General features: G+C 70.9%; 46 protein-coding genes, 2 tRNA genes and 1 pseudogene (1 of these 49 running past the window's edge). 24 read left to right on the forward strand and 25 right to left on the reverse strand.

Translation table 11 applies throughout. The annotated features are described in order from the left end of the window. The 3 genes from F8S09_RS12805 to F8S09_RS12815 form a co-directional block, all read left to right on the forward strand. Positions 1 to 558, forward strand: the end of a protein-coding gene (locus F8S09_RS12805) for an adenylosuccinate synthase (RefSeq protein ID WP_152871871.1). 657 nt of this gene lie to the left of the window's left edge; the window shows 558 of its 1215 coding nt (coding positions 658-1215); the start codon falls outside the window, past its left edge; the stop codon is at positions 556 to 558. 102 nt (positions 559 to 660) lie between these two features. Next, complete coding sequence (gene folE, locus F8S09_RS12810; protein WP_152871872.1) at positions 661 to 1272, forward strand: GTP cyclohydrolase I FolE; 612 nt, start codon at positions 661 to 663, stop codon at positions 1270 to 1272. A 166-nt stretch (positions 1273 to 1438) separates the two neighbouring features. After that, a complete protein-coding gene (locus F8S09_RS12815; protein WP_152871873.1) occupies positions 1439 to 4216 on the forward strand; it encodes an HD domain-containing phosphohydrolase in 2778 nt (925 codons plus the stop codon). A 180-nt stretch (positions 4217 to 4396) separates the two neighbouring features. Here the strand turns inward: F8S09_RS12815 and F8S09_RS12820 are convergent, their stop codons facing one another. Then, the gene (locus F8S09_RS12820) at positions 4397 to 5593 is read right to left on the reverse strand and encodes an amidohydrolase (protein ID WP_152871874.1); all 1197 of its coding nucleotides are present in this window, start codon (positions 5591 to 5593) and stop codon (positions 4397 to 4399) included. Positions 5594 to 5702: 109 nt separating this feature from the next. Here F8S09_RS12820 and F8S09_RS12825 point away from each other — a divergent pair, with 109 nt between their 5' ends. Next, a complete protein-coding gene (locus F8S09_RS12825; protein ID WP_152871875.1) occupies positions 5703 to 5915 on the forward strand; it encodes a hypothetical protein in 213 nt (70 codons plus the stop codon). 65 nt (positions 5916 to 5980) lie between these two features. Here the strand turns inward: F8S09_RS12825 and F8S09_RS12830 are convergent, their stop codons facing one another. The 3 genes from F8S09_RS12830 to F8S09_RS12840 form a co-directional block, all read right to left on the reverse strand. Beyond that, positions 5981 to 6328 (reverse strand): four-helix bundle copper-binding protein, encoded by a 348-nt coding sequence (locus F8S09_RS12830; protein WP_152871876.1) that lies wholly within the window; start codon positions 6326 to 6328, stop codon positions 5981 to 5983. A 60-nt stretch (positions 6329 to 6388) separates the two neighbouring features. Next, positions 6389 to 6796 carry a hypothetical protein gene (locus tag F8S09_RS12835; protein ID WP_152871877.1) on the reverse strand — a complete coding sequence of 136 codons (408 nt, stop codon included), beginning with the start codon at positions 6794 to 6796 and terminating at the stop codon, positions 6389 to 6391. Between the two features lie 163 nt (positions 6797 to 6959). Next, complete coding sequence (locus F8S09_RS12840) at positions 6960 to 9473, reverse strand: heavy metal translocating P-type ATPase (RefSeq protein ID WP_152871878.1); 2514 nt, start codon at positions 9471 to 9473, stop codon at positions 6960 to 6962. Positions 9474 to 9617: 144 nt separating this feature from the next. Here F8S09_RS12840 and F8S09_RS12845 point away from each other — a divergent pair, with 144 nt between their 5' ends. After that, positions 9618 to 9821: a CopZ family metallochaperone gene (locus F8S09_RS12845; protein WP_152871879.1), complete on the forward strand. Its 204-nt coding sequence runs from the start codon at positions 9618 to 9620 to the stop codon at positions 9819 to 9821. Positions 9822 to 9900: 79 nt separating this feature from the next. Then, a complete protein-coding gene (locus F8S09_RS12850; protein ID WP_194165337.1) occupies positions 9901 to 10164 on the forward strand; it encodes a metal-sensitive transcriptional regulator in 264 nt (87 codons plus the stop codon). Between the two features lie 79 nt (positions 10165 to 10243). Here the strand turns inward: F8S09_RS12850 and F8S09_RS12855 are convergent, their stop codons facing one another. From F8S09_RS12855 to F8S09_RS12870, 4 genes are all read right to left on the reverse strand, one after another. Further along, entirely contained in the window at positions 10244 to 11467 is a 1224-nt protein-coding gene (locus F8S09_RS12855) for an erythromycin esterase family protein (protein ID WP_152871880.1), read from the reverse strand. Positions 11468 to 11621: 154 nt separating this feature from the next. Continuing rightward, a complete protein-coding gene (locus tag F8S09_RS12860) occupies positions 11622 to 12848 on the reverse strand; it encodes a vWA domain-containing protein (protein ID WP_322618812.1) in 1227 nt (408 codons plus the stop codon). Further along, positions 12845 to 13711 (reverse strand): AAA family ATPase, encoded by an 867-nt coding sequence (locus F8S09_RS12865; protein ID WP_322618813.1) that lies wholly within the window; start codon positions 13709 to 13711, stop codon positions 12845 to 12847. Before F8S09_RS12865 ends, F8S09_RS12860 begins: the two co-directional genes overlap by 4 nt. Further along, entirely contained in the window at positions 13708 to 14172 is a 465-nt protein-coding gene (locus F8S09_RS12870; protein ID WP_152871881.1) for an SRPBCC family protein, read from the reverse strand. Before F8S09_RS12870 ends, F8S09_RS12865 begins: the two co-directional genes overlap by 4 nt. Positions 14173 to 14277: 105 nt before the next feature. On the opposite strand from F8S09_RS12870, the gene F8S09_RS12875 reads away from it, so the two are divergent. Next, positions 14278 to 14925: a nucleotidyltransferase family protein gene (locus F8S09_RS12875; protein WP_152871882.1), complete on the forward strand. Its 648-nt coding sequence runs from the start codon at positions 14278 to 14280 to the stop codon at positions 14923 to 14925. Here the strand turns inward: F8S09_RS12875 and F8S09_RS12880 are convergent. Together F8S09_RS12880 and F8S09_RS12885 are read right to left on the reverse strand one after the other, a co-directional pair. After that, on the reverse strand, positions 14897 to 15628 hold the full coding sequence (locus F8S09_RS12880; RefSeq protein ID WP_322618814.1) for a CHAD domain-containing protein: 732 nt from the start codon (positions 15626 to 15628) through the stop codon (positions 14897 to 14899). The two genes, F8S09_RS12875 and F8S09_RS12880, sit on opposite strands and share 29 nt — an antisense overlap. Positions 15629 to 15940: 312 nt before the next feature. Then, on the reverse strand, positions 15941 to 16231 hold the full coding sequence (locus F8S09_RS12885) for a hypothetical protein (protein WP_152871884.1): 291 nt from the start codon (positions 16229 to 16231) through the stop codon (positions 15941 to 15943). 72 nt (positions 16232 to 16303) lie between these two features. Here F8S09_RS12885 and F8S09_RS12890 point away from each other — a divergent pair, with 72 nt between their 5' ends. Then, positions 16304 to 17197 (forward strand): metallophosphoesterase, encoded by an 894-nt coding sequence (locus F8S09_RS12890; protein ID WP_152871885.1) that lies wholly within the window; start codon positions 16304 to 16306, stop codon positions 17195 to 17197. A gap of 46 nt (positions 17198 to 17243) precedes the next feature. Here F8S09_RS12890 and glyA read toward each other — a convergent pair whose 3' ends face one another. Further along, positions 17244 to 18497, reverse strand: a complete 1254-nt coding sequence (gene glyA, locus F8S09_RS12895) for a serine hydroxymethyltransferase (RefSeq protein ID WP_194165338.1) — start codon at positions 18495 to 18497, stop codon at positions 17244 to 17246. Positions 18498 to 18731: 234 nt separating this feature from the next. On the opposite strand from glyA, the gene pheS reads away from it, so the two are divergent. The 3 genes from pheS to F8S09_RS12910 are packed head-to-tail and all read left to right on the forward strand — an operon-like array spanning position 18732 to position 22608. Then, a complete protein-coding gene (pheS, locus tag F8S09_RS12900; protein WP_152871886.1) occupies positions 18732 to 19751 on the forward strand; it encodes a phenylalanine--tRNA ligase subunit alpha in 1020 nt (339 codons plus the stop codon). Next, a complete protein-coding gene (locus F8S09_RS12905; protein ID WP_322618815.1) occupies positions 19748 to 20152 on the forward strand; it encodes an NUDIX hydrolase in 405 nt (134 codons plus the stop codon). Before pheS ends, F8S09_RS12905 begins: the two co-directional genes overlap by 4 nt. Then, the gene (locus F8S09_RS12910; RefSeq protein WP_152871887.1) at positions 20149 to 22608 is read left to right on the forward strand and encodes a phenylalanine--tRNA ligase subunit beta; all 2460 of its coding nucleotides are present in this window, start codon (positions 20149 to 20151) and stop codon (positions 22606 to 22608) included. The genes F8S09_RS12905 and F8S09_RS12910 overlap by 4 nt, the downstream gene beginning before the upstream one ends. 52 nt (positions 22609 to 22660) lie before the next feature. Here F8S09_RS12910 and F8S09_RS12915 read toward each other — a convergent pair whose 3' ends face one another. From F8S09_RS12915 to F8S09_RS12925, 3 genes are all read right to left on the reverse strand, one after another. After that, positions 22661 to 23875, reverse strand: a complete 1215-nt coding sequence (locus F8S09_RS12915; RefSeq protein ID WP_152871888.1) for an NADH:flavin oxidoreductase/NADH oxidase family protein — start codon at positions 23873 to 23875, stop codon at positions 22661 to 22663. After that, complete coding sequence (locus tag F8S09_RS12920; protein WP_152871889.1) at positions 23872 to 24876, reverse strand: NUDIX domain-containing protein; 1005 nt, start codon at positions 24874 to 24876, stop codon at positions 23872 to 23874. Before F8S09_RS12920 ends, F8S09_RS12915 begins: the two co-directional genes overlap by 4 nt. Before the next feature lie 107 nt (positions 24877 to 24983). Then, entirely contained in the window at positions 24984 to 25772 is a 789-nt protein-coding gene (locus F8S09_RS12925) for a TM2 domain-containing protein (RefSeq protein WP_152871890.1), read from the reverse strand. Between the two features lie 86 nt (positions 25773 to 25858). Between F8S09_RS12925 and F8S09_RS12930 the strand changes: the two genes are divergently transcribed. Then, on the forward strand, positions 25859 to 26536 hold the full coding sequence (locus F8S09_RS12930; RefSeq protein ID WP_152871891.1) for a cysteine hydrolase family protein: 678 nt from the start codon (positions 25859 to 25861) through the stop codon (positions 26534 to 26536). Here F8S09_RS12930 and F8S09_RS12935 read toward each other — a convergent pair. Continuing rightward, the gene (locus F8S09_RS12935; RefSeq protein WP_152871892.1) at positions 26514 to 27524 is read right to left on the reverse strand and encodes an adenylyltransferase/cytidyltransferase family protein; all 1011 of its coding nucleotides are present in this window, start codon (positions 27522 to 27524) and stop codon (positions 26514 to 26516) included. The genes F8S09_RS12930 and F8S09_RS12935 overlap by 23 nt on opposite strands. 104 nt (positions 27525 to 27628) lie before the next feature. Here F8S09_RS12935 and F8S09_RS12940 point away from each other — a divergent pair, with 104 nt between their 5' ends. The 4 genes from F8S09_RS12940 to F8S09_RS12955 all read left to right on the forward strand — a co-directional run bounded on the left by F8S09_RS12940 (position 27629) and on the right by F8S09_RS12955 (position 30730). Next, the gene (locus tag F8S09_RS12940) at positions 27629 to 28681 is read left to right on the forward strand and encodes a PP2C family protein-serine/threonine phosphatase (RefSeq protein WP_152871893.1); all 1053 of its coding nucleotides are present in this window, start codon (positions 27629 to 27631) and stop codon (positions 28679 to 28681) included. 43 nt (positions 28682 to 28724) lie between these two features. Beyond that, positions 28725 to 29102, forward strand: a complete 378-nt coding sequence (locus tag F8S09_RS12945; RefSeq protein ID WP_152871894.1) for a RidA family protein — start codon at positions 28725 to 28727, stop codon at positions 29100 to 29102. A gap of 161 nt (positions 29103 to 29263) precedes the next feature. Further along, complete coding sequence (locus F8S09_RS12950) at positions 29264 to 30058, forward strand: PSP1 domain-containing protein (protein ID WP_152871935.1); 795 nt, start codon at positions 29264 to 29266, stop codon at positions 30056 to 30058. Between the two features lie 75 nt (positions 30059 to 30133). Then, positions 30134 to 30730 carry a hypothetical protein gene (locus tag F8S09_RS12955; protein ID WP_152871895.1) on the forward strand — a complete coding sequence of 199 codons (597 nt, stop codon included), beginning with the start codon at positions 30134 to 30136 and terminating at the stop codon, positions 30728 to 30730. 86 nt (positions 30731 to 30816) lie between these two features. Here the strand turns inward: F8S09_RS12955 and F8S09_RS12960 are convergent, their stop codons facing one another. Both F8S09_RS12960 and F8S09_RS12965 read right to left on the reverse strand, forming a co-directional pair. After that, positions 30817 to 31206 carry a hypothetical protein gene (locus tag F8S09_RS12960; protein ID WP_152871896.1) on the reverse strand — a complete coding sequence of 130 codons (390 nt, stop codon included), beginning with the start codon at positions 31204 to 31206 and terminating at the stop codon, positions 30817 to 30819. A gap of 119 nt (positions 31207 to 31325) precedes the next feature. Then, positions 31326 to 31402 (reverse strand) — tRNA-Pro (locus F8S09_RS12965). 63 nt (positions 31403 to 31465) lie between these two features. Here F8S09_RS12965 and F8S09_RS12970 point away from each other — a divergent pair. Beyond that, on the forward strand, positions 31466 to 32716 hold the full coding sequence (locus F8S09_RS12970) for an aminopeptidase (protein WP_322618819.1): 1251 nt from the start codon (positions 31466 to 31468) through the stop codon (positions 32714 to 32716). Positions 32717 to 32791: 75 nt separating this feature from the next. Here the strand turns inward: F8S09_RS12970 and F8S09_RS12975 are convergent, their stop codons facing one another. The 4 genes from F8S09_RS12975 to F8S09_RS12990 all read right to left on the reverse strand — a co-directional run bounded on the left by F8S09_RS12975 (position 32792) and on the right by F8S09_RS12990 (position 34900). Then, positions 32792 to 33193 (reverse strand): methylglyoxal synthase, encoded by a 402-nt coding sequence (locus tag F8S09_RS12975; RefSeq protein ID WP_322618816.1) that lies wholly within the window; start codon positions 33191 to 33193, stop codon positions 32792 to 32794. Beyond that, positions 33190 to 34107 (reverse strand): ROK family protein, encoded by a 918-nt coding sequence (locus tag F8S09_RS12980; protein ID WP_152871897.1) that lies wholly within the window; start codon positions 34105 to 34107, stop codon positions 33190 to 33192. The genes F8S09_RS12975 and F8S09_RS12980 overlap by 4 nt, the downstream gene beginning before the upstream one ends. A gap of 62 nt (positions 34108 to 34169) precedes the next feature. Beyond that, positions 34170 to 34436 carry a hypothetical protein gene (locus tag F8S09_RS12985; protein ID WP_152871898.1) on the reverse strand — a complete coding sequence of 89 codons (267 nt, stop codon included), beginning with the start codon at positions 34434 to 34436 and terminating at the stop codon, positions 34170 to 34172. Further along, positions 34433 to 34900 (reverse strand): acyl-CoA thioesterase, encoded by a 468-nt coding sequence (locus F8S09_RS12990; RefSeq protein ID WP_152871899.1) that lies wholly within the window; start codon positions 34898 to 34900, stop codon positions 34433 to 34435. Before F8S09_RS12990 ends, F8S09_RS12985 begins: the two co-directional genes overlap by 4 nt. 79 nt (positions 34901 to 34979) lie before the next feature. Between F8S09_RS12990 and F8S09_RS12995 the strand changes: the two genes are divergently transcribed. Both F8S09_RS12995 and cutA read left to right on the forward strand, forming a co-directional pair. Further along, entirely contained in the window at positions 34980 to 35369 is a 390-nt protein-coding gene (locus F8S09_RS12995) for a cell division protein FtsB (RefSeq protein ID WP_152871900.1), read from the forward strand. Between the two features lie 71 nt (positions 35370 to 35440). Further along, on the forward strand, positions 35441 to 35761 hold the full coding sequence (cutA, locus tag F8S09_RS13000) for a divalent-cation tolerance protein CutA (protein WP_152871901.1): 321 nt from the start codon (positions 35441 to 35443) through the stop codon (positions 35759 to 35761). Positions 35762 to 35943: 182 nt separating this feature from the next. Here the strand turns inward: cutA and F8S09_RS13005 are convergent, their stop codons facing one another. From F8S09_RS13005 to F8S09_RS13015, 3 genes are all read right to left on the reverse strand, one after another. Continuing rightward, a complete protein-coding gene (locus tag F8S09_RS13005) occupies positions 35944 to 37098 on the reverse strand; it encodes a M28 family metallopeptidase (protein WP_152871902.1) in 1155 nt (384 codons plus the stop codon). Between the two features lie 104 nt (positions 37099 to 37202). Beyond that, a tRNA-Trp gene (locus F8S09_RS13010) sits at positions 37203 to 37278 on the reverse strand. A gap of 75 nt (positions 37279 to 37353) precedes the next feature. After that, on the reverse strand, positions 37354 to 37575 hold the full coding sequence (locus F8S09_RS13015) for a hypothetical protein (RefSeq protein ID WP_152871903.1): 222 nt from the start codon (positions 37573 to 37575) through the stop codon (positions 37354 to 37356). An 85-nt stretch (positions 37576 to 37660) separates the two neighbouring features. Between F8S09_RS13015 and nth the strand changes: the two genes are divergently transcribed. From nth to F8S09_RS13040, 5 genes are all read left to right on the forward strand, one after another. Beyond that, positions 37661 to 38356: an endonuclease III gene (gene nth / locus F8S09_RS13020; RefSeq protein WP_227978681.1), complete on the forward strand. Its 696-nt coding sequence runs from the start codon at positions 37661 to 37663 to the stop codon at positions 38354 to 38356. Then, on the forward strand, positions 38353 to 39591 hold the full coding sequence (locus F8S09_RS13025; RefSeq protein ID WP_152871905.1) for an MFS transporter: 1239 nt from the start codon (positions 38353 to 38355) through the stop codon (positions 39589 to 39591). The genes nth and F8S09_RS13025 overlap by 4 nt, the downstream gene beginning before the upstream one ends. Positions 39592 to 39596: 5 nt before the next feature. Further along, on the forward strand, positions 39597 to 40313 hold the full coding sequence (locus tag F8S09_RS13030; RefSeq protein ID WP_152871906.1) for a zinc ribbon domain-containing protein: 717 nt from the start codon (positions 39597 to 39599) through the stop codon (positions 40311 to 40313). Positions 40314 to 40536: 223 nt separating this feature from the next. After that, complete coding sequence (locus F8S09_RS13035; RefSeq protein ID WP_152871907.1) at positions 40537 to 43569, forward strand: adenosylcobalamin-dependent ribonucleoside-diphosphate reductase; 3033 nt, start codon at positions 40537 to 40539, stop codon at positions 43567 to 43569. A gap of 28 nt (positions 43570 to 43597) precedes the next feature. Beyond that, positions 43598 to 44152 carry a hypothetical protein gene (locus F8S09_RS13040; protein ID WP_152871908.1) on the forward strand — a complete coding sequence of 185 codons (555 nt, stop codon included), beginning with the start codon at positions 43598 to 43600 and terminating at the stop codon, positions 44150 to 44152. Here F8S09_RS13040 and F8S09_RS13045 read toward each other — a convergent pair. Beyond that, a pseudogene (locus tag F8S09_RS13045) lies at positions 44149 to 44311 on the reverse strand (IS982 family transposase); the annotation flags it as partial. The gene F8S09_RS13040 and the pseudogene F8S09_RS13045 overlap by 4 nt on opposite strands.

Raw genomic sequence — 44311 nt, forward strand, 5'->3', positions numbered from 1 at the left:
AACTACGGCACCTACCCCTTTGTCACCAGCAGCCACCCCACCGTGGGCGGCATCCTCGTCGGAGCAGGCGTGAACCACCGCGCCGTCAATCAGGTGTACGGGGTCGCCAAGGCCTTCAACACCCGCGTGGGCCACGGTCCCTTTCCCACCGAGGTCTTCGGCGAGATGGAGCGGCGGCTGCGCGGCGACGGCTCGCAGCCCTGGGACGAGTTCGGCACGACGACGGGCCGCGCCCGCCGGGTGGGCTGGCTGGACCTCAAACTGCTGCGGTATGCCGCCGAGGTCAACGGGCTCGACGGCCTGGTGATCAACAAGATGGACATTCTCGCGGGACTGGAGACGGTCAGGGTCTGCGTGGCCTACGGCTCGGAGGGCCAGCCCGTCTACCGCGACCTCCCCGGCTGGGCCACCACCGAGGGGGCCACGAGTCGCGAGACGCTGCCCCGTGAGGCCCAGGCCTACCTCGACCTGATCGAGGAGACGGTGGGCGTGCCCGTCGTGATCTTCTCGTGCGGCCCCGCCCGCGAGCAGACCTACGGCGCCGTGAGCTGGGGCTGAGGGCTGGCCGCTTCTCCCACAGTCCCCCCCCGCCCGCCGGGCCTACACTCGGCGCATTCACTCGCGGCGCCTGCGCGGCGCGGAAGAAGGAGCGATCCCACCTTGACCATTCCACCCACCATCAGCGCCGCCGACGAGCGGCTGGAAGTGCCGGGGCTGCGCGACCTGACCGAAGGCTGGCTCGCGGCCATCGGGGAAGACCCGGAGCGCGAGGGCCTGCAAAAAACCCCGCAGCGCGTCGCCAAAGCCTGGGCCTTCCTGACCGCCGGGTATGGCCGCACCCTCTCGGACGCCGCCGGGGACGCCGTGTTCGCCGCCGAGGGCAGCGAGATGGTGATCGTCAAGGACATCGAGTTCTATTCGATGTGCGAGCACCACATGCTGCCCTTTTATGGCCGGGCGCACGTGGCCTATATCCCCGACGGGCAGATTCTGGGCCTGAGCAAGTTCGCCCGCATTGTGGACCTGTACGCCCGGCGCCTTCAGGTGCAAGAACGCCTGACCACCCAGATCGCCGACGCCCTGGGGGAACTGCTCGCCCCGCGCGGGGTGGCCGTGCTGCTCGAAGGCGTTCACCTGTGCATGGCGATGCGCGGGGTGCAAAAGCAGAACTCGTCGACGACCACGAGCGCCATGCGCGGGCTGTTCAAGGACGACGCCCGCACCCGCGCCGAGTTCATGAGCGCGGTGCAGACCTCCCTGCGTGGGCGCTGACCCCCCCCAGAGAGGGGCAGTCTAAAAAGAGGAAAAAGCCACGTTGTGGAGCAGAAAACCTGGCATTGGGGCGAGCGCTGCGGCAGAATGGGGGGGCACGCGGGGCGGCGGGAGAACAGCTTCTGCCGCTCCTCCCTTTTCCTGACGGTCCGGTGGCCCCCTTGACATGACTTCCCTGCTGCTCAACTTCTGCCTCCTGATCGCCTGCGCCTTCGGCTTCAGCCTGACCTACCGCGAGTGGCCGGTGCGCCGCAGCGCCGCCGAGCACACGCTGCGGCTGGTGCTGGCGGCGGGGACCACGTGGCTGCTGGCGGTGTACAGCATGGAACTCGGTCCCTTCCGCGTCGACCTGCGGTACGTCCCGGTAGCGCTGGTCACGCTGTATTTCGGTCCATTGCGGGGAGCGCTGGTGGCCGCGCCCATGCTGGTGTGGCGGCTGCTGGACAATGCCGATCCGGGCGTGGCACCGGTGGTGGTGCTGCATTTCCTGAGCGTGCTGGGCCTGAGCACGCTGCTGCGTTCACGGCTTCCCACGTTGCAGACCGCCCTGCGTTGGCGCGACCTGTGGCTGACCGCCCTGCCCTTCCTGGGCGTGGGGTGGGGAATGCTGCTGACTCCCGAGGGCCGGGAGGCCTTCGCGCTCTCCTATCCCCTGCGGCTGCTGCTGGGGGGGTTGGGGCTGGCCGCCGTGCTGCTGATTCTCCAGTCCCGGCTGCGGCTGCTGCACCTGGCGCACACCCTGCGCACCCAGGCCCACACCGATCCGCTGACCGGGCTGCCCAACCGCCGTCAGTTCGACCGCGACCTCGCGGCGCTGGGCACCGGGGGCCACCTCGCGCTGCTGGACCTCGACCATTTCAAGGCCGTGAACGACCGTTACGGGCACAGCGGCGGGGACCGGGCGCTGCGGCAGGTGGCCGGGCTGCTGCGCGACCTGGGGGCCGACGGGGTGCAGGCTTACCGGGTGGGAGGTGAGGAATTCGCCCTGCTGGCCGGGGCGGCGGACCGGGGGCGGCTGGGGTCAGGGATAGGAAAGCTGCGCGTGCGCCTGGGGCGCGGCGACCCCCCCTGGGGCACGCTGACACTCTCGGCGGGGCTGGCGACCCGCTTGCCCGCCGAAGCCGAGGGCGACCTGCTGCGCCGCGCCGATGAGGCCCTGTATCTCGCCAAGACCAACGGGCGCGACCAGCTTGTGGTCTGGACCCCGCGCCCGGCCCAGGCCTCCCCGGCGGGCCGCCCGGTCCCCACCGACCCGCCGCAGCCCCGGCACTCGGTGTGGCAGGCGCTGCGGACCACGGTGGGGCTGCTCGCCGGACGCCGCACCCTGAGTGACGAGGACTGGGCCGAGGTGCTGAGCCACGCCGTGAACGCGGTGGACGGGGCGGGCTGCGGCACCCTGGATATCCGCGAGGGCCGGGGCTTCCGGGTGGTCGCCGCGCACGGCTACGGCCCCGGACTGGTGGGCCTGACCCTGAGCGAGGCGTCGCAGCAACGCTGGTATGGCGGCTCCCTCGCCGCGTGGCGGGCCGGGGAGGCCCGCGTGGTGCGCGGCGAGAGCCTCGCGCGGGCCTACGCCGAGTCGGACGCCGAGTTGGACTCGCCCGAGGCCCGGCTCCTCAGCGACGTGGGCCGCCGCCAGGAGGTGCGGGCCAGCCTCTGCCTGCCGGTGGTGCTGGAAGGAGAGGTGGTCGCGCACCTCAACCTCGACGCGCTGGCGCCGGGCGGGGACTTCGGGCCGCAGGCGGCCGGGGACGCGGTCCTGTTTGCCCAGCAGATCGCCGCTCTGCTGCACCTGCAGGAACGCTGGAATGAGCTCTCCCGGCTGGTCGAGCTGCACACGTCGCTGGGCGCGGCGCCCGAGGGCACGCCCCTGGAAGACCACCTGACCCGCGCGGCGCAGGACCTCCTGCGGGCCAAGTACGCCCTGCTGCTGCGCCACGACGATCCCAGTGGCACCCTGCACTCGACCGGGACCGAGCGCCACGACCCGCCGCTGGGACCGGTCGAGCTGCCCCGCGGACAGGGCCTCGCCTGGGCCGCACTGACGGCCCGGCGGGTGCTGCGGGTGCCTGACCTTCAGACTGACCCGCGTATCTTCCGCCGCGAGCGGCTCGGGGGGGGCGCGATGATGGCGGTGCCGCTGCTGAGCAGCCAGGACGAACCGCTGGGCGCCCTGATCCTGATCCGCGAACCCGAGCGGCCCTTCGGGGAGGCCGACGAACACCTCGCCCTGCTGCTGGGCAGCCTCGCCGCCCGGCTGCTGGAGCGCGACGCCCACCTCGGGGACCTGCGGGCCACCCTGGACGCGGCGCTCGAAACCCTGGGGGTGGCGGTCGAGCTGCGCGACTTCGAGACCCAGGGCCACACCGAGCGGGTCACCCACCTCGCCCTGACCTTCGGAGCCGCGCTGGGATTGCCCGCCGGGCGCCTGCTGGGGCTGCGGCAGGGAGCCGCCCTGCACGACATCGGCAAGCTGGGCGTGCCCGACGCGGTGCTGCTCAAGCCGGGACGCCTGACTCCCGAAGAACGCCTGCTGATCGAGACCCACGCCCCGCGCGGGGCCGAACTCGCGGCCCGCATCCCCTTCCTGCACCCCGAGGCGCATGGGGTGGTCCGCTCGCACCATGAGCGCTGGGACGGTACTGGCTACCCCGACGGCCTGCGCGGCGAGGGCGTGCCGCTGCTGGCCCGCATCTTCGCCCTGTGCGACGTGTACGACGCCCTGACCAGCGACCGCCCCTACCGTGCGGCCCTGTCCCCCGAAGAGGCCCTCGCCATTCTGGAAGCCGGGCGCGGCACCCAGTTCGATCCGGCGCTCACGGACCGCTTCGTGGCCTTGCAGCGGGCCGGGAGGTTCGGGCCGCCCGGGGTCTTGCCCACCCGCGCCCCCTGCGGCGAGTCCCTGTCCCCCCTCCCGGAGCGGTCCGTCGCGGGAGAGGACTGATACGGATTCTGGCCCAGCGGTTCCAACACCTGTTCAACCCGAGCGGACCTGCGAAGCAGAGCGGGAAAGATCAAAACGGTGGTCGGGAAAGGAGTTCTCCCCTGCGCCCTCCCGACGGGAGATGGGGATGTGAAGAACGCGGCCGCCTTTGCCGGAGGCGACCGCGTTCGCTGAAGCTGTTCAGGTCCCGCTCTTGGCGCCCGGTTCTCCCGTCAGCCGCAGGGCGGCCGCGTGCAGCATCCGCGCTCCCGTCACCAGGCTCTCTTCGTCGATGGTGAAGCGGGGGTGGTGGTGCGGCCAGCGGCTGTCGGCCTCGTCGCTGCCCGAGCCGACGTTGAAGTAGGCACCGGGCGCCTTCTCCAGGTAGGCGCTGAAGTCTTCGCCGCCCATGGTGGGCTGGGCCTCCTGAAAGTGCTCCGGCCCCACCGTCTCCAGCGCGATGTCGCGGAGTTGCGCGGCCACCCAGTCGGTGTTGATCAGGGGGCGGTAGCCGAACTCGTACCCGAAGTCGTAGCCCGCTCCGTGCGCCTCGGTCACACCCTTCACGACCCGCTCGATCAGCTCCGGCGCCCGCTGCCGCAGCTCGGGGTCGAAGGTCCGCACCGTGCCCATCAGGGTCGCCGTGTCGGGGATGACGTTGTGGGTGGTGCCGCTCTGGAAGTAGGTGATGGAGACGACCAGCGCGTCGAGCGCGGCCACATGGCGGCTCACGACATGCTGGAGGTTGGTCACGACCTGGGCGCCCACCGCGATGGGGTCCACCGTCTGCTCGGGGTGCGCCCCGTGCCCGCCCTTGCCCTTCACGGTGATGTGGACGGTGTCCGGCGCGGCCATGAACGCCCCCGGCTTGACCACGACCAGCCCCGCCGGAAGCTGCGAGTTGAGGTGCAGGCCCGTCACCACGTCCACCCCGTCCATCAGGTCCGTCTCCATGACGAGTTCCTCGGCGCCGCCCGGCCCGATCTCCTCGGCGTGCTGGAAGATCATGCGGACCTCGCCAGGCACCTCTCCCGGATTCTCGGAGAGCAGGCGGGCGACCCCCAGCAAGATCGCCGTGTGGCCGTCGTGCCCGCAGGCGTGCATCGCGCCGGGGCGCTGCGAGCGGAACTCGAAGGTGTTTTCCTCCTCCATCGGCAGCGCGTCAATGTCGGCCCGCAGCAAGAGCGTGCGCCCCGGCTGGCCGCCCCTGAGGACCGCCAGCACGCTCGTCGCGGTGGGGCGGGTCACGGTCAGGCCGGGCATCTTCCGCAGTTCAGCCTCAATGAAGTCGGCGGTGTCGTGCTCGTGAAAGCCGACTTCGGGATTCATGTGCAGGTGCCGCCGCCACGCGACGAGTTGCTCCCGCAGGTTCATCACAGGGTCCTGGGTTGTGGTCATGCCCCAGTCTAGGGCGCCGGGGCGGTCCCTGCCGCCCAGCGGGGGGAGGGTGAAGGGAGGTCAGCCCGGCCTCAGCAACTTTTGTGCCCCCCGTGCCGTAATGGGAAGCATGAAAGCACGCCGCTCCTCCGGCAACCTCGGCAAGCTGATGGTCTATGCGCCCGTGATCCTGCAAGTCGTCTCGGCGATGCGCCGCCAGCAGATGGCAAAGCGCGGCAAGTACACCAAGCTCCGCAAGCGCGACCGCGCCTTCGACTTCGTGCTCTCGCAGGCCGAGCGCCGACTCGGTGGCAAGAAGACCAAGCGGCGCGGCTGGTTCTGAGCCAGGCCCGTTCCCACGAGAAGCGCCCCCGCCCGAGTGGACTGGGGGCGCTTCTCGTCGGTGTGTTATGCCGCCATCTGACGGCACAGCGCCTCGCAGCGGCGGCAGGCCTCGGCGCACACCCGGCAGTGCTCGTGGTGCCCGGCGTGGCGCTCGCATTCCTCGGCGCAGCGGGCGCAGGCTTCGGCGCACATCCGGCAGGCCTCCGGGTGTAGGTCGCTCGCCCGCATCAGCAGCCGGGCCGTGAACGCGCAGGCGTCGGCGCAGTCGCGGTCGCGGCGGATGCACTCGGCCATCATCGTTACGTCCTGTTCGTCCAGGCAGGCTTCCGCGCACATCTCGCAGGCCCGCAGGCAGGCGAGGCAGGCGTCGAGGCACTCTTGCATGAGCTGGATGTTGAGGGGCTGGGTCATGGTGGAGACCTCCTGGCCCTACCGTTCACCGCTACCGGGCCGGGCGGATGGGGCGGACCTTTAGCGCGGCTTCAGGGCCTGCGCCAGCCGGGTCAGCACTTCCTCGCCGCGCTCGTAGCCGGGGCGCACGAAGACCATCGCCATGTTGTCCCAGTCCTGCACCGCCGCGATCTCCTGCCCGCCGCCTTCCAGCTTGAGGTGCGGGTAGGCCCCGTACTCCACGAAGCAGCCGAACTCGGCGGCCACGTCCTCCAGCGCCCGCGTATTCGCCTCGTCCCAGCGGATCAGGTAGGGGAGCAGGAAGGCGGGCTTGCCGCAGCTTCCGCCGAGTCCCACCAGCGGCAGCCCCGCCACCTGCGGCACCTCGTCGCGCAGGCGGGCGCGGTCCAGAAAGGCGGCCCGGTCGCGCACCTGCGCCGGGGAGGTCTTGAGACTCGCCACGTAAGGCCCCACGTTCAGCTTCGCCATGGGGGCAGGCTAGCCAAACGTGGGGCGGGGGAGGGGGGTCATACCAAGTTGCGGTGAGTCGAAGACGAACCCGAGCAGAGCGAGGAGCAAAGAATACCGGCTGGCGGCGATGGGAGAACATCCGGCGCTTTCTCGAATGCTCTGGAATCAGAGCAAGTCGGTATCAGGCCGCGACGGGCTTCAGGTCCGGCCTTCCCTGGGGCGGCTGGGGAGCCAGCGGGGGCCGGAAGCCGCGCAGCCGCAGCGCGTTGGTGAGCACGAAGACGCTGCTCAGGCCCATCGCGGCGGCCGCCAGCACGGGCGAGAGGGTGATGCCCCAGTTTGAAAGGACGCCCGCCGCCACCGGAATCAGCAGCACGTTGTACGCGAAGGCCCAGAAGAGATTCACCCGAATATTCCGCAGCGTGGCCCGCGACAGCGCGACCGCGTTGGGCACCCCGCGCAGGTCGCCCGACATCAGGATCACGTCGGCGGTTTCGACCGCCACGTCCGTCCCGGTGCCGATGGCGACCCCCACGTCGGCCCGCGCAAGGGCCGGAGCGTCGTTGATGCCGTCCCCCACGAAGGCGACGGTGCGGCCACCCGCCTGAAGCTCGGCCACCGCGTCCGCCTTGCCCTCGGGTAGCACCTCGGCCAGCACGCGGGTTACGCCGACCTCGCGGGCGACGGCCTCGGCGGTGGCGCGGGTGTCCCCGGTAATCATGGCGACCTCGGCCCCCTGCGCCTGCATGGTGCGGATCGCCTCGGCGCTGCCCTCGCGCACCGGGTCGGCCACGCCGATCAGCCCGGCCAGCACGCCGTCCACCGCCACGAAGACGGGGGTGCGGCCCCGTGCGGCCAGCGCGTCGGCCTGCGTTCCCAGGTCGCCCAACTCCAGCCCCAGCCGCGCCATGTACCGCGCCGCGCCGACCTCCACCCGGCGGCCCTCCACCGTGGCCCGCAGGCCGTAGCCGGGCACAGCCTCAAAGTCGGAGGCAGTGGGGACGCTCAGGCCCCGGTCCCGCGCCGCCCGCTCAATCGCCCGCGCCAGCGGATGCTCGGAGGAGCTTTCTGCCGCCGCCGACAGCCGCAGCAGCTCGTCCTCGCTAATGGCAGAGGGCTGACCGCTGACCGCTTCCGTTACCTCCGGCGCCCCCCGCGTCACCGTCCCCGTCTTGTCCACGGCGACGACCCCGGCGCGGCCCAGGCCCTCCAGCGCGGCCCCGGTGCGGAACAGCACGCCCATCTGCGCGGCCTTGCCGCTGCCCACCATGATGCTCACCGGGGTGGCGAGGCCCATCGCGCAGGGGCAGGCGATGATCAGCACGGCGACCGTGTGCACCAGCGCGTTCGCCAACGCCCCCTCCCCGCCGACCAGCATCCAGGCCAGAAAGGTCAGTGCGGCGATCACCAGTACCACTGGCACGAAGACGGCGACGACCTTATCCGCGAGGCCCTGAATGGGCGGGCGGCTCGCCTGCGCTCCCTCCACCAGCCGGATGATGCGCGACAGAGCGGTGTCGGCCCCTACCCCGGTCGCCCGGAAGGTCAGGGCGCCGTTGCCGTTCACCGTGCCACCCGTGACCTTAGCGCCAGGGATTTTCTCCACCGGGACAGGCTCGCCCGTCAGCATGGACTCGTCTACGTAAGAGCGGCCCTCCACGACCTCGCCGTCCACCGGCAGCCGCTCGCCCGAGCGCACCAGCACGAGGTCGCCCAGCCGCACGTCGTCGGCGGCAACTTCCAGCACCTCGCCCCCGCGCTGCACCCGCGCCGTGTTGGGCTGGAGGGCCAGCAGGGTCCGCATCGCCTCGCTGCTCCGGCCCTTGGCAATCGCCTCGAACAGCTTGCCCAGCAGGATCAGGGTGATGACCACCGCCGACGCCTCGTAGTAGACGTGGGCGCTGCCGGGCGGGAAGAGGCCAGGGGCCAGCGTCACGAGGAGCGAGTACCCGAAGGCGGCGGTCGTGCCCAGCATGACGAGGGTGTTCATGTCGGGTGAGCGGTGTTTCAAGGCAGCCCAGCCCGTGCGGTAGAAGCGCAGGCCGGGGCCGAACTGCACCGGAGCGGCGAGGGCCAGCATGATCCAGTTCAGCGTCCGCTCGCCCACCGCGCCGAGCAGCCAGTGGTGCAGCGGCGCGTACAGCATGGGCACCATCGCGATCAGGAACAGCGGAATGCTGAAGGCTGCCGCGAAGGTCACGTCCCGCCGCAGCGCCGCGATCTCGGCGGCCTTGCGCTCGCGGTCGGCGTCGAGGCGGGATTGGGCCTGGCTGGCCTCGTCGGGCACGTCGTACCCGGCCCCGCGCACGGCATCCCGCAGGGCGGCGGGGGTCGTCGCGGCGGGCAGATAGGTCACGGTGGCCCGCTCGGTGGCGAGGTTGACCGAGGCGTTCAGCACGCCTTCCGTCTTGCCCAGCGCCCGCTCGACCCGGCCCACGCAGGCCGCGCAGGTCATCCCCTCCACCGGGAAGGAGAGTTCGGCGGTGCGGGCCTCGTAGCCCACGTCCTCCACCTGCTGGACGAGCGCGGCCGGGGTCGTCCGGGCGGGGTCGAAGGTCACGGTCGCCCGCTCGGTGGCGAGGTTCACGACGGCGTTTTCCACACCGTCCACCTTCTTGAGGCCGCGCTCGACTCGCCCCACGCACGCCGCGCAGGTCATCCCGCCGATGTCGAGGTCGAGGGTCTTGGTGTCCATACGCTCAGCCTATACCCTCCGGGGGGGGATCGCAAGTAGAGCAAGCTCGTATTCTTACCGCTCTATCCAAGCCTGACCGCTTTCTTAGTGGTTCACGACCAATCTTTTCTTGACACCCTCCCCCCCTGGGTCTATCCTGAATCCATGACCACTGAACTGACCATCTCCGGAATGAGCTGCGGGCACTGCGTCAAGGCCGTGGAGGGGGCGCTGAAGAGCGTTCCCGGCGTGCAAGGCGTGCAGGTGGACCTTTCGGCGGGCAAGGCGACCGTGCAGGGCGAGGCCGAGCAGGGGGCGCTGATCGCCGCCGTGAAGGAAGAGGGTTACAACGCCAGCGTCGCGGGCTGAGGCCGTGGCTCCGGCACCGCAGGACGAGGGAGAGGGGATGGGCGCCGCCGCCCACTGCCATCCCGAAAACAAGCTCTGTATGCCCGAAGACGCCCGCCGCCGCGCGGCCCGGCGCCTGAGCATCGCGCGGGGGCATCTGGATTCCATCGTGCGGATGCTCGACGAGCCGGACGTGTACTGCGTGGACGTGCTGCGACAGATCAAGGCCGTGCAGGGCGCCCTCTCCGGTGCGGGCGAGGTCGTCTTGCGCGGCCACCTCGAAGCCCACGTCGCCACTGCCCACGAGCGCGGGGACACGCTGGAGATGGTCGAGGAGTTGATGGAGGCGCTGAAGTACCGGTAGACGACCGTACGCGGTGAGGGTTCTTCCTCCCGCGCACGGTCGTCTACGTTTTGGGACCCGTGTCGCGGCCCCGATCTGTTCAATCAGTCGCCGTCTTCACGAAGAGCACGCCGTTCGTGAGGGGCAGATGTTGCGCTCCGAGGGGAAAGTATCCCGCCTGGGGAGGAACGCCGGTCCTCGGGGCCAGGTGATCTGGGAGTGAGGCGGTCAGTGTCCCGGAGGTCACCAGGGAGACCGGACCCGCCAGCGTCATCAGGGCGCCCTCCAACGTGTCCGGAGCGGGTTCCCCGATGCCTTTCGCGGGGGCTGAACCCAGGTCGCTCGCTACAAAGGCGTACTGCTGGCCGAGGCGAATGCTGACGTGCGCTCCCGCGCTCCACCATTCCACCCTCATTCCCAGACTGGGAAGCGTCACCGCGCTGACGTGGCGTTGCAGGTGGGCGTTATGGGCAAAGACCAGGGTCGGCCCACGCTCCCCCTCGCGTTCCGCGACGGCGCTGAGGTTGTCGGCCATCATCAGGTCGCGCAACGCCAGCATTCGCGCCACACGGGTGGGCGCGGGGTCGGCGACGACTGCGTGATAGCGCAAGAGGCCTGTTGCCGTGCGGGCGTGCAACTGCGCCTCCCAGAACCCTGGGTGGGCGGCCAGCCCCGGCGTCTCGGTCCGCAGGAGGCTGAACAGGTCGTCGGCCAGGAGCCGGAGTTGCCGGGCCTCGCCGCTCTGCCCGGTGGACTGGGCCGCGTCCATCCCCGCCGCCGGATTGGTCCAGCGGGCATCTTCCCCGCAGAGGTCGTCGATGGTCGCTGAGTCCACGGGCAAGTCACCGAGCTGCGTGGTCAGGAAAGCGTGCAGGGCGAGCAGGCTGGCGCGGGGGCTGGCCGCCCAAAGGTTCTCCAGCGGCGCGTCGAAGCCGTAGAAACGCAGGTGATCCTCAGGTGCGCGGCCCGCATTGAAGTCCCGCATCCACTGGACGAGGTCCCGGTTGGCCTTCACGGCGCCGAAGCCGTGGCTGAAGCCCGTCTGCATCACTTCATCCAGGCGGCCCTGACCCGCCGTGACATGGGCATTCACCCGCAGGCCAGCGATCACGTCACTCTCGATGGCGATGGACCGGAAGCCGTGGTCCTCGGCCAGCGTGCGGAAGATGCGGTTGCGCCACGCTGGGAAGGCGTCCAGGCCGTGCGTCGGCTCCCCCAGCGCGAGAAGACGCGGCGCGGCGGGCAGGGTGTCCAGAAAGCAGGAGAGGGCAGAGTGCGGCTCGGTCATGTCCCAGCCGATCTGAAGCGGGGAATGATGGGGCATGGGGGGCTCCTTTGCCACAGGGGGCGCCCGCTCTGGCCCCCTCAGCATTCCTGTGGGAGATGTGAGCACCCTGACGGGGTTGTCTTCAGTGGAGCTTAATCTCCAGTTCCTTTTTTGAGAGGGTTCAGGTCAGGTCGCAGCTTCTCAAAATGCCCTATCTCTGCAATCTTCCTCCCAGGGCGTGGAGGTCGCGCAAGCTGGCGGCGGGCAGGAAGGCGTCCAGCAGCGGAAGGGCCGCCGCCACCGCCCGCTGCACTGGCTGGTAACCGGGCAGGGAGGCCAGCGGCGAGAGCCACACCAGCATCCCGGCACGGGCGCGAAGGTCTCTCAGAGCGCGGGTCAGCGTCTCCGGCTCGCCCGTGTCCAGCCCGTCACTCAGGATCAGGACCACCGTGTCGCGGGTCACCCGGCCACGTTCCTCCCGCGCCAGCCGTAGCAGGTTCTCCCCGATGCGGGTGCCGCCGCCCCACGCCCCGCCCAGGTCGGGGAGGGTCAGGGCGGCCCCCGGTACCGCCCGGCGCAGGTGCGGGGTCAGGCGGGTGAGGTCGGTCGAAAAGGCGTACACCTCCACCCGCCGCGAGCGCAGGTGCAGGGCGTGGGCAAACCGCAGCAGCCGCGCCGCGTGAGGTCCCATGCTGCGGCTGCCGTCCAGCACCAGCAGGAAACGGGGGGCACGCCGGGGCCGCCCCAGCCAGCGGAGCCGGGCCGGGTCGCCCGCCGTCCGCGCCGCCGAGCGCAGGGTCCGCCGGGCGTCGAGCCGGGAGCCGACCGGACGCGGAACGAGCCGCCGCCCCCTCCCCAGCTCCACCGCCCGCACGAGCGCCCCCGCCGCCCGCAGCAACTCCGCCAGATCGTCCTCCGGGGTGGTGACGCCGCCCCCCGCGCCCGCATTCGGACTTCGGCGGGCGTGCAGCAACGGGGCGGGGGCGTCCGGCTCGCCCTCCGCCTCACGCTCGGGGTTGGGGTGGGTGGGGGTGGGGGCGTCCCCGTCGTCCTCACCCGCGACCGCCTGGCCCGCGGGGGTGGGTTGGGCGGCCCCCTCATCGCCAGTCTGGCTCGCCGGAGCCGGGGGCGGCGGGGGCAACGGGGCCTCGGTCTGGGGCAGCAGGGGCGGCAACCGGAGCGGCGCGGGGGCCTCGCCCTGCCGGAAGAAGGTGTCAAACGCCGCGTCAAACACCCGCCCCTCCTCCCGGCTGGCGGTCAGCACGGCACGGAGGGCGTCGCGCACCTCGCGCCGCCGCCCCAGGTTTACCGCTCCCAGCGCGGCGAGGGCCGCCGCCGTCTCGCCCGGTCCCAGCCGGAAGCCGTGCGCCGAGCGTAGGTGGGCGCACAGGGCCGCGACGCGGGAGGGGAGGTCGGCCTGGGAGGGGGGAGCGGTCACGGCCGGGCGAGTTTCTCCAGCACCGGGCGGGCCAGCAGTTGATCCTCGCGCAGCTTCAGGACCGCGCCTAGCGTCAGCTCCAGCGCCGCCGCGTCCAGGTGGTCCCGGTGAAGGGCCACGAGCGCCGCCGCCCAGTCCAGCGTCTCGGCCACGCCGGGGGGCTTGCCCAGCGGCAGCTCGCGCAGGGCGTGGACTGCACGGGTGACCTGGCCCGCCAACTCCGCGTCAATGCCTGGCAGCCGCGCCCGCACGATTTCCAGTTCCTCGGCGCGGCTGGGGTAGTCCACCCACAGGTACAGGCACCGCCGCCGCAGCGCGTCGCTGAGTTCGCGGGCGCGGTTGCTCGTCAGCAGGACGTAGGGACGGGCGGTCGCGGTGAGCGTCCCCAGTTCCGGCACCGTGACCTGCCACTCGGCCAGCAGTTCGAGCAAGAAGGCCTCGAAGGCGTCATCCGCCCGGTCCACCTCGTCGATCAAGAGCACCGGGGGCGTGGGCTGCCGGATCGCTTCGAGCAGGGGCCGCTGCATCAGGAACTCGGGGCCGTACAGCTCAGCGTCCGTCACCGCCCGCCCCCCCGCCTCCGCCGCCCGCAGGTGCAGCAGTTGGCGGGCGTAGTTCCACTCGTAGAGGGCCGATTGCGCGTCCAGCCCCTCGTAACACTGAAGGCGAATCAACCGGGTGCCCAGCGCCGCCGCGAGGGTCTTGGCGGCTTCCGTCTTGCCGACGCCCGCTGGCCCCTCCAGCAGCAGCGGTTTGCCCAGCGCCACCACCAGCCGCAGGGCCGTCGCCAGTGCGTCCCCCGCCACGTACCCCCGCTCGCGGAAGGCGGCGCGGAGGTCGGGGGGCTCAGGGAGCGCGGTCACGCCAGCGTTCCGGCGCTCGCGCCGACCTGGGCACTCATGTTCTGGAAGGTCTTCTCGATCAGCTTCTGCGCCTGCGCGTCCAGCACCCGCCCGCCCACGGTCGCCACCGGGCCGCGCATGGTCGCGTCGCCGGTCCAGTCAAGCGTGGTCGTCCCGTCCCCGTTGTCCACGATGTTCGCCCCCGCCGTCAGGTCCACCACGCTGCCCAGACCGCCGCCCTGCACCTTCACGTTCACGCGGTTCGCCGCCTCGTCGGGCAGGACCTCGATCTTGAACTTGAACTTGCCGCGCACCATGCCCACGCCGACCTGCACGGTCGCGTCCATATGGGTCTGGTCGTGCACCACGACCTCCTGCACGTCGGGCAGGCAGCGGGCCACCCGCTCGGGGTCCTGCACGAAGGCCCAGACTGCCGCCGGGGGCGCTTTCACGTGTTCCTGGCCGCTGTAGTTCAGTTTCATAGGGTCACCTCGGGGGAAGAGGAACAGAGGATGCGGGTGGCCTCATTGTGCCCCAGGGCAGGCGGATGGGGGGCGGGTGAGGGATGTTCCGCCTACACTCCTGCCATGTCCCCTGCCTCCCCGCCGCCCGTCTGGGGCGTCCTGCTCGCTGCCGGGCGGGGCCGCCGGATGGGGCAGCCCAAGCCGCTGGTATCGCTCGCCGGGCGCCCCTTGATCACTCACGCAGCGGCCGCGCTCGCGGCGGGAGGCTATGACGGCCTGCTCGCGGTCATGCCCCCCGGTGAGGTGGGGGAGGGGGTGCGGGCGGCGCTCTCGGAGTGGCCCTTTTCCGTCGTGGTGAATCCAGAGCCGGAGCGGGGCCTCCTCTCCTCCTTCCGGGTGGCGCTGGGGTCGCTCCCAGGGGGGGTGGGCGCGGCGACTTTCGCGCTGGCAGATATGCCGCTCGTTCCCCCAGACACGCACCGGGCGCTCGTCTCGGCGTTCCGGGAGACGGGGGCGCCCCTCGTGCTGGCCCGCTATGGGGAGGGTTCGGAGGCTGTGCACGCCCCACCCCACCTCCTCCGCGCTGACCTCTGGCCGGAGGTCCTCGCCCTGCCCGATGCCGACCACGGCCCCCGCGCGGTGCTGCGGGCGCACGGGGCGGAGGCCGTGGATGTGGACGTGCCTCTCGATCAACTTCTCGACGTGGATACGCCGGACGCCCTGGCTCAGGCCGAGGGCCGGGTCAGTCCTCCCCCGCGTCCCCCACGCTGAGGAGCCGGGCCAGCTCGGGGAACAGTTCGCGTACCCGCCCCTGGGCTTTGTTCCGGGCCACTTCCTCCCGCGCGATCAACCGGGCACGCTCGTAGCGCAGCAGGTCGGGGTCGCTGTGCAGCAACTCCAGCACGACCTCGGCGTCCTGAAAGCGACCCAGGGCTTCGAGGGTGTCGGTCAGGACTGGGGGCACCTCGCCCAGCAGCGCGAGCGTGTAGCGGTAGCGCTTGAGGCGTTTGCGCCAGTCGTGCCACTGCTCGGCGTCGTGGGTGGCAAGCACGGCTTCCCCGGCGGCCAGCAGCCGCTCGCCGTCCTTGCGAATCAGGCGGCGGGCGCGGTCCTTCCAGCCTCGCCTCAGCTTGAAGGCGGGAGGCGGCTCCGGCCACTCGGTTGCCGCCAGCCGCGCCGCGCGGCGTTCAGCCCAGGTGCGGTCGAAGTAGGCGAGGGTGTCGCCGGGCACGTCCAGCTCGGTCAAGGCCTGGCGCAGGTGGTCCCCGGCCACGTCGTGGTCGCGCAGGGGCGCGGCGGCGCGGCGCAGGTCGCGCCAGGCCCGCTCGGTCTTCCCGCCCGCGTCCGCGACCCGCAGCTCGGCCTGGGCGCGGCGGGTGAGCTTGCGGGCGCGGTGGATAGCCTCGGGGTCCCCGGCGGTCAGGGCGGCCCACAGCGGGCGCAGCCGTCCGGCGGCCTCGCTGCGGCGGCTCACCGGGTCCCCCAGGGGGTGGGTGAAAACAGGCGTCGGTTCATGATGGACCTCCAGTCCGGGCGGCGAGCCTCACGGGGAGCGCCTCCCCGAAGGTGGAATGACGGCGGGCGGCGGCCGGGCAGCCACGTCCTCCGGCACCACTGCGGGCCTTCTCGCGACCTGCGCTCATGGTTGCCCATCCGGAGGGTCGCCCACCCCACCCGACTCGGCTTCAGCAGCGTCCCGGCGCCGCCAAGGCGCAGGAAATGGGACTTCGGCACTGCCTCCAGCAGGTCCAGCCGCCCGTGCAGGATGACGACGGGCCGGGCCATCTCAGCCGTCTCCAGGCCCGTCGGCCCCTGGCTCATCCGCAAAGTCGAGGAGGGTCTGCTTGGAGCGTTCGCGCAACTCGCGTGCCCCGGTGGGGTCAGGCGTGAAAGTGAGGTGCCCGGCCCCTCCGCCCACCCGGTAGGCCGCGCCGTCGGCCACGCCGGGGAGCCACTCGGCGGGCAGGGCGTAGGTGCGGCCCCGGCTGTCTTCCACCTCGGCGAGGCCCGCGTCCTCGTCGAGCACGTCCACCACCAGCAGGTCGGCCCAGGCGTCGGGGAAGGGAGGGGGGGTCATGGGGCCGAGTGTAGCGCCCCCTCCATCTTTTGGCGGGTGCCCCTCTCACCCCCCGCCGGTAGCCTGAACCCCATGAAGGCCCCCAACTCGCCGCCCCCCGACCCTGGCCGCCGCCGCTTCCTGCGGGGGCTGCTGGGAGGCGGGCTGGCGCTGGGGACCCTGGGGGGCATGGGCGTGGCGCAGGCCTACGATTTCGGCACCGTGCGCGGGGAAGCGGTGCTGCCGGGCCTGCGCTCGCCGCTGCGCGTGGCCTTTCTGACCGACCTGCACTACGGCCTCTACATCTTCGAGCGCCAGATTCGCGCCTGGGTGGACACGGCGAACGCAGCGCGGCCCGACCTCATGCTGCTGGGGGGCGACTTTCTGGACGTGCGCTCGGACGTGGACCCCGCGCCCCTCCTGACCGAGCTCGCGCGGCTGCGGGCGCCGCTGGGCGTCTATGCGGTGTGGGGCAACCATGACTACGGCTCCTTCGGGGCCTACGACCGGGGGGTGCTGGGTCAGGGCATCCCGCGCTGGGCCGAGCGCCGCGAGGAGGTGGCGGCAGCCTTTGCGGCCTCCGGCATTACCGTGCTGCGCAACGCGGGCCGCGCCGTGCGGGACGACCTGTGGGTGGGTGGCGTGGACGACCTGTGGCGCGGCGAGCCGGACGTGGCGGCGGCCCTGGCTGGGGCGGGGGAGGACCAAGCCAGTTTGCTGCTGAGCCATAACCCTGACCTCCTGCCTGACCTGCCCCGGCGCGTCGGGTTGGTCCTCTCGGGCCACACCCACGGCGGGCAGATTCGGCTCCCCATCGTGGGCGCTCCGGTCGTGCCCAGCCGCTACGGCCAGCGCTACGCGATGGGCTGGGTGCAGGGCGCCCACGGCACGCCGGGCTACGTCAGCCGGGGCCTGGGGGTCAGCGGGCTGCCGCTGCGCAACCTCTGCCCGCCGGAAGTCACGCTGCTGACGCTGCGGCCCGGATAGGGCAGACCCCCGGACGTGCCGGGGGCCGAGGAGAGGGAAGGGCCGCTCAGGGCAGCGGGAAGCCGCCCATCCAGCCGTGAACCTCCGCCTTCACGTCCTCGCCCTTCAGCGCCCGGTCGATCAGGTCGGCAATTTTGGGCATATCGGCTTCGGTCATGCCACGCGTGGTCACGGCGGGGGTGCCGATGCGGATGCCGCCGCCGTGCAGGATTTTCTCGGTGTCGTAGGGCAGGGTGGACTTGGAGATGGTGATGTGGTTGGCGTCGAGCCGCTTGGTGGCCTTAGTACCGTTCAGCCCCTGGGGGCGCAGGTCCAGCAGGAACAGGTGGTTGTCGGTGCCGCCGGACACGACCCGGTAGCCCTTGTCCATGAACGCTTGCGCCAGCGCCTGCGCGTTCTTGATCACCTGCGCGGCGTACTCGCGGAACTCGGGCCGCAGCGCCTCGCCGAATGCGACCGCCTTGGCCGCGATCACATGCTCCAGCGGCCCGCCCTGGTAGCCGGGAAAGACGGCCCGGTCGATCTTGGCGCCGAGTTCGGGGTCGTTGCTGAGGATGATCCCGCCGCGCGGCCCCCGCAGTGTCTTGTGGGTCGTGGAGGCGACCACATGCGCGTGCGGCAGCGGGTTGGGGTGCAGCCCCGCCGCGACCAGTCCGGCGATGTGCGCGATGTCTGCGAACAGGACCGCGCCCACCTCGTCGGCCACCTCGCGGAAGGCCGCGAAGTCGATGGTGCGGCTGTAGGCGCTGGCCCCCGCGATGATCATCTTGGGCCGGTGTTCGTGGGCGAGGCGGCGCACTTCCTCCATGTCGATGCGCTCGGTGTCCGGGTTCACCTTGTACCCGACGATCTGGTAGCGCAGCCCCGAGAAGTTCACCGGGTTGCCGTGCGTGAGGTGCCCCCCGTGCGAGAGGTCCATTCCCAGCACGACTGATCCCGGCTCAATGAGGGCGTTGTACACCGCGAGGTTCGCGCTGCTCCCCGAGTGCGGCTGCACGTTGGCCCATTCCGCTCCGAACAGTTCCTTCACGCGGGCGATGGCGAGGCGTTCGACCTCGTCCACGACCTCGCAGCCGCCGTACCAGCGCTTGCCGGGGTAGCCTTCGGCATACTTGTTCGTCAGGACGCTGCCCTGCGCCGCCCGGACCGCCGCCGAGGTGAAGTTCTCGGAGGCGATCAGTTCGAGCCCGTGCCGCTGGCGCTCGGCCTCCTGGGAGATCAGGTCAAAGATGGCCGGGTCGTGCGCGGCCACGTCGGTGACGGCCCCCGGCGTGGGGACAGAGGTTGCAGCGGTGGTCATGCGGGTACGGTAACACCCCCTCCCCTGAGGAGCGCGGGGAGTGTCTGTGCAGGGCAGACACGGGGCTGGGCCGACGCCCCCGGCCCATCTGCTACCCTGACCGTATGACGCCCCGCCCCGGTACACCTTCGCCGTTTACCGCTCGCGGGGCCGCGTTCGTCTGACGCCAGACTGCACGCGCCGTCCCGCCCCGTTCCCACGGCGGCGGGTTTTTTCTTGCCCACAGGAGACGCCATGAGAGAAGAAGCCCTACAAGCGATTGCCGACGCCCCCGACCTCCCTGCCCTGCAAGCGGTCAAGACCCGCTACGTGGGCAAGAACGGCCTGATCACGAAAGAACTCGGCAGCCTCGGCAAGCTGCCCCCCGAGGAGCGCAAGGCCAGGGGCGCCGAGATCAACGCCCTGCGCCAGTCCATCGAGGCGGCCCTCGCGGAGCGGGAGGCGGTGCTGAAGCGCGAGGCCCTCGACGCCCGCCTCGCCTCCGAAGCCATCGACGTGACTCTGCCCGGCCTCCCCCTTCCGGCGGGCGGGCTGCACCCCATCAACCGCGTCTTCGAGGACCTGACGGCCATCTACGAGCGGATGGGCTACGCCGTGATCGAGGGGCCGGAGGTCGAGGACGAGCACCACAACTTCGAGGCGCTGAACGTGCCGTGGTACCACCCCGCCCGCGACCTTCAGGACACTTTCTGGCTGGAGGACGGCCGCCTGCTGCGGACCCATACCTCCCCCATGCAGGTGCGCTACATGGTCGAGCACGAGCCGCCCCTCAAGATCGTCGTGCGCGGCAAGGTCTACCGCTACGAGGCCACCGACGCCACCCACGAGGCGATGTTTCACCAGCTCGAAGGACTGGTCGTGGGCGACGGCATCTCCATGGCCGACCTCAAGGGCACGATTGCCGAGATGGCGCGGGGCCTGTACGGGCCGGGCGCGAAGGTGCGCTTCCAGCCCTCCTACTACCCCTTCGTGGAGCCGGGCGCCGACTTCGCCGTGTGGTGGGAGAACCCGCGCGGCGAGAGCAAATGGCTGGAACTCGGCGGCTGCGGCATGGTCCATCCCAGCGTCTTCAAGGCGGTAGACGACCTGCGCGAGGCGGCGGGCAAGCCGCGCGTGTACGAGGGCAAGACGGGCTTCGCCTTCGGGCTGGGGCCGGAGCGCATCGCCATGCTGAAGTACGGGATTCCCGATATCCGCTACTTCTACGCCAACGACCCGCGCGTGCTGGGGCAATTCCGGGGGGAACTGGGGTGAGGGCCAGAGCCGTCGGCATCCTGTTCAACCCCCACGGAGAAGTCCTTCTGATGCGCCGCCGGAAGGAAGGCCGCGTCTACGCCACCCTGCCCGGCGGCGGCATCGAACCCGGTGAGACGCCCGCCGAAGCCTGCGCCCGCGAGATGCTGGAGGAAGTCAACCTCGTCGTGGAACCCCTGCGCGAAGTCCTGACGCTGGAGAACCTCGGCAACCGCGAACACTATTTCCTGACCCGCCTCGTGTCCGGCGAGATGCGCCTCGGGGACGGTCCCGAAGGCGTGCGCCACAGCGACGAGAACTGGTATTCGCCCGAATGGGTGGCGCTGGAGCGGCTGGAGGACGTGAACCTCGTGCCCGCCGACCTGCGCCGCCTGCTGCCTGCCCTGCTGGAGACCGAATGAAACTGCCCTACTCCTGGCTCAAGGAACTTGTCCCCGCCCTCCCGCCCGTCTCCGACCTGGAACCCCTCCTCGCCTCGCTGGGCCTGCCGCTGGAGGGGGTGGAGGAGGTGCCTGCCCCGGCCGAGGGGGTCGTGCTCGCCACGGTCACGCAGGCTGAGCCTCTGACCGGCACCGCGCTGACCCGCCTCGCGCTGGACGTGGGGCCGCACGGGGCGCGGGAGATCGCCTCGGGAGCGCCCAACGCGGTCAGCCTTCCCGCCGGAACGATGGTCGCCCTCGTGACCCCCGGCACCCGCCTGGGCGACGTGGAGTACGGCGTGCGCCCGATGCAGGGGGTGGAGTCGTGGGGCATGGCCGCGAGCGCGAAGGAACTCGGCGTTGGGGAGAGCAGCGCCGGACTGCTGCTGTTCCCGGCGGGGACGGCCGCGCCCGGCATGCCCCTGCATGAGCTGTGGGCCGCCGACTCGGTCCTTGACGTGGAGGTCACTCCCAACCGCGCCGACGTGCTCAGCGCCCTGGGCCTCGCCCGCGACCTCGCGGCGTACCTGGGGACCGAGCTGGTGGAGCCGGAGGCTGGCCCCGCCGCCAGCGGGGAGGGCGAGATTCGTGTTGTCCTCCCCCCGCGTGGGGTGACGCTGGAGCGCGACCCCTCTGGCAAGATCCGGTTCGGCTGCGACCACTTCGCGGCGCGGACGGTGAACGGACTGCAGAACGGCCCCGCCCCCCTGTGGATGCAGCGGCGATTGACGCTCGCCGGAATGCGCTCCATTGACCTGATCGTGGACACCAGCAACTACGTGATGCTGGAACTCGGCCAGCCCACCGCCCTCTACGACCGCCGCGACGTGCAGGGTGACCAGATCATCGTCTCCTTCGGGCTGCGGCAGGGCGAGACGGTGCGCGACCTGCTGGGGGGCGAGCACACGGTCGGCCCCGAAGACCTCCTCATCCGTGACGGGCGCGAGGTGGGCATTCCCAGCGTCGCGGAGGCCTTCGCCACGGCGGGCCAGCCCAAAGCGGGCCAGGGCGTGCTGGGCATCGCGGGCATCATGGGCGGCGACCACGGGCACGTGCGGGCAGACACGGCGGACGTGGTGATCGAGTCCGCGCACTTCGACCCCGTGCTGCTGCGCCGCACCAGCACCCGCCTGGGCCTCAAGACCGATGCCGTGTACCGCTACGAGCGCGGGGTAGACCCCCTGCTCGCGCCCCGCGCTGCCGACCGGGTGGCGGGCCTGCTTGCGGCCTGCGGGGCCGGTCAGGTTCACCCCGGCGCGACCGTGGTGGGCGACCCCGAACTCCCCGGCCCCATCCAGGCGACGGGTGAGCAGATTCGCGCCCTGCTGGGCATGGACATCCCGACCGACGAGATGGAGGCCCTCCTGACCCGCCTGGGCTGCCGGGTCACGCGCGAGGGCGACCGCCTGACCGTCACCCCTCCCTCCTGGCGGGTGGACCTGGTGCTGTGGCAGGACCTCGCGGAGGAGGTGGCGCGGCTGCACGGCTACGCGGAGCTGCCCGAGACGCTCCCCACCCTGCGCGTCCACGAGAGCAACCTCGGGGCGGGTGACGAGAGCGCGGCCCGGTCCGATCTGCGCCGCACCCTCGCCGGGCTGGGCTTTCAGGAGGTCGTGACCTACACCTTCACCAGCGACGAGGAGGCCGGAAAAGCCCGCGCGGGGCGCCCCGGCGTGCGGCTGCGGAACCCCCTCACCGCCGACCGCACCGGGATGCGGACGGCCCTCTATCCCAGCTTGCTGCGGGCGGCGGGAATGCACCCGAAGGGGGAGCGCGTCCTCCTCTTTGAAATCGGGCGCGTTTTCCCGGCCTCGGGCGAGACCGAGCGCCTGGGCCTGCTGATGCGTGGGCCGCTCGCCCCGGCGACCTACCAGCCCGGCGTGGCGGGGTCGTTCGCGGCCTTCAAGGGGCTGGTGGAAGCTTTCGCCGCCGGACAGGGCGCGGCGCTGGACGTGCGCCAACTGCGCGGCGAGGCGGTCCCGCCCGCCCTGCACCCCGGCATCGCGGGCGAGGTCGTGTGGAACGGGCAGCCCGTGGGCTGGTTGGGGGCGCTCCACCCCGAGGTCGCCGCCGAGTTCGGCCTGAAGGGCGACACCTTCGTGCTGGAGGTCGCCCTGCCGCTGCCGGGCCGCGCCTGGGGCTTCCGCGATCCCAGCCGCGCCCCCGCCGCGTGGCGCGACCTCGCCGTGATCGCCCCGCGTGGCGTGAGCTACGGCGAGGTGGCCGCCCTGCTGCGCGGGGAGGCGGGAGAGCTGGTGGAAAGCGTGCAGCCCTTTGACGTGTACGAGGGCGAACAGGTGGGCGAAGGCAACCGCAGCGTGGCCGTGCGCCTCGTCTTCCGGGGCGAGCGGACCCTCACCGACGCCGAGGTGGACCCCGTGATGGACCGCTTGATGGACGCGGTGCGGGCACAGGGCTGGAGCATCCGCGAGAAGTAGGAGCAGGAGGGAGAGCTAGAGGGGGCTGGGGCGACAGGCCCCAGCCCTTTTCCTACGCCCGCCTGCGCCTGAACACTGCCCCCGCCCCCATCTCCGCCGTCATGCGGGCCAGGGCGAGCAACGGGGCTTCCTCCGCCCCGACCTCCTCCCCCCGCGCCAGTCGCCGCATCACGTCCTCGTACCAGGCGATTTCCATATATCCGCTGTGGTCCAGAGGGCGGATACCCGTCTTCAGGGGCCGGACCTCGCTGCCCACGGCCTCCCCACGCAACACCCGTGCGCTGAACTCGGGGTCCAGCACCAGCGGGCGGCCGAGGCCCACCAGGTCGGCGGCCCCCTCTTCCAGCGCCTGCCGGATGGTGGCGGCGTCGCGGAAGCCCCCGGTCACGCAGACGGGCACCCCCGCCACCGCCCGCGCCCGGCGCGAGAAGTCGGCGAAGAAGCCGCCGCGCTCGCCCCGGCCCAGCATCATCATCGGCTTCTCGTAGGTGCCGCCCGACAGCTCGATCAGGTCGCAGCCGCGCCGCCCCAGCGCCCGCACCACCGTCAGGCTCTCCTCCTCCGAAAAGCCGCCCCGCACGAAGTCCGAGGAATTGAGCTTCACGCCCACCGGAAAGCGCGGCCCCACCGCCGCCCGCACCGCGCCGTAGGTCTCCAGCAGGAAGCGCATGCGGTTCTCCAGGCTCCCACCGTACTCGTCGGTGCGGACATTGTGCCGGGGCGACAGGAACTGCGAGAACAGGTAGCCGTGCGCCGCGTGAAGTTGCACGCCGCCGAAGCCCGCCCGCTTTGCCAGCCGCGCGGACCGGGCAAAGCGGGCCGTCAGCCCGTGAATCTCGAGGACGGTCAGCTCACGCGCCGTGGCGAAGGCGCGGGCCAGTCCGCCCGGAAAGGGGAGGGCGCTGGGGGCCACCGTCCCGCCCGCGTTCAGGCCGCGCGGGGCCTGCTTGCCGGGGTGGTTGAGCTGCATCCACAGCGCGGCCCCGTCCCGCGACCCCTGCACCGCCCAGCGGTGAAAGTCGGCCAGATGGCGCTCGTCTTCCAGCACCACGTTGCCGGGTTCCCCCAGGGCGCGGGCGTCTACCATCACGTTCCCGGTGAGCAGGAGGCCGGTGCCGCCCCGTGCCCAGCGGGCATACAGAGCGGGCAACTCGGGGCGGGGCGCGTGGTCGCGGGTGCCCAGCGCCTCACTCATGGCGCCCTTGAGCAGTCGGTTCTTCACCGTCACGCCGCAGGGCAGGGTCAGGGGATCGGACACGGCGGTCATGGGCGGAGGCTAGCGTGGGAGGCTGGGGTGGTCTGACCCTCCCGCCACGCCTCCACCGCCCGCCGGGTATAGAGGCCCAGCAGATCGGCCCCCGCCACCTCGTCAGCGGCCCACCACCGCGCCCCGGTGATCTCGCCTTCCGGCAGGGTGATCTCTCCCGTGACGCCCTCCGCCCGGTACAGCACGCCCACGCTGTCCCAGGGGCCGGAGGTGTCCTTATAGCGGAACTCCGGCCCTTGCAGGAGCTGCACAGGGGTCAGTTGTCCGGCGTGCCCCCCGGTTTCCTCGGCCAGTTCCCGCCGGGCGCATGCCTCAAAGCTCTCGCCGGGGTGGAGCTTGCCGCCGGGTAAGACCCACTGCCCCGTGCGGGCGTGCCGCAGCAGAAGCAGCCGCCCCCGCCCGTCCTCGACCAGCACGCTCGCGCCAGGGGCGAAGAGGGGACGGGGACCGACGGCGGCCCGCAGCCTCGCCAGATGGTCGTCGTGGGGCGGCGCCTCCGGGAAGTGGAAGAGGGGCAGCGCAGGCAGCCCCGCCCGAAGACGCAGGACATTCATATTGGCGCGGTTGATATTGCTGCTCAGCGGCGGGAGATCATCCAGCGCGAACCAGCGCAGCTCCAGCGTCTCGCCGCTGTCGTCCGGTGCGGCGTGCGCGAGGGCCGCCGCAGGCAGGGTGCCGTGCGTCCGCATGCCGACCAGATAAATCTCGTGGCCGTTGGGGTAGCGGTGGTAGAACTCCGGGCCGCTGACCAGCGCCTCCTCCAGCGGCAGCGGGGCGAGGTCCGGGCAGGTGAGTCCGGTTTCTTCCCGCAATTCGCGGTGCGCGGCGTCCACAAAGCTCTCGCCGGGTTCCAGCCCACCGCCGACCACCCCCCACAACCCGTCATCTCCCCGGCGTTGCAGCAGGATGCGCCCGGCCTCGTCCTGAATCAGCACGCTCACGCCGACTGAGATCAGCGGCGAACTTCCCCACACCGAGCGCAGCTCAGACAGGTATGACATGGGACGCACCCTAGCGTGGCTGGCGAGAAGCGCGGGCTGCGTCTCCCCCGGATACGGAGAAAGAGCCGCCCCACCTCCGGAGACGGCCCTTGCCCGTCCGGCTCAGGTCACAGCCAGGGTTTCTTGCCCACCACGTACTCGCGGTAAAAGTCCTCGTCCGACTTCGTGAGGTAGAGGATGCCTTCCACCAGCCCCAGCAATCCCACTGCCCCGCTCACCAACCCGGCGAGGGGAACGGTCACGACCAGGCCGAAGCCCAGGGTGATCAGCCCCAGCAGCAGCGCCACGATCCACACGCCGACATTCACGCCCAGCATGATCAGCCCCGGCGTCGTGATGCCCAGATACAGCTTGTGGACACCAAAGGCGCCCAGCACGATGCCCAGCAGTCCGGCAATCAGCCGCCGGGTGGCGATGTCGCCGGGAATCGGGCCGGAGGCAGGCTGCGTGGGGGACGACTCCATCGCCCAGGGGTCTGTCGGGCGGGAGGCGGGCGCGTGCGTGACGGGCCCACTGGAGAGAGGCGGCATGCTCGGCGTGGACGGCGTGCGGGCCGTGCCCCCCGTCGCCCGCGCGATCCAGTCGTCGGCGGAGTCCAGCAGGGTGGGCCGCGCCGGGTCAGGGGCCGGGGGCGTCAGGGGCTGGGGTTGTGGACGCGGCGGCTCGGGACTGCGCTCCGGGATGCGGAGGTCATCGGGGCCGGAGAGTGGGGTGGGGGCCGGGTCCACGCTCGCCACCGTGACCTGCGGAGCCGGGCCAGATGAGGCCGGTGACGGCTCCGGTGGGGCGCTCAGCACCTCGTCCACCCAGGAGGGCACCTCCCGGCGCGGGGCTTGCTGGGGCTGGCCCTGCGGGTCGTCCGGGCCGGGAGCGGGATCGCGGTCGTCTCGGGTCATGTTCCCAGTACGCCACGGGGGGGGCCAGGGTTGCGTCCCCCAAACGGTGCAGGGGTCGCCCCCGGAAGGTGTGCTACATCTGCCCCATGACCCTTCAGCACCAGGCGGCGCAACAGGCAGACCTCCTCCAACGCTGGATGGAGGAGCGGCCCGACCTCACCCTCACCGTCCCGCCCGAGCGGGTCGCGGTCGTGTGCGTGGACCTGATCGAGGGCTTCACCCGCCAGGGACCACTCGCCAGCCCGCGTGTGACAGCGATCATTCCGCGCGTGACCGGGCTGATCCGCTCTCTGCTGGACGCTGGGGTCCCGGCCGGAAACGTCGTGCTGGTGCAGGACTCACACCCGGAAAATGCCCGCGAGTTCGCCGCCTACCCGTCCCACTGCGTCGCGGGCACCCCCGAGGCCGAGGCGGTGGCCGAGATGCAGGCCCTCCCCGAGTTCGGCCAGTTCCGGCACTTTCGCAAGAACAGCATCGCCAGCCACACCAGCCCCGAGTTCGGCGCCTGGCTGGAGGAGCGCGGCGCTGATTTCGACGCGGTGATCGCCGTGGGCGACGTGACCGACCTGTGCCTGTACACGCTCGCCCTGCACCTCGTGACCGATGGGATGGCGCGGCAACTGGACCGCACGGTCGTCGTGCCCGAGCCCTGCACCCAGACCTGGGACGCGCCCGGACACCCCGGTGACCTCTACCACGCCCTGTTCCTGCACCAACTGGAGCGCAACGGGGTGCGGGTGATCAGTGGGGTGCGGCTGGGCTGAGGCTCTGCTCAAGGAGGGCGTGGGTGTCCTCGAAGAAGGCCTCGGGGTGGGAGAGCGCGTCTTGTGGCAGGGTCCACTCCTCGGCCCCGGTCGGCCCCGTCCACTCGAAAGCGAAGACATGCGCGATCACCCGGCCCCGTGTGCTGCGGCCCGGCGCGTCGTACACCGTGGCCGGGGTGGGGGAGAGGGCCAGCGCGGGGTCGTCTGGCGTCACGCCCAGCGCCCCCGCTGCGGCCCGCCGCGCCGCCGCCGCGAGAGGTTCACTCGGCAGGACCCCGGCCCCCGGCAGGCTCAGCAGGCCGCGTCCGGGCCGCTCGTCCCGCCGCGTGAGCAGGACGCGCCCCGCCGGGTCCCGCACGACCGCGAGCGCTTCCACCCGCAGGGGCGGCCACGTCCCGGCTTCCGCCTGGGCTGAGCGCAGCCACGCGGCATCCGCCTCCAGCTCCGCGAACTCGGGAGTCCGCCGGAACACCTCCAGCCAGGTGTGGACGGCGGGGGGGACCATCCCGGCGACCCCCTCCAGCTCACCCGCGAAGTAGGCGCGGCGCACGTCGGTCGCGCTCAGTGGGCTGATGACGGCGGTGGGCAGAAAGGGCCAATCCGGAAAGGAGCGCAGGTAATAGCTGCTGTCGTCCTTGAGGTGGCCGATCAGGGCCACGCCGCCCTCCCCTCCCGTGTGGGCCGCGACCCCGGTCCGCACCGCCGTCAGCCAGCGGTCCTCGTCATAGGGATGGTCGGGCACGGCGGCGAAGCGCACCCGCGCCAGGTCCACGCCCGCCTCCCGCAGCATCGCGCCGATCAGCTCTTCCCGCTCCCCGGCCGTCCAGGGGTTTTTGAGGGTGCGCGGCGCGTGGGCGCTGCCAATCACCACGATCAGCCTGCCCACCTTGTCTAGCGCCTCTTCCATCACCCGCAGGTGGGCGGTGTGGGGGGGCTGAAAGCGGCCGATATAGACGCCGAAGCGGTGGGCGGGAGATGGGGCGGTCATGCCCCACGGTGCCCGGCGCTTATGGTGAGAATCGTGAGCACCACGCGGAGGCCCGCTGCGGCAGGTACGCCGGACCCGCGTCATGCTTCCCTTATATTGGACCCATGCGCGCCGACGCGCCCCCTCCCCTGCGCTCCGGTCTGCTGACGGACGTGGGGCGCCAGCGCCGCGTGAACCAGGACGCCGCGCTGGCGCTCGACCTGCCGCGTGGCGGGCTGTATGCGGTCGCGGACGGCATGGGCGGACACGCGGCGGGGGAACTCGCGGCCAACCTCGCGCTCGACAGCCTCAGCCAGCATTACCTGGAGGGCCGGGGGGCCGCGCCCGAGCGGCTCGCGGGGGCGGTGCAGGCGGCCAACCTCGCGGTGTTGCGGCACGCCGTGGGCGAGTACGCGGGCATGGGGACCACCCTGCTCGCCCTTCTCGTGGACCGGGGCGCGGCGCTGATCGCCCACGTGGGCGACTCGCGGGCTTACCTGCTGCGGGACGGCGAACTGCACCGCCTCACCGAGGACCATTCCTGGGTAGCCGAACAGGTGCGGCTGGGGCACCTCTCGGAAGAAGAGGCCCGGCACCACCAGTGGCGCAGCGTGGTGAGCAACGCGCTGGGCGGCGAGGAACGGGTGCGGCTGGAGCTGTTCGGACTGCCCCTCCACGCCGGGGACCGCCTGCTGCTGTGCAGTGACGGCCTCAGCGGGGTGGTGGCCGAACCCGCGCTGCTGGAGCTGCTGCTGCCCGCCCAGCCCCCCGAGCGGGTGGCCCGCACCCTGATTGATGCGGCCAACGATGGGGGCGGTCCCGACAACATCACGGCGGTAGTGGTGGACGTCCTGCGGACGGGCGGCCTGCCCCGCTATCCCCTCCCCGAGCGTCAGGAGGGCGGTCCCCTCTACGTGGACGCCCTGCTGAGTGCCCAGCGCGGCAGCAGTCCGCTGACCTATCTGCTGCTGATCCTGGTGTATTTCACCCTGCTCGGCGTGCTCCTGATTCCCGAGCAGCGCCCGGTCATCGCGCTGCTCGGCGCCCTGCTGCTGGGGGGGGTGGCCTACGCCCAGCGCCGCGCCCGCGTGCGGCCCTCGCGGCGTCCGGCGCTCTCGGCCGCGTCGCTGCGTGCCCGCGTTCACTCCCGGCCCGAGTCGGGGGAACCGGCAGGCTGAGGGGCAGGAGAGGTCAGCCCAGCGGGGCCGGTACAGTAGACCCATGAAAGACATCGTGGAGACGGCCGCCGCCCCCGCCGCCATCGGCCCCTACAGCCAGGCGACCACCTTCGGCAACCTCGTGATCACCAGCGGGCAGATTCCGCTGACCCCGGACGGCACGCTCGTCGAGGGCGGGATCGAGGCCCAGACCCGGCAGGTGCTCGACAACCTCGTGGCCGTGCTCGCGGCCGCCGGAACCGATCTCGGGCGGGTGGTCAAGACGACCGTGTTCCTGGCCGACATGAACGAGTTCGCGGCCATGAACGCCGTGTACGCCGAGTATTTCCAGACGCCCTACCCTGCCCGCAGCACCGTGCAGGTCGCCCGCTTGCCCCGCGACGTGCGGGTGGAGATCGAGGTGATCGCCGAGCGGCACTGAGGGGCGCCGGAGCGGGCGGGAAGGGGAGACGGCGGTGGGTCACCCCCCTTCCCGCTCTCCTTTCGTGACGCCTCTCTCGACGCCCCCGGTCCGGCCATGACATCCTGCGGGACGTGGTTGTCCTGCCTGTCCGCTTCGAACGCAGCCCACGCCTGCACGCCATGCTCAGCGAGGCGCCGCACGCGGTGGGCACACGCGTCGTGGTGCAGGGCAAACGTGGCCCGGAGGTCGCCACCGTGCGCGGCGAGGCCGGGGACCCTGACCCCCAGGCCCGCTACGGCAGCGTGCTGCGGGCGGCCACCCCGGAGGACCTCGCCCGCTGGGACGAGCTGCACCGTCAGGGCGAGGACCTCAAGTGGCTGCTGCGGGCACGCGCCCGCGAGCGCGGCCTCCCGGTCAAGATCGTGGCGCTCGAGTTCACCCTCGACGAGAGCCTCGTCACGGTGAGCTACAGCGCCGAGGACCGCATCGAACTCGGTGGACTGATTGGGGACCTGCGGGGGCACACCCGCGCCCGGGTGAATTTCGCGGCGGTCGGCCCACGCGAGCAGGCCCAGATCATCGGCACGCTGGGGGCCTGCGGCCGGGGCAACTGCTCGAGCACGCACCTTCAGGAGTTCGCGCCCGTCAGCATCCGCATGGCGCGGGACCAGCAGCTTCCCCTCAACCCGGAAAAGCTCTCGGGGCCGTGCGGACGCCTGCTGTGCTGCCTGCAATTCGAGCATGGGATGTACCTGGAGCTGCTGCGCGACCTGCCGCGCAAAAACGCCCGCGTCTGCCACACCGAGAGCGGCGCCTGCGGCAAGGTCACCAAGCTGCACCCCCTTGCGGGAACGGTGGACGTGCAGACCGATCAGGGCCTGCTCGCCGGAGTGCCCGCCCAGGCGCTGACCCGCGTGACCGACCCCGCCGGGGGCAAGGGCCGCCGCTCCGAGGCGGACGCGGCCGAGACCTGACCCGGCGGGCTTCCCCAAAGCCTCTTGCCGCGCTTCTCATCTGTCCCCGCCGCCCCAGCGGGCACACTGCCAGGTATGCGACACCTGATTTTCCCGACCGTGGCCCAAGCCGACGCTTTCGTGCAGGACCTGCTGAGCCAGGGCGTGATTCAGCCCGAGATGGGCCAGACCTCCTTCCAGCGCCGCACCGCAGCGGGCAGCGTGGGCGCCGCGGACATGGGCACCACGACCAGCCAGACGAATACGGCGACCGCCACGACCACCGAGTACGTGGACGGCGGCGGCGACGGCGCCGACATGGCGGGCGGCGCCCTGAAGGGCACGGCGCTGGGCGCGGTGGCGGGTGTGGCCGCCGGGGCTGTGGTCGCCGCAACGGGGGGCCTCGCGGCCGTGCCCGTGCTGCTGGGCATGGGCGCCTTGGGCTCGGGCATCGGCGCGGCCGCTGGAACCGCTGACGCCGCTGTCCACGGGGACGGTATGGAAACCCGCGTGGCCGCCTCGGGCGAGACTCGCAGCTACGAGGACCGTTACGAGTTCGAGGACACCCATTACAACGACATGCAGACCACGGTGGACGCGGGTGGCCGCGCCATCGCCATTGAAGACGACGTGCCCATGGACGTGGTGGAAGCGGCGATGGCCCGCCACGGTGGCCGCTTCGTCAACCGCTGAGCCGAATCAGTCGGGGCCAGGAACTCTTGCGGGGGTTCCTGGCTTTTTGAGGCTGGGCACTGGCAGGGACCCCGTGCGGGCAGCTCTCAGTCGGCGGCCTGGGCCTGGCTGCGGAGGGCCTCCAGATGGCCTTCCAGGGTCCGAATGGCGCCGTGAAGGTCGTGCCAGTGCTGCTCGGCTTCCACCAGCGTGTCCTGTAACTCGACCAGCACCTCGGCTTCAAGGCCCTCGCGGGTCAGCAATGGGGTGCCGTGCCACAGGCTGTAGAGAGTCAGGCCACGGGCACACACCTTGCGCAGAGACTCCAGATCTCGGTCGCTTACGCGCGGGCTCATCAGATGTCCGGTCAACTGACGCGGAGCGGGCAGGGTGCCGCTGCGGTCTTTCTCCCCCCGCTCGCCCAGGATGCCTGCGGCCCAATGGTCCAGGGTCAGGAGTTCGGCGGCCAGGCGGAGGATGCGCACATCTGCGGACATGCCTTCAGGCTAGGCGCGGGGTCTTTCGCGGTTCTGACAGCGGCGGAGCGCCGACCCTTCCCGCCTCTCCGGTGAGTTGAGGCAACGAAAAAACTCCCTCTAGGAGGGAGTTTCTGTGCTGGTCGAGGCGGCGAGATTTGAACTCACGACCCCTACCACCCCAAGGTAGTGCGCTACCAGGCTGCGCTACGCCTCGACGGCCAGCCACAGAACTATAGACGCCGTGCCAGGGATCGTCAAGCGGGCGGGGGCGAGCGCTATCCTGCCCGGCGTGACACAACTTTCCTTTGACGAGAAGCTGCGCAACTACGCGCGGCTGGCGGTGCGGGTCGGCCTGGGCGTGCGCGAAGGCCAGCGGGTGCTGGTGCAGGCTCCGGTCGACACCGCGCCGCTGGCCCGGCTGCTGGTGCGCGAAGCTTACGCGGCGGGCGCGTCCTTTGCGGACGTGCGCTGGGACGACGACGACGTGCAGCTCGCCCGCTTCTCGCTGGCGCCGGAGAGCAGCTTCGAGCAGATCAGCAGGTGGCGGGTAGACGCCGAGCTGGAAACCGCCGAGGCGGGCGGCGCCGTGATCGCCATCCGCGCGACCAACCCGGGGCTGTTCGCCGGGGTGGACCCCGCCCGCGTGACTGCGCACCAGCGCACGCTGGCCGCCTACCGCAAGCCCTATTCGCTTCAGGTCATGACCAACCGCCTGAACTGGAACCTGATCTCCGCGCCCGTCCCCGAATGGGCCGAGCTGATGTTCCCCGGCGTGTCCCGCGAGGAAGCCGTCCAGAAGCAGTGGGACGCGATCTTCGCCGCGACCCGCGCCGATCAGCCCGACGCGCTGGAGCAGTGGGAGGCGCACCTCGCGGACCTCCAGCGCCGGCGGGAGCTGCTCACGGGGCGGCAGTACCACGCCCTGCACTTCCGGGGCGGCGAGACTGACCTCACCGTGGGGCTGGCCGAGGACCACGTCTGGGGCGGCGGCGCCGCGCAGACGCCTTCCGGGATCACCTTCACCGCCAACATTCCCACCGAGGAAGTCTGGACCGCCCCGCACCGCGAGCGGGTGGACGGCGTGGTCGTGAGCACCAAGCCGCTCTCGTACAACGGCGTCCTGATTGACGGCATCCGCATCCGCTTCGAGGGCGGCCGGGTCGTGGAGGCCACCGCCGCGAACGGGCAGGACACCCTGCGCCAGATGATCGACACCGACGAGGGCAGCCACCGCCTCGGGGAAGTCGCGCTGGTGCCGCACTCCAGCCCGATCAGCCGCTCGGGGCTGTTCTTCTACAACACCCTCTACGACGAGAACGCGGCCTCGCACATCGCCATCGGCAGCGCCTACCGCTTCAACGTGCAGGGCGGCGTGGAGATGACCACCGAGGAGTTCGCGGCCAAGGGCGGCAACGACTCCCTCACCCACGTGGACTGGATGATCGGCTCGGGGGAGATGGACGTGGACGGCGTCACGAAGGACGGCGCCCGCGAGCCGGTGATGCGGGCGGGCGAGTTCGTGGTCTGAGGCCAGGACAGGGACAAAGGAAGGTGGGCGACGTGCGGAACGTCGCCCACCTTCCTTTGTCCCTGTCCTGGCGGGCTAGCCGTCCCGCTGGGCCAGCCACAGCACCAGTGCCTCCGCCGTCGCCGGATTGGTTGCCAGCGGCACGTCGTGGACGTCGCACAGCCGGAGCAGGGCAGACACGTCGGGTTCGTGGGGCTGGGCGGTCAGGGGGTCGCGGAAGAAGAAGACGGCGAGCACGCGCTCCTCGGCGATGCGGGCGCCAATCTGCTGGTCGCCGCCCTGAGGACCGGACAGCACGCGCTCCACGTCCAGCCCGGTCTTGCTTGCCAGGATGCCCCCGGTCGTGCCCGTAGCGACCAGAGGAAAGCGGCCCAGCACGTCGCGGTGCGAGAGCGCGAAGAGGGCGAGTTCGAGCTTCTGGCGGTCGTGCGCGATCAGGGCGACCTCGCGCCGCCCGCCGGTCTGGGCCGCCGTCACAGGCCCTCCAGCCGGGCGGCCAGCGCCGCGCCGATCACGCCCGCGTCGGTGCCGAGCTGGGCGCGGCGCAGGGTGACGGGCGCGAAGGGTCCGGCGTACTCGTCGGCGGCCGCCTGAATCCCCGCGAAGAAGAAGTCGCCCACCTTCGCCACCCCGCCCCCGATCACGAAGACCTCCGGGTCAAGGAACTTCTGCAGGTCGGCCAGCGCGACCCCGATGTGCCGCAGCGCCTGCGAGACGACCCGCCCCGCCGCCGGGTGCCCGCTCTGGGCCAGCGCGAAGGCCTCGGCAGTCGACACCTCGCGGTTCAGGGCGTAGCTCGCGTCACGGGCGATGGCGGTGCCGCTGGCGACGGCCTCCAGCGCCCCGTCAAGGCCCGCGCCGCTCACCGGACCGCCCGGCATCACGGTGACGTGCCCGAGTTCCCCTGCAATCCCGTGGTGCCCGCGCCACACCCGGCCCCCCAGCACGATGCCCGAGCCGATGCCGGTGCTGACCGTGACGTACACGCTGCTGGCCGTGCCCCTCGCCGCCCCGAGGTGCGCCTCCGCGAGCGCGGCGGCCTTGGCATCGTTTTCCAGGACCACGCGCAGGCCCAATCGGTCTTCCAGGCCCTGCACCAGCGGCACGTCGGTAAAGCCGTAGATGTTGGGCGCGAACTTGACGCGGGTGCGGCCCTCGGCCAGGGGACCGGGCACGCCCACGCCCACGCGGGTGACCTGTGGATGCTGGGCTCGCAGCGCCTGCACCTGCGCGGCGACCGCGTCCAGCACGGCCTCCCAGCCGGTCTCCGGGGTGGGCTGGACGTGGCGGGCGTGCAGCTCGTCACCGATCAGGACGCCCGTGGCGATCTTGGTGCCACCGACATCCACGCCGATGGAGGGAGGGGAGAGGGGGGAATCGGGAGTGGTCAAGGGAGGGTCCTCCTGGGGAACTGAGGGAACGGGAGCGCTTCCAGCGGTGAGACGAGGGGAGGTCAGTCCTCCGCTCCCAGCAGGGCGAGGGCCTCCTTAAGCTGCACTTCGGGCACGTAAAGGCCCACATCGCCCATGTAGCCGCCGGTCTCGATTTCTATGACCGGGGTCGCCATCGCCCACTGGAAGGGGGTCCGGATGACGGTGACCACGCCGCCCTCGGCCAGGGTGCGGCGCCAGCCTTCGGCGAGCAGCCGGGGCAGGGTGTCGAGACGCACCCAGGTATCCCCCTGGTAGCGCACCCGGTCCTCGTAGTGGGGGCGGCTCATCGGGCGAGCAGGCCCGAGAAGCTCTGGCGCAGCGCCTCCGGCAGCGGTTCGGGGCGCAGGCCGTCCCCCACCCGGACCTGCACGGTGCGGGCGTAGGCGCAGGGCTGCCCGTCGGCGAGGAGCCGGGACACGACCGTCCAACTGCTGCCGCCGATGCGTTCGACCAGGGACTCCACCGTGACTTCCTGGCCCCAGCGCACTTCGTGGCGGTAGTCGAGTTCCAGCCGGGCGATCACCGAGCGGTCGTCGCGGTCGGGCACGCCGAGGTCGCGCATCAGGAGCACCCGCGACGTTTCGAGGTACTGCACGTACACGGCGTTGTTGAGGTGCCCCATCGCGTCAATGTCGCCGTAGCGCATCTGAATGCCCGCCCGGTGTGCCCGCGCCCAGTCGAGGGACGCCAGCGCCTCCCAGGAAGCCGGGGGGCGCGGACGGGGGGTGGTGTCGGTGCTTGCGCCGCTCATGGGGGCATTAGAGCATCTGGGCGCGAGTCCAGGCGCCCTCCCCCTTGCCTCCCGCGTGCCCGACGCTATCTTCTGAACCATGTCTGTTCCGGAACCGCTCCCCCCCCGCGAACGCGAACGGCGGGGCTGGCGGTCCCGGTGGCGTCAGGTTCAGCGGCTGCCCCTCGCCCTGGTGTTTGCCAGCGTGCTCGCGGCGCTGGGAATCGTGCAACTGAGTTTTCAGCTCGGCAACCTGGTCTACCGCACCGTGACCTGGAACGCCGAGACACAGGAGACCCGCCAGCGCATCCGGAGCCTGGAGCGCGACGTGCGTGTGCTGCGCGAGGCCGAGGCCGCCGCCCTGGACCCGGCCTACCTGGAGGTGCTGGCCCGCTGCCAGGGCTTTGTGGGCGAGACCGAGGAGCTGGTGGTGGCCGAGAACGCCCCCGACGTGCCCGGCGAGGTCTGCGACACGCTGCGCTTGCCCTAGCCGCCCTCCCATTCGCGCTGTAAGAAAGGCCCAAGGTCCGCCGAGAGCCGGGGGCGTATCCTGCGGGCACTATGTCACTCGTCGTGCTGGTCACCCTCCCGCCGGAGCGGGCGCCCGAGCTGGCCCGGACCCTCGTGTCTGAGCGGCTGGCGGGCTGCGTCAACGTGATGCCCGGCGTGCAGAGCGTCTACCGCTGGGAGGGCGAGGTCGCCGAGGACCGCGAGACCCTGCTGCTGATCAAGACGACTGGCGAGCGTTACCCCGAACTCGAGGCCCGCATCCGCGAGATGCACCCCTATGAGGTGCCCGAGATCGTGGCTCTCCCCTGGGACCGTGCCCTGCCCGAGTTCCAGACTTGGCTGCTGGACGTGACCTCGGCGGGGGGGCGCTAGGGCAGTTGGCGGGGAGGGGGCACCCTCACTCCCTCGCTGCGCGAGGCCCCTCTCCCAGAGGTAGAGGGGTCAGAAAACCCTCTCTCCAGGGAAGACTCGCAGAGCTGCGAGGCAGAGGCTTGGGTGAGGAGTTTGCCTGACGCGCCCCCTCCCCGATCAAAGGCTCAGGGGCCTGGTTCCCTTCACGGGCGCGAGGCAGGCAACGCATTCACCGTCTTCAGTGCTGCGTCCACCGCTTCCCGGATCAGCGCGGGGTCGGCCAGCACGTCGCCCGGCTGGTGGTAGTTGGCGTCGAGCCCCCGGTGGAAAAAGAGCGTCGGCACCCCCGCCCCCGCGAAGGGCACGTGGTCGCTGCCGCCCGTGTCGCCCACGCGGCCCACGGCGCCCGATGACCGCCGCACCGCCTCCACCAGCCCGGCCTCGCCGCTGACGGTCAGGGGGGTGACATTGACGCCCACCATGTCGAAGTTGAACATGCCGCGCAGGTTCCGTACGATCTCCGGATTCGCCTTGACGTAGGCCCGCGAGCCGTGCAGCCCGTCTTCCTCCCCGTCGAAGAGGACGAAGACGCTGCGGGTCGCCAGCGGGGTCCCGGCCACCCGCCCCGCGAGGTCCAGCACCGCCAGCGTGCCGGAGAGGTTGTCGTTCGCCCCCGGCGCTCCCGGTACCGAATCCATGTGTCCGCCGAAGAGGAAGTCGGGGCGGGTCACGCCCGATTTGGAGGCGACCACGTTGACCCCAGTCACGTCCCCCTCGCGCACCCGCACGCGCAGGGTGGCCCGCTCGCCGGAGCGCAGGCCCGCGCCCACCTCGCGCGTGACCGTCAGCACCGGCAGGGCGACCGGCTCCCCCAGGGTGCCGCGCACCTCGCCGGGCTGGTTGTTGACGACGATCAGCCCCAGTGCTCCCGCCGCCAGCGCGTTGCGGGCCTTGTGCGCGAAGGGGAGGGTGCCCCGGTCCACGACCGCGACGCGGCCCCGCACGCCCGCCGCCGCGAACTCCTCGGGGGTGCCCACGCCAGACACGCGGGCCACCGGGGCCGTCACCTCCTGGCCCACCGATCCCTGAAGGGCGAGGCCCGCCAGGGTGCGCCCGCCCACCTCCACCCCGGAGCCGAGGTCGTCGAAGCGGGGGTAGGTGAACGTCTCGCGCCGGACCTCGTACCCCAACGCCCGGAACTGCCCCTCCAGATAGGTGCGGGCCTGCGCGTTGGCCTCGCTGCCCGTCACGCGGGGACCGAACTTGAGGACGGCGGCGAGGTGGGTTTCCACATTCGCCCCGGCGGCGACAGGCAGCAGCAGCGCCCCCAGCAGGGCCACGCGGTGGGTTGTCGGCATGTCGCCCAGCAGAGCACGCCGGGCCGCCCGAATAGGTCACCGGAGGCACAGTGGGTCGGGGGCCACCACAGCAAAACCCCCCGCGCGGGGCGGGGGAGGTTTCTTGGCGGGCCTTGTAGGACTTGAACCCACGACCTACGGTTTTGGAGACCGCCGCTCTACCAACTGAGCTAAAGACCCATGCTTGCCGCGCCGCCGGGCGCGTGAGCCTGAGCAGGATAGCAGAGGTCCGCGCAGGCCCGCAAGGGCCGGGGGTTACAGCACGCCGCCCCCCAGCATCAGCCGCAGGGCCGCCAGTCCGATCACGACCACGTTCAGGGTGATCGCGCCCCGGTCGCGGGCCAGCACCCCGAGAATCAGCCCCAGCACGGCGGGGGGCAGCACCACCAGCCAGTTGAGCCAGCCGAACAGGGGCAGCAGGCCCAGCAACAGGCCCAGCGCCGCCAAAACGCCCAGGATCAGGGATAAGGTTCTCATGGCTTGGGGTACGCGGTGGGGGGAGCAGAAGTTGCTGCCGAACGTGTCCCCATGCCCCAGACGGCCCCCAGGAGGGAGGTGTAGGCTGCCCCGCGTGACTCCCCCCCCCGCCCCGGCCCCTCCCCCGCCGGAGGGTGCCCCGGCCCGCGCTCCCCTGGTGCTCGCGGCGCTGGAGGCCCTCTACCCGGACGCCCGCACCGAGCTGATCTTCCGCAACCCGTTCGAGCTGCTCGTCGCTACGGTGCTCAGCGCCCAGGCGACCGACGTGAGCGTGAACGCCGCCACCCCTGCCCTGTTCGCCCGCTACCCGGACGCCTTCGCCCTGAGTCAAGTCAGCCCGGAGGAGATCGAGCCGTATATCCGCTCTATCGGCCTGTACCGGAACAAGGCGCGGAACCTCGCCGCCCTCGCCCGGCTGCTCGTGGAGCGGCATGGGGGCGAGGTGCCCAACGACTTTGACGCGGTCGTCGCCCTGCCCGGCGCGGGGCGCAAGACGGCCAACGTGGTGCTGAGCAACGCCTACGGCTATCCGGCCATCGCGGTGGACACCCATGTGGGCCGCCTCGCCCGGCGGCTGGGCCTGAGCGTGCAGACCAACCCCGACAAGGTGGAGGCCGACCTGGGCCGCCTCTTTCCCCGTGACCGCTGGGTGTTCCTGCACCACGCGCTGATCTTGCATGGGCGGCGGGTGTGCCTGGCCCGCCGCCCACTGTGCCCGGAGTGCGTGATGGCGGGCTTTTGCCCCAAGGTGGGCGTGGAGCAGACCGGGGGGCACGGATGACCTGGCGCTTTTCCCGGCAGGTCTGGCTGTACCTCGCCTCGGCCTTCACCTTCGGGCTGGCGCAGGCGTTCGCGGCCCTCTTCCTGAACTTCTATCTGCGGGCGCTGGGATTGGGGGCCGAGTGGCAGGGGCTGGTCAACGCGCTGCCTGCGCTGACGCTCGCGTCTCTCAGCCTTCCGGCGGTGGCGCTCGCGCGGCGCATCTCCAACGCGCGGACGATTCAGCTCGGGAGCCTCTTCAGCGTGGCCGGAGCGCTCATTCTCGCCACGGCGGGCGGGCCGCTGGGGGCCATCGCGGGGGCGCTCGTGCAGGGGGCGGGCGGCGCGATGCTGATGGTCGCCGGGTCGCCCTTCATGGCGAACAACAGCGACGAGAAGTCGCGGGTCACCCTCTTTAGCGTCCAGAGTGCGCTGATGACCGGGGCGGGCTTCCTGGGGAACCTCTTCGGGGGGCGGGTGCCGGAGGTGTACGCGGCGGCCACCGCCACCGAGCCGGACGGGCTGGGGGCGCTGCGGGCGGCGCTGCTGGTGTCGGCGGGCTTTCAGCTCGCGGGCCTCTTTCCGGTCCTCTTTCTACGCCCCAGCGGCAAGAAGGCCCCGGAAGGCCGCTCCTTCGCCATCCGCGACAAGCTCACCATGGGGCGGCTGGTCGCGCCCAACGTGCTCGTGGGGCTGGGGGCGGGGGCGACCATCCCCTTCCTGAACGTCTATATCGAGGGCAAGTTCGAGGTGGACTACGCCAGCCTGGGCAACCTGTTCGCGTGGACGAGTCTGGCGACCGCCGCCACCGTGCTGCTGCAACCCCTCCTGGTACGGCGGCTGGGGCAGCTCACGGCGGTGCTGGTGGTGCAGGCGGCCAGCCTCCCGTTTCTGGCAGTCCTGGGCTACGCGCCGCAGCTCTGGATGGTCGCCATTGCTCTCTTTACCCGTGGGGCGCTGATGAACGCCGCCGGACCCGTCTACTCGGCCTACGCGATGACGGCCCTGCCCGACGAGGACCGCCCCATGTACTCCGCCGTCAACCTGATCGCCTGGGACCTGGGCTGGGCGGCGAGCAGCATCCTGAGCGGGGTGGTGCGGGGGGCGCTGCCCTTCAGCGTGGCCTTTAACGTGCTGTTCGCGTGGACGCTGCTGATGTACGCGGCGAGTGTGCTGGCGATCTACCTGGGCCTCTACCGCCCGGCGCGGCGGGGCGGACACCCGGCGGCGCGGTCGGCACCGGCAGGGGTAGACTGACCGGGATGAGCGATACCGGAAGTCTGCAAAGCCTGCTGCGCGTACAGGAACTCGACCTCGAACTCGACCGCCTGCGGGGCGAGGAGGCCAGCATTCCGGAGGCTCTGCGTCAGGCCCGCGGCGAGCAGGAGCGCCTGAACAACGCCCTGGAGGACACCGAGATCACCCTGGAAGGCGTCGAGAAGCAGCTCCGTGCCCTGGAACAGGACCTCGCCGGAACCCGCGATCAGGCCGCCCGCGCCCGCGAGGAGCAGGAGAAAAACGCCTTTGACGCCCGCGCCCAGTCGCAGTACGGCAGCCGCATCCAGATGCTGGAGGAGCGGGCCGAGGAGATGGCCGAAGACCTCGCGCCCCTGCGCGAGCGCCAGCGCGAGCTGACCGAACAGGCGGCGGCCCTGCGCGGCGAACACCGCGCCCTGCGCCCCACCCTGGAGGCGCTGGAAAGGGAGGACGAGGCCCGAGTGCAGGGCCTGCGCGACCAGGGCGAGGGTGCCCGCCAGGAACGTGCCGGGCTGGTCGGGAACCTCGACTCGCGCACGGTCAAGGAATACGACCTGATTCGCAAGGCGAAAAAGGGCCTGGGCCTCGTCGAGATTCGCGGGGGCCGCTGCACCGGCTGCAACGTCATGCTGCCGGTCAACGTGCAGCAGAAGGCGGCGCAGGGCAAGTTGCCTCCGGTGAAGTGCCCCTCGTGCGGACGTTTTCTGGTGCGGACCGGCTGACTCTCCGACCATTGCCTCGGCCCCTGACCTTGCCCGGTCGGGGGCCGTATCTTGTACCCCATTCGGGGTGGGAGTACAAGTCGTTGTATGAGGTGGGGGCGGATGGTAAAGTCAATCACCGAAGAGGAACCCCCCAGAGCGGGTCCCCGCCCGTCCGTTTCCGCACCGCCCCCGCCGGGTGGTGAGGGTTTTTTGTTTGCCGCCTCAGCCTCAAGGAGCCGCCATGACGACCACACCCGACCCTGCCCTGCGCCACTTCGACGACAATGCCCAGCACATCGCCCGGCGGCAATACCTCCAGCCCGGCGACGGCGACATCGCGGGGATGTTCCGCCGCATCGCGGGCTGGGTGGCGGGTGCGGAGGTCGGGGAGGCGCGGGAGCACTGGGCGCAGCGGTACTACGACCTGATGGCCGAGAAGAAGTTCTGCCCCGGCGGGCGCGTGCTGGCGGGCGCGGGCACGCAGCACGGGAACGTCTTGAACTGCTTCGTGCAGGGCGCGACCGCTTCGGCCCCCGAGAGCTTCGACGGGGTGATGGAAGTCGCCCGCAAGCTCGCGCTGGTCACCAAGGTGGGCGGTGGCAACGGCGTGAACCTCGACGTGTACGCGCCGCGCTCGGCTCAGAGCCGACCCGACGCGGGCGTGCGCGGCTGGGTCTACATGGCGGCCACGCACCCCGACGTGACCGACTTTGTAGAGGGCCTGATGCGCCCGCCCACCCAGCCCGACGGGGACAAGGCTCCGGTCGCGGTACGCAATTGGACCCGCGTGGTCTACGGCGAGGCGGTCCCGACCGACCTCGTGGCGCTGGCTCGGCAAAACGGGGTGCAGATCGTGCGGGCGCTGCCGGAGGGTGTGCAGGCGGTCGCCGACGACATGGGCGGCATCATCGACGCGGCGCGGGCGGTCGCGGAGACGGCGCGGGTAGGCGTCGAGCCGCGCATCGACCTCTCGCCCATGCGCCCGGAAGGGGCACCCATCCAGGGCTCGGGCGGCACCAGCTCCGGCCCGGTGTCCTTCCTGCTGGAGATTTTCGACAACTTCCTGGAGTGGGCCAACCGGGGCGGCGAGACGAGCGGGCCGGTGAACACGCTGCGCTTCGTGTACTCGCCCGTGCTGCGGGTGGTGCGCCAGGGCGGAACGCGGCGCGGCGCGGGCATGGCGACCATCGCCATCGAGCACCCCGACGTGCTGGACTTCCTGACCGCCAAGGACCTCGACCGCGAGGCCGCCGAGGGCGACATCTCCACCTTCAACATCTCCATCCTGATCAGCGAGAAGTTCTGGCAGGCGCTGGAACGCGACGCCCTGTGGCATGTGGACGTGCAGGAGGTGCCCGGCAAGTACTACCTGGCCCCCCAGGACGGGCTGTACGACGGCCGCCTGCCCGCGCTGCCCGACCGCGCCGAGGACGGTGCCCGCGCGGTGCCCCTCTTCCGCACCGCTCCCCAGGGCCGCTACAACCCCGCCGACAAGCGCCCCGGCATTCCTGCGAAGTGGCTGTGGGATCAAATCGCCGAGCACGCCTGGGCGACGGGCGAGCCGGGACTCATCTTCGTGGACCGGGTGAACGAGCACTCGGCGCTGAAGAACCTGGGCAAGCGGTACGAGATTCGCTCCACCAATCCCTGCGGCGAGATTCCCCTCACCGTCGGCGAGCCCTGCGACCTCGGCGCGATCAACCTTGCGGCCTACGTGAAGGGCAGCGCCTTCGACTATGCGGGCTTCCGGGCCGATGTGCGGACCTGCGTGCGCTTTCTCGATGACGTGCTGGACGTGAACGTCTTCGCGCTGGAGGACAACCGGGTGGCCTCGCAGGACCTGCGGCGGCTGGGGCTAGGCGTGATGGGCCTCGCGGACGCCTTGATCAAGCTGGGGCTGCGCTACGACTCGGAGGCCGGGCGGCAGGCCATCCACGACATCATGACCGCCTTGCGCGAGGAGGCGGTTGCCGAAAGCGAGCGGCTGGGCAAGGAGCGCGGTCACTACCCCGTCTACACCCGCAGCCCCCGCAAGATTCCCCACGCGGCGCGGCGCAACGTGGCGGTCCTGACCGTGGCGCCGACCGGCACGACCTCCATGCTGATGGGCGTGTCCAGCGGCATCGAGCCTGTCTTCTCGCCCTTTATCTGGCGCAAGATCGGCAGCGAGTACCGGGCGCTGCTGCACCCCCTCTTCATGGAGCTGCTGGGTCAGTACCCGCCCGCCGCCAACATGGACGATGGGCAGGGCGGCTGGAACTGGGACCGCGTGACCGAGGCCGTCTCGGAAAACCACGGCTCGGTGGTGGGGCTGGCCTTTATCCCCGAGGCTCTTCAACAGGTCTTCGTGTGCGCCCACGACATCAGCCCGGTGGACCACGTGCGGATGCAGGGCACCGTGCAGCGGGCCTTCGACGAGGGCGGGCAGCACGCGGCGAATAGCCTCTCCAAGACCATCAACCTGCCCAACTCGGCCACCGTCGCCGACGTGCAGACCGCCTACGCCGAGGCGTACAAGACGGGCTGCAAGGGCATCACCGTGTACCGCGACGGCTCGCGGCAATTCCAGGTGCTGTCCACCAGCAAGAAAAAGGAGAAGAAGGTGGAGGAGACTGTGACCGCCGAAGCCGTGGCCGAGGTGATGGGGGAGAGCGTTCAGCCCGCTCCGGTGGCCGCGCAGCCCGAAGCCGCGCCCGCGCCTGCGGCCCCAGCCCCCCGCCCGGCTTCGGCCCCGGCTCCCGTCTACGAGCGCCCCACCCGTCTGAGCGGGATCACCGACATGGTCAAACTCACCGATCCCACCAGCGGGCACCGCCGCTCCTTCCTCGTCACGGTCAACCACCTGGGCGGCAAGCCCGTGGAGGTCATGGTGATCTCGGGCCGCGCCGGGGACGAGGCGAACGCCGACTCGGAGGCGCTGGGCCGCGTCGTCTCCATCGCCCTGCAACACGGCGTGCCCGCGCAGGCCATCATCAAGACGCTGCGGGGCATCAACGGCGGGCTGTACGGCTCTTACAACGGCCGCCTCGTGGGGTCGAAGGCCGACCTGATCGCCGTCGCGCTCGACACCTTTGCCAAAGATATGGACGCCGCCAGCCTGCCGCCCCTCGCCGGGGGCAGCGTGGACGCGCCCGCCGCCGCGCCTGCGGTTCCCAGTGGCGTCAGCGTGGAGGGCCTGGGCCACGAACGCTGCCCGGTGTGCGAGGAAAAGGCCGTGATCCGGGAAGAAGGGTGTTTGAAGTGCCAGGCGTGCGGGTATAGCAAGTGCGGATAGTTAAACGCCTGTGGATTTGACTGGAGTAATGATGTCTAGAATACCTGCGAAAGGCGCATTGAAGCTAAGTCGCTACCTATCCATCGGTGCCGCAGACGCGCTTGAAGATAAGCAATATTTAAATACATGTTTCGTGGACAATGGAAGCTCAAGCATATTGACAGATCTTAATGATCCCAGATGTGTTGCGCTGGGTAGGACAGGCGTTGGAAAGACCGCTTTGTTAGAGGGCGTTCAGAATGACGAGGAAAGAACAATAAAGCTAGATCCCAATAGTCTCGCCATTGATTATTTGACGAATAACGAGATCATAAGGTTCTTCTCGGACTTGGGCGTAAACATGGATCTATTCTACAGATTGTTATGGAGACATGTATTTGTAGTGGAAATAATAAAATCACGCTATAAAATAGTTAATGAACAAAGTAGAGAGGGATTTCTAAAGCGTATCTGGGACATGACACCTATAGGAAGATCTAAAAAAGAAGCCTTAGACTATGTTATGAAGTGGGGCAGAAATTTCTGGGAGGCAACTGATTATAGGGTTAGGGAGGTAACCCAGAGTTTAGAAAACCCCGTTTAGGGCTGGGCGAGGTTGTGAGCGAGAACGGCTAGGACGACACGGAAGCGAAGTGAGGCGAGCGTCTTGGTCTGAACGGAGCGGATGTGGGCTTCCACCAGTTGGGAGAAGACGGTTTCAATCCGCTTGCGTAACTTCGGGTGGCGGTTTTCCCGCCATCCG

The organism is Deinococcus terrestris (assembly GCF_009377345.1).
In the GTDB taxonomy this organism is placed as follows: Bacteria; Deinococcota; Deinococci; order Deinococcales; family Deinococcaceae; genus Deinococcus; species Deinococcus terrestris.

Bases quoted from the DNA above. Each gene is read 5' to 3' on its own strand.
- F8S09_RS12815 (WP_152871873.1), top strand. From the start codon at position 1,439: ATGACTTCCCTGCTGCTCAACTTCTGCCTCCTGATCGCCTGCGCCTTC.
- F8S09_RS12820 (WP_152871874.1), bottom strand. From the start codon at position 5,593: ATGACCACAACCCAGGACCCTGTGATGAACCTGCGGGAGCAACTCGTC.
- F8S09_RS12825 (WP_152871875.1), top strand. From the start codon at position 5,703: ATGAAAGCACGCCGCTCCTCCGGCAACCTCGGCAAGCTGATGGTCTAT.
- F8S09_RS12830 (WP_152871876.1), bottom strand. From the start codon at position 6,328: ATGACCCAGCCCCTCAACATCCAGCTCATGCAAGAGTGCCTCGACGCC.
- F8S09_RS12835 (WP_152871877.1), bottom strand. From the start codon at position 6,796: ATGGCGAAGCTGAACGTGGGGCCTTACGTGGCGAGTCTCAAGACCTCC.
- F8S09_RS12840 (WP_152871878.1), bottom strand. From the start codon at position 9,473: ATGGACACCAAGACCCTCGACCTCGACATCGGCGGGATGACCTGCGCG.
- F8S09_RS12845 (WP_152871879.1), top strand. From the start codon at position 9,618: ATGACCACTGAACTGACCATCTCCGGAATGAGCTGCGGGCACTGCGTC.
- F8S09_RS12850 (WP_194165337.1), top strand. From the start codon at position 9,901: ATGCCCGAAGACGCCCGCCGCCGCGCGGCCCGGCGCCTGAGCATCGCG.
- F8S09_RS12855 (WP_152871880.1), bottom strand. From the start codon at position 11,467: ATGCCCCATCATTCCCCGCTTCAGATCGGCTGGGACATGACCGAGCCG.
- F8S09_RS12870 (WP_152871881.1), bottom strand. From the start codon at position 14,172: ATGAAACTGAACTACAGCGGCCAGGAACACGTGAAAGCGCCCCCGGCG.
- F8S09_RS12875 (WP_152871882.1), top strand. From the start codon at position 14,278: ATGTCCCCTGCCTCCCCGCCGCCCGTCTGGGGCGTCCTGCTCGCTGCC.
- F8S09_RS12885 (WP_152871884.1), bottom strand. From the start codon at position 16,231: ATGACCCCCCCTCCCTTCCCCGACGCCTGGGCCGACCTGCTGGTGGTG.
- F8S09_RS12890 (WP_152871885.1), top strand. From the start codon at position 16,304: ATGAAGGCCCCCAACTCGCCGCCCCCCGACCCTGGCCGCCGCCGCTTC.
- glyA (WP_194165338.1), bottom strand. From the start codon at position 18,497: ATGACCACCGCTGCAACCTCTGTCCCCACGCCGGGGGCCGTCACCGAC.
- pheS (WP_152871886.1), top strand. From the start codon at position 18,732: ATGAGAGAAGAAGCCCTACAAGCGATTGCCGACGCCCCCGACCTCCCT.
- F8S09_RS12910 (WP_152871887.1), top strand. From the start codon at position 20,149: ATGAAACTGCCCTACTCCTGGCTCAAGGAACTTGTCCCCGCCCTCCCG.
- F8S09_RS12915 (WP_152871888.1), bottom strand. From the start codon at position 23,875: ATGACCGCCGTGTCCGATCCCCTGACCCTGCCCTGCGGCGTGACGGTG.
- F8S09_RS12920 (WP_152871889.1), bottom strand. From the start codon at position 24,876: ATGTCATACCTGTCTGAGCTGCGCTCGGTGTGGGGAAGTTCGCCGCTG.
- F8S09_RS12925 (WP_152871890.1), bottom strand. From the start codon at position 25,772: ATGACCCGAGACGACCGCGATCCCGCTCCCGGCCCGGACGACCCGCAG.
- F8S09_RS12930 (WP_152871891.1), top strand. From the start codon at position 25,859: ATGACCCTTCAGCACCAGGCGGCGCAACAGGCAGACCTCCTCCAACGC.
- F8S09_RS12935 (WP_152871892.1), bottom strand. From the start codon at position 27,524: ATGACCGCCCCATCTCCCGCCCACCGCTTCGGCGTCTATATCGGCCGC.
- F8S09_RS12940 (WP_152871893.1), top strand. From the start codon at position 27,629: ATGCGCGCCGACGCGCCCCCTCCCCTGCGCTCCGGTCTGCTGACGGAC.
- F8S09_RS12945 (WP_152871894.1), top strand. From the start codon at position 28,725: ATGAAAGACATCGTGGAGACGGCCGCCGCCCCCGCCGCCATCGGCCCC.
- F8S09_RS12950 (WP_152871935.1), top strand. From the start codon at position 29,264: ATGCTCAGCGAGGCGCCGCACGCGGTGGGCACACGCGTCGTGGTGCAG.
- F8S09_RS12955 (WP_152871895.1), top strand. From the start codon at position 30,134: ATGCGACACCTGATTTTCCCGACCGTGGCCCAAGCCGACGCTTTCGTG.
- F8S09_RS12960 (WP_152871896.1), bottom strand. From the start codon at position 31,206: ATGTCCGCAGATGTGCGCATCCTCCGCCTGGCCGCCGAACTCCTGACC.
- F8S09_RS12985 (WP_152871898.1), bottom strand. From the start codon at position 34,436: ATGAGCCGCCCCCACTACGAGGACCGGGTGCGCTACCAGGGGGATACC.
- F8S09_RS12990 (WP_152871899.1), bottom strand. From the start codon at position 34,900: ATGAGCGGCGCAAGCACCGACACCACCCCCCGTCCGCGCCCCCCGGCT.
- F8S09_RS12995 (WP_152871900.1), top strand. From the start codon at position 34,980: ATGTCTGTTCCGGAACCGCTCCCCCCCCGCGAACGCGAACGGCGGGGC.
- cutA (WP_152871901.1), top strand. From the start codon at position 35,441: ATGTCACTCGTCGTGCTGGTCACCCTCCCGCCGGAGCGGGCGCCCGAG.
- F8S09_RS13005 (WP_152871902.1), bottom strand. From the start codon at position 37,098: ATGCCGACAACCCACCGCGTGGCCCTGCTGGGGGCGCTGCTGCTGCCT.
- F8S09_RS13015 (WP_152871903.1), bottom strand. From the start codon at position 37,575: ATGAGAACCTTATCCCTGATCCTGGGCGTTTTGGCGGCGCTGGGCCTG.
- F8S09_RS13025 (WP_152871905.1), top strand. From the start codon at position 38,353: ATGACCTGGCGCTTTTCCCGGCAGGTCTGGCTGTACCTCGCCTCGGCC.
- F8S09_RS13030 (WP_152871906.1), top strand. From the start codon at position 39,597: ATGAGCGATACCGGAAGTCTGCAAAGCCTGCTGCGCGTACAGGAACTC.
- F8S09_RS13035 (WP_152871907.1), top strand. From the start codon at position 40,537: ATGACGACCACACCCGACCCTGCCCTGCGCCACTTCGACGACAATGCC.
- F8S09_RS13040 (WP_152871908.1), top strand. From the start codon at position 43,598: ATGATGTCTAGAATACCTGCGAAAGGCGCATTGAAGCTAAGTCGCTAC.